We start from the raw sequence: 55912 nt of genomic DNA, 5'->3' as shown, positions 1-55912 counted from the left end.
GCCCAGCTCCATGCCGTTGTCGATGTCCTCGCGGCTGGCGATCCCCGACTCGAACATCCGGATCGCCGAGAGCAGGTACGGGATCAGCAGCGCGTTCACCACGAAGCCCGAGCGGTCCTGGGCGCGGATGGCGTGCTTGCCGAGCACCTGCTCGACCACGGCCTCGGAGCGCTTGATCGTCTCCTCCGAGGTGGTCAGCGCGGGGATCAGCTCGACGAGCTTCTGCACCGGTGCCGGGTTGAAGAAGTGGATGCCGACGACCTGGTCGGGGCGGGAGGTCGCGACGGCCAGCTTCACCAGCGGGATCGACGAGGTGTTGGAGGCGAGAATGGCGTCCCGGCTGGTCACCACCTGGTCCAGTACCTGGAAGATCTCGGTCTTGACCTGCTCGTTCTCCACGACCGCCTCGACGACGAGGTCGCGGTCGGCGAACTCCCCGAGGTCGGTGGTGAAGCTCAGCCGCTCCAGCGTCGCCTGGTGCTCCTCCTCGCTGATCTTGCCGCGCTCGGCGGCCTTCGCGAGCGAGTTGCAGAGCCGCGTCCGGCCGATCTCCAGGGCCTCGCCGGTGGTCTCGGCGACCTTGACCTCGAGTCCGCTGCGGGCGCACACCTCCGCGATGCCGGCGCCCATCTGGCCACAGCCCACCACTCCGACGCGGGATACGCCGGCCACGGTGTCGGTCACATCGGTCACATCGTGCCTTTCGCTGATCTCGGTGCGGCAGGCCCGCATGGTTCCGGCGCCCGCCTCGACGCCACGACGTTACTCCGCCGGTGCGTGTGCACCGGTGCCCGGGGCGGGCATGCTGTGCGCTGACGGCCGCGAAGGCGCGGCGCACGGCGGTCCGGAGGCTCGTTGCATGACCCGGCACATGAGGCAGATCACCCGGCGGGGGTTCGTCACGGCGGCCGGCGCGCTCGCGGCGCTGGGCATGGCGGGGGAGGCGGCCGCGGCCCCCGCACACGGCCGCCGGCGGAGCTGCCCCGAGGAGTTCCGCGGGATGTGGGTGGCCACGGTCGCCAACCGGGACTGGCCCTCCCGGCCCGGACTGACCGCGGCCCGGCAGCGTGCCGAGCTGCTGGCCTACCTCGACCGCGCGGTGGACCGCCGGCTGAACACGGTGATCCTCCAGGTGCGGCCGACCGCCGACGCGCTGTGGCCGTCCCCGTACGAGCCGTGGTCCGCGTACCTGACCGGCGTGCAGGGGCGGCATCCGGGCTGGGACCCGCTGGGCACCGCCGTGACCGAGGCCCACGCGCGCGGACTGGAGCTGCACGCCTGGTTCAACCCGTACCGGGTCGCCGGCCACACCGACCCGGGCCGGCTGGCGGCGAACCATCCGGCGCGCAAGCACCCCGAATGGGTGCTTCCGTACGGTGGAAAGCTGTACTACAACCCCGGTCTGCCCGAGGTCAGGGCCTTCGTGCAGGACGCGATGCTGGACGCGGTCGCCCGCTACCCGGTCGACGCCGTCCACTGGGACGACTACTTCTACCCCTATCCGGTGGCCGGGGAGGACTTCGGCGACGACGCGGCGTACCGGCGGTACGGCGGGGGGTTCCGGGACAAGGCCGCGTGGCGGCGCCACAACATCGATCTGCTGGTGCGGGAGACCGCCGCGCGCATCAAGCGCATCGACCCCGGGATCCGCTTCGGTATCAGCCCGTTCGGGGTCTGGCGGAACTCCTCCACCGACCCGCTCGGCTCCGCCACGCGAGCGGGTGTGGAGACCTACGACGACCTGCACGCCGACACCCGGAAATGGGTCCGCCAGGGCTGGATCGACTATGTGATCCCGCAGTTGTACTGGAACATCGGGTTCGGCGCCGCCGACTACGCGAAGCTGGTGCCGTGGTGGGCCGGTGTGGCCCGGGGCACCGGTGTGGATCTGTTCATCGGCGAGGCGCTCTACAAGGCCGGCGACCCCGCTCAGCCCGCCCCCTGGCAGGATCCGGCCGAGCTGTCCCGTCACCTCACCCTGGCCCGCCGCTACCCGGAGGTGCGCGGCCACTGCTTCTTCGCGGCGAAGGAAGTCGTCACGGACCGGATCGGCGCCATGGCCAGAGTGGTGACCGACCACTACCCGACCCGGGTCCGGCCGCCGCGCTGAACCTCCGGTTCAGGACTCCTGGCGGTGGCGTACGACGCAGTCGGGGCCGGGTGACATCAGGCACTCGTGACCGTCGTCCTCGAAGCGGACGCGGTAGGGCGGGCTGCCCTTGTCCCCCAGTACCTCGACGACCTCGGCCGTCCGGTCGTGCTGGCCGACCACGCGGCCGTGCACGAGCAGCTTGTCTCCCACACTCGCTTCCATCGTGCCTGACCTCCTTGTAGGGGGCTGTCGCTGATCGCTTCTCGCTTGAACGGGGGTTGACGGTAATCGACGGGGGTTGACGGTAATCGGGGTAATCAGAGTCTACGTCCCGATACGTGACCCGTGTCACCCTCAGACGCGCGCCCGCTGGGTGACGGCGATGCACACGAGTACGGCCACGGCGGCCACGGGAGCCGCGGGGGAGAGGGGCTCCGCGAGAAGCAGCACCGACCAGACGAGGGTGAGCAGCGGCTGGGCGAGCTGCAGCTGGCTGGCCCTGGCGATGCCGATGGCCGCCATGCCGCGGTACCAGACGTACAGCCCGAAGAAGGTCGATCCGGCGGCCACCCAGAGAAGCCCGCCCACACCCTGCACACTCAGCCGGACCGGTTCGGCCATCAGGGCGAACACCGCCGCGGCGGCGCCGAGCGGCAGGCACAGGACCAGGGCCCAGCCGATCACCTGCCAGCCCGGCATCAGCGCGGCCAGCCGGCCGCCCTCGGTGTAACCGGCGGCGCAGACCAGGAGCGCGGCGAAGAGGTACAGGTCCCCCTCCGACAGGGCGCCGCCGTTCCGGCCCAGGGTGAACGCCAGCACGACCGCCGCGCCGGTGAGCGCGGCCGCCCAGAACGTCCGGGACGGCCGCCGGCCGGTGCGTACCGCGGCGAAGGCGGCGGTGGTCAGCGGCAGCAGACCGACGACCACCGCGGCGTGCGACGCGGTGGTCGTCCGCAGCGCGAGGGTCGTCAGCAGCGGGAATCCGACCACCACCCCGCCCGCGACCACGAGCAGCGGAGCCAGGTGCCGCCGCTCGGGCAGCGGTACCCGCAGGGCGAGCAGGAAGCCTCCCGCGACCACGGCCGCCAGGACGCTCCGCAGGGCGACCAGCGACCAGGGCCCGAACGACTCCAGCCCCCAGACGGTGGACGGGAAGGTCAGGGAGAAGGCGACCACCCCGAGCGAGGCGAGCAGGGTGCCCTGCCGGGCCCCGGACCGGACCGGCGGGGCCGTGGCGTCCGCCGGAGGGACGGCCCGCTCCTCGGTGCCGCGGAGGGCGGTATCGGCGGCTGCTATCGGCCCGGCGGGGGTAGCGCTATTCTTGGCTCTCATGCAAGAGCGTAGCAGTGTCGCCGAACTGGCCGGTATCCTGCGGGAGGAGCTGAACCGCTACTCTCCGGGTGAGAAGTTGCCGTCGAGTCGGACGCTGGTCGAACGGCACCGGGTCTCGCCCGTCACGGTCTCCCGCGCCCTGGCCCGGCTCGCCGCGGAGGGGCTCGTCGTCACCCGCCCCGGCGCCGGGGTCTTCCGCGCGCAGCCGACGACGGACTCCGTCGCCTGCGCCGACACCTCCTGGCAGGAGGTCGCGCTCAGTGCCGACGCCGCCCCGGAGGCCGTGCCGCGGGCCGTGGACGCCTCCGGGGTCCTCGTCACGCTCGCCGCGCCCCCGCCGGGCGTGATCGAGTTCAACGGCGGCTATCTGCACCCGTCACTCCAGCCCGAGCAGGCGATGGCGGCCGCGCTCGCCCGTGCCGGCCGGCGTCCCGGCGCCTGGGGCCGCCCACCGGCCGACGGGCTGCCGGAACTCCGCGACTGGTTCGCCCGCGGCATCGGCCCGGGCTTCACCGCCGCCGAGGTGCTGGTGACCGCGGGCGGCCAGTCCGCGCTCACCACCGCCCTGCGCGCTCTCGCCCCGCCGGGCGCCCCGGTGCTCGTGGAGTCCCCCACCTACCCGGGCATGCTCGCCATCGCCCGGGCCTCGGGGCTGCGGCCCGTACCGGTGCCCGTGGACCCCGCCCACGGCGTCCGCCCCGACCTGCTCGCCGCGGCCTTCCGCGCGACCGGCGCCCGGGTCCTCGTCGCCCAGCCGCTCTTCCAGAACCCCACGGGGGCCGTGCTCGCCCCCGAGCGCCGCGTCCAGGTGCTGCGGATCGCCCGCGCCGCCGGGGCGTTCGTCATCGAGGACGACTTCGCCCGCCGCCTCGTCCACGCCGACGCGGGTCCGCTGCCGGCCACGCTCGCCGCCGACGACCCCGACGGCGTCGTCGTCCACGTGTGCTCCCTCACCAAGGCCACCTCGCCGAGTCTCCGGGTGGGCGCCCTGGCCGCCCGCGGACCCGTGCTGGAGCGCCTGCGCGCCATCCACGTGGTCGACAACTTCTTCGTCGCCAGGCCCCTGCAGGAGGCCGCGCTCGAACTCGTCGGCGCCCCCGCCTGGAGCCGCCACCTCAGGGCCGTCGCCGCCGAGTTGGCGTCCCGCCGCGGCGCCATGACCGCCGCCGTGCGCCTCCGGCTGCCCGAACTCGCCCTGCCGCACATCCCGGCCGGCGGTCACCACCTCTGGCTCCGCCTGCCCGACGGCACCGACGAGACGGCCCTGGTCTCCGCGGCCCTCCGCGCCGGCGTCGCCGTCGCCCCCGGCCGCCCGTACTTCAGCGCCGAACCGCCGGCCGGGCACCTCCGGCTGAGTTTCGCCGCGGTCGCCGGGCAGGCCGAGATCACCGAAGGGGTGCGCCGGCTGCGCACCTCCTGCGACGAGATCCTGGGCGCGGCGCGCGCTGACCGGGACCGGGCGCGCCCGGAACTCCGATGACAACCGGCGCCGGCGCTGCGAAGGTACCGGGATGAGCGACCCGACCGTCACCCCCGCCGGCTACGAGATCTCCTGCGACCCGGCCCGCCTGGACCCCGCCCGGATCCACCACTGGCTCTCCACCGACGCCTACTGGGCCCTCGGCCGCAGCCGGGAGCAGCAGGACCGGGCCATCGCCGGCTCACTCAACTTCGGGGCCTACGAGCGGGCTTCGGGCCGGCTCGTCGCCTACGCGCGCGTGGTGACGGACCACGCCACCTTCGCGTGGCTGTGCGACGTCTACGTCGACCGGGCCGTACGCGGAAGGGGACTCGGCACCACCCTGGCGGCGGCGGTACGCGACCGTCTCGCGCCGCTGGGACTGCGGCGGATCCTCCTCGCCACGGACGACGCGCACGGGGTGTACGAGAAGGCCGGCTTCGCCCCGATCACCGACCCGGAGAAGTGGATGGCCGCCGACCTGACCCGGCCCCGAAGCCCCGGGTGACCGGCGCCAACGGTCCGTGACCCCCCTTGACCGGGCAGGTGCCGGGCACCACGATCCCGCCATGAGTGTTCGGGTCACCTTCGTCACCGCCGCGCGCTGCGCGTCCCGGCTGGCCGAGCGCTTCGACGACGACCGGACCCTGGACGCGGCCGGCTGGCACGAGGTGCGGCTCGCCGCGCCCGCGCTGGTTCCGCTGGGCGCCGCGGAGCTGCGGTACTGCTCGCCGACCGCCCGCAGCCGGGCCACCGCCGGTGCCCTCGGCTACGCCACGCTGGCGCAGCCCGCGCTGAGCGACTGCGACATGGGCCGGTGGCGCGGCCGTACGCTCGCCGAGGTGGCGGCGGTGGAGCCGGACGCGGTGGACGAGTGGCTCGCCGAACCGCGCTCGGCGCCGCACGGCGGCGAGCCGTTGCTGGGCTTCATCACCCGGATAGGGGGCTGGCTCGACACCCGGCCCGCCGACGACGGGAGCTCCGTACTGGCCGTCGCCGAGCCGGACGTGGTGCGCGCGGCGATCGTGTACGCGCTGAAGGCGCCGCCCGCGACGTACTGGGGCGTGGACGTGCGGCCGCTGTCCACGGTGGTGCTGACCGGCAGGTCGGGCCGCTGGAACCTGCGACTGGACCGGGGCTGGTGAGGCCGGGCCGCTGAAGGCTTCGCGGGGAGGCGGGCCGGGGGACGGCCGAGGTGGTGACGGCCGAGGTGGCGGATGGCCGAGGTGGGGGCGCAGGTGCTTCCGACCGCACGGCGGCGGTGCGTCCGTGCCGGCCGGCCGCACGAGGGAGCCCGCGCGCCTGCTCGGCGGGCGTCGCGGGGCGCACTCGGAGGCACGCGGGAGCTGGCGGCAGCTGGCGGCAGCGGGCAGGGAGAGCACTCAATTGCATAAAACTTCGGAACTGCGTATAGTCATGCCATCGCGAGGGAGGAATCGATGGCACTACGCGCAGCAGTCGCGGGAGCGAGCGGCTACGCGGGCGGGGAACTGCTCCGCCTGCTCCTCTCGCACCCCGGGGTCGAGATCGGGACCCTGACGGCCAACTCGAACGCCGGACGCCGGCTCGGGGAGCTGCAGCCCCAGCTGCAGCCGCTCGCCGACCGGGTGCTCGCGGCCACCACCGCCGATGTGCTCGCCGGGCACGACGTGGTGTTCCTCGCCCTGCCGCACGGCCAGTCCGCCGCGGTCGCCGAGCAGCTCGGCGACGAGGTGCTGGTCGTCGACATGGGCGCCGACTTCCGGCTGCGCAGCGCCGCCGACTGGGAGAGGTTCTACGGCTCCGCGCACGCCGGGACCTGGCCCTACGGCCTCCCCGAACTGCCGGGTGCCCGCGACGCGCTGGAGGGGTCCAGGCGCATCGCGGTGCCCGGCTGCTACCCCACCGCCGTCTCACTCGCGCTGTTCCCCGCGTACGCGGGCGGACTCGCCGAGCCCGAGGCCGTGATCACCGCCGCCAGCGGCACCTCCGGCGCCGGCCGGACGCTCAAGTCCCATCTGCTCGGCTCCGAGGTCATGGGCTCCATGAGCCCGTACGGCGTCGGCGGCGGCCACCGGCACACCCCGGAGATGGTCCAGAACCTCAGCGCGGTGGCGGGCGAGCCCGTCACCGTGTCCTTCACCCCCACCCTCGCTCCCATGCCCCGCGGCATCCTCGCCACCTGCAGTGCCAAGGCCCGGCCGGGCACCACCGCGGAGGCCCTGCGGACCGCCTACGACAAGGCCTATGCGCACGAGCCGTTCGTCCGGCTGCTCCCCGAGGGGCAGTGGCCGGCGACGGCGTCCGTCCAGGGCTCCAACGCCGTCCAGGTCCAGGTCGCGCTCGACGCGGCCGCCGGCCGCGTCATCGCGATCAGCGCCATCGACAACCTCACCAAGGGCACGGCCGGCGGCGCGGTCCAGAGTATGAACATTGCCCTCGGTCTGGACCAGACCACGGGCCTTTCCACGATCGGAGTGGCACCTTGAGCGTCACCGCTGCACAGGGATTCACGGCGGCCGGTATCGCCGCCGGGATCAAGGAGAACGGCAACCCGGACCTGGCCCTCGTGGTCAACAACGGGCCGCGCCGTGCCGCCGCCGGCGTCTTCACCTCCAACCGCGTCAAGGCCGCCCCCGTCCTCTGGTCCGAGCAGGTACTCAAGGGCGGCGAGGTCTCCGCGGTCGTCCTCAACTCCGGCGGCGCCAACGCCTGCACCGGCCCCAGGGGCTTCCAGGACACCCACGCCACCGCCGAGAAGGCCGCCGCGGTCCTGGAGGGCCACAGCGCCGGCGAGATCGCCGTGGCCTCCACCGGTCTCATCGGCGTCCCGCTGCCGATGGACAAGCTGCTGCCCGGCATCGAGAAGGCCGCCGCCGAGCTCAGCGCGTACGGCGGCGAGAAGGCCGCCATCGCCATCAAGACCACCGACACCGTGCACAAGACCGCCGTCGCGACCCGGGAAGGCTGGACCGTCGGCGGCATGGCCAAGGGTGCGGGCATGCTCGCCCCCGGCCTCGCCACCATGCTCGTCGTCCTCACCACCGACGCCGACGTGGACGGCCCCGGCCTCGACAAGGCCCTGCGCGACGCCACCCGCGTCACTTTCGACCGGGTCGACTCCGACGGCTGCATGTCCACCAACGACACCGTGCTGCTCCTCGCCTCCGGCGCGTCGGGGATCACCCCGGCGCACGACGAGTTCGCCGACGCCGTACGCAGCGTCTGCGACGATCTCGCCCGCATGCTCATCGGCGACGCCGAGGGCGCCAGCAAGGACATCCGCATCGAGGTGGTCAACGCCGCGAGCGAGGACGACGCCGTCGAGGTGGGCCGGTCCATCGCCCGGAACAACCTCCTCAAGTGCGCCGTCCACGGCGAGGACCCGAACTGGGGCCGCGTCCTGTCCGCCATCGGCACCACCCGGGCCGCCTTCGAGCCGGACCGGCTCAACGTCGCCATCAACGGCGTCTGGGTGTGCCGCAACGGCTCCGTCGGCGAGGACCGGGAGCTGGTCGACATGCGCTACCGGGAGGTCCGGATCACCGCCGACCTCGCCGCCGGGTCCGAGTCGGCCGTCATCTGGGCCAACGACCTCACCGCCGACTACGTCCACGAGAACAGCGCCTACTCCTCCTGAACGAGCCGGGGCGGGCCCGCGCCCGGGCGTCCGGGCGGGTCCGACCCGCCGGCGGGTCCGGGCGTCCGGGCGAGCCCGGGTCCGGGCCCCGGCCGCAGCGCCGGGCGAGCCGGGCCCCCAGCGGCCGAGCGCGCCACCGAAGTGAGTCCGAGCCAGTCCCGAAAGAGCCGGAGCCGATGAGCACCCGCAAGCACACCGCACTGCCCAAGGCGCAGATCCTGATCGAGGCGCTGCCGTGGCTGACCCGCCACCACGGCCGGACCGTCGTCATCAAGTTCGGCGGCAACGCCATGGTCGACGAGGAGCTGAAGGCCGCGTTCGCCCAGGACGTGGTGTTCCTGCGGCACGCCGGCCTGAAGCCGGTCGTGGTGCACGGCGGCGGGCCGCAGATCAGCGCCCAGCTGGACAGGCACGGCCTGGTCAGCGAGTTCAAGGCCGGACTGCGCGTGACCACGCCCGAGGCCATGGACGTCGTCCGCATGGTCCTCGCCGGGCAGGTCCAGCGCGAACTGGTGGGGCTGCTGAACCAGCACGGCCCGCTCGCCGTCGGCCTCACCGGCGAGGACGCCCACACCATCACCGCCACCCGGCACCGGCCCACCATCGACGGCGAACTCGTCGACATCGGCCGGGTCGGTGAGATCACCGCGATCGACACCGGAGCGATCAGGGCCCTCCTGGACGACGGCCGCATCCCCGTCGTCTCCTCCATCGCCCGCTCCGCCGACGACGGCCACGTCTACAACGTCAACGCGGACACCGCCGCGGCCGCGCTGGCCGCGGCACTCGGCGCGGAGACCCTGATGGTCCTCACCGACGTCGAGGGCCTCTACGAGGACTGGCCCGACAGCGACGAGGTGATCAGCCGCCTCACCGCCACCGAACTGGAGAAGCTGCTGCCCGAGCTGTCCAGCGGCATGGTCCCCAAGATGCAGGGCTGCCTGCACGCCGTGCGCAACGGCGTGAACACCGCACGCGTCATCGACGGCCGGGTGCAGCACTCCATCCTGCTGGAGATCTTCACCGACGAGGGCATCGGCACGATGGTCGTGCCCGACGGGACCGCAGGGGGACCGGCATGAGCGACACCACGGCCAACGGGCGGCTCTCACAGCGCTGGCAGGGCTCGATGATGGACAACTACGGGACACCGGGCCTCGCGCTGGTGCGCGGGGAGGGCGCCTGGGTCTGGGACGCGGCCGGCACCGAGTACCTGGACTTCGTCGGCGGCATCGCCGTCAACGCACTCGGCCACGCCCACCCGGCCGTCGTCGAGGCCGTCACCCGGCAGATCGGCACGCTGGGCCATGTGTCGAACCTGTACGTCGCGGAACCGCCCGTCGCGCTCGCGGAGCGGCTGCTCCGGCTGTCGGGCCGCCCCGGCCGCGTCTTCTTCTGCAACTCCGGAGCCGAGGCCAACGAAGCCGCCTTCAAGATCGGCCGGCTGACGGGCCGTCCGCACATGGTCGCCACCCGGGGCGGCTTCCACGGCCGGACCATGGGCGCGCTCGCGCTCACCGGGCAGCCGGCCAAGCAGCAGCCCTTCCTGCCGCTGCCGGGAGAGGTCACGCATGTGCCGTACGGGGACGCCGAAGCGCTCCGGGCCGCCGTCACCGAGGACACCGCCCTGGTGATCGTGGAGCCGGTGCAGGGCGAGAACGGCGTGGTCGTCCCGCCGCCCGGCTACCTCCAGGCCGCACGGGAGATCACCCGCGCCACCGGGACGCTGCTGGTGCTCGACGAGGTGCAGACCGGCATCGGCCGGACCGGCCACTGGTTCGCATACCAGGCGCACGAGGGCGTGGACCCCGATGTCGTCACCCTCGCCAAGGGCCTCGGCGGCGGTCTGCCGCTCGGCGCGGCCGTCGCCTTCGGCCCGGCCGCCGAACTGCTGCGGCCCGGGCAGCACGGCACCACGTTCGGCGGCAACCCGGTCGCCTGCGCCGCCGGGCTGGCCGTCCTGGGAACCCTCGACGGCATGCTCGACGAGGTCAAGCGGACCGGGGAGAAGCTGAGGGACGGGATCGAGTCCCTGGGACATCCGCTGGTCTCCCACGTCCGCGGGGCGGGCCTGCTGCTGGGTATCGTGCTCACCGAGCCCCTCGCCGCCCAGGTGCAGCAGGCGGCTCAGGGTGCCGGGCTCCTGGTCAACGCGCCCGCCCCCGACGTCGTACGGATCATGCCGCCGCTGATCATCGGCGACGCGGAGGTGGACGTCTTCCTCCGGGCGCTGCCCGGCATCCTCGACGGGACACACGGGGACGGACGATCCGGAGAATGAGACGACGATGACCGACGCGCAGGGCACCGAGAACTGGGGAGCCGCCCAGACGGAGTCCGGTGGAGGGCCGTCCGTGCCGCAGACGCGCACGGCCCGCCACCGCCGGATCGTGGACATCCTCAACCGGCAGCCGGTGCGCTCCCAGAGCCAGCTGGCGAAGCTGCTCGCCGACGACGGACTGAGCGTCACCCAGGCCACCCTCAGCCGCGACCTCGACGAGCTCGGGGCGGTGAAGATCCGGAACACCGGCGGAGAACTCATCTACGCGGTGCCCAGCGAGGGCGGGTTCCGCACCCCGCAGGCCCCGCTGGGGGAGTCCGCCAAGGAGGAGCGGATGCGCCGCCTCTCCGGCGAGCTGCTGATCTCCGCCGAGGCCTCGGCCAACCTGGTGGTCCTGCGCACGCCCCCGGGCGCGGCCCAGTTCCTCGCGTCGGCGATCGACCAGGCCGAACTGCACGCGATCCTGGGCACGATCGCCGGCGACGACACCCTGCTGCTCATCTCCCGCGACCCGGCGGGCGGGCAGGCCCTCGCGGACCATCTGCTGCGTCTGGCGCAGAAGGCCCGCTGACGGCCCGCACAAGGCCCGGTGACCGGCCCGCACAAGGCCCGGTGACGGACCGGTGACGGCCCGTGGGAAGTCCGCGCCGCGCGCGGCGCAGTCCCGCACGCCTCGTCTTCGTACGGTGGCGCGGGGCGCGCGCGACCGTGGCCGTCCGTACCGCCGAAGGCCCGCGACGCGCCGTGCCGAGTGCGGTGCCGGGCCGTCCGACGGTCCCGAGCCGGAGCGGAGCCTGAGCCGAGCTGTGCTGCGCTGTGCTGTGGGGACCCCTTCAGGCCGCCCGGTCCGCCCCGTCGCCGCGCCGAGCCAGATGCCGGGCGAATCCGCTGGTCTGCCACGTGGTGCCGTCCGCGGCGACGGCGAAGCCCTCCGTGCCGTCCAGCCGCTCCAGCCAGGCGCGTGCTTCCGGGCCCATGGCGTACCCGGCCGTCGCCCTCGCGTCCGCCTGGGTCAGCCCCCGGCTGACCACGGTGAGGGACGCCAGGCTCCCGGCCGGGGCCTCGCCGGAGCGCGGGTCGACGATGTGGCAGCCTCGTTCGGCCGGGCCCGAGGTGGCGACGGCGAGCGCGTCGTGCGCCTCGACGACCGCCGCCAGCCCGCCGGGATGCAGCGGGTCGGAGACGCCGACCCGCCAGGGACCCCCGTGCAGCTGGACGTCGCCCCCGCCGTTGACGCAGACCGCCGCCGCCCCGGAAGAGGCGATCATCTCCACCGCCCGCTGCACCGCCCACCCCTTCACCAGGCCGGTGGGATCGAGTCCGCCGGCGTAGCGCGGGGTGAACCAGCCCTCGCTCAGGCGTTCCTCGGCCGCGCAGTGCCGGAAGACCTCGGCGACGTCGGGTTCGCAGTCGGCCAGGGCGAGTTCACCTGCGGCGAGCCTGCTGACCTGGCTGTCCGGGCGGTACGGCGAGAACACCTCGTCCACGTGGTGCAGCCCGGCCACGGCCGCGGCGAGCCCGGCGCGCACGCGCTCGCGGTCGGCATCGCCGTCCATCCGGACGTCGAACGAGAACACCGTGCCCATCACGTGCTCGACATGGCGTATCCGCGCCCGGTCCCCGCTCACAGCCCCGCCTTGTCGAGGGCGCTCTGCAGGGAGCGGATGTAGCCCTGGCTGGTGTAGGTGGCGCCGGAGACGGTGTCGATGTCGGCGCTCTGCGCGTCGACGGCCGCCTGGTTGAGCTTCGGCACCGCGCCGGCCGCGATCTTGCGGCTGTTGGCGTCGGAGCCGGGGGTCTTCACGGCCTCGGCGCCGGTGATCCGGCCGCCGCTGACGGTGAGCCGCACCTGCACGTCGCCGTACTGGGTGCCGGCGACGTCTCCGAGCACCGACTCGGTGGCCCCCGCCCCGGAGCCCTGGCCCGGATCCGGGCCGTCGCCGGAGCCCTCGCCGGAGCCGTCGCCCGCCTCGGGGCTCTCGCCGCCGGCCCCTGTGCCGCCGCCCGGCACATCCCCGTCCGGGGCGTCCGCACCGCTGCCGGCGCCCGGCGCGGAGTCCTGTCCCGTACCTTCCCCGGCGCCCGCCGCCCCCGCCTTGTCGAGGGCGCTCTGCAGGGAGCGGATGTAGCCCTGGCTGGTGTAGGTGGCGCCGGAGACGGTGTCGATGTCGGCGCTCTGCGCGTCGACGGCCGCCTGGTTGAGCTGCGGCACCGAACTCTCGGCGATCTTCCGGCTGTTGGCGTCGGTGCTGGGCACCTTGACGGCCCGTGCCCCCGTGATCCGGCCGCCGCTCAGGGTGAGTTCGACCTGTACCGGCCCGAACTGCGTGTCCGCCTCGTCCCCGAGGACGGTCGCCCCGCCCGCGGGTACGGCGCCGCTGCCCGCGGGCGCCGAGTTCGCCGGCGGGGCGCCGGCCTGGGACGCCGCTCCCGCCACCGTGGTGCCGGGCTGCTTCAGCGTCAGCAGCAGCGCGACGGCCGACGCGGTGCCGGCGACCGCGATCATCGTCCGGCGCAGTGGATGCTTCCTCTTCACGTACGGCCTCACATCTCGAACGACTCGTGATGGATACGGCGCGACGGCACGCCCGCCGCCCGAAGTGCGTGGTAGGACTCCTCGGCGAGACCGGGCGGCCCGCAGAGGTACACGTCGTGCTCGTCGATGTCGGGGAACACCTCCTTGAGCCGCTCGGTGCTGATCTCCGGCCGCGCCCCGTCCGGCCCGTTCACGGCGTAGAGCAGCTTCGCCCGCCGGGCCTCGGCGATCTCCTGGAGCTCGGTCCACAGCGCCAGGTCCTCCGTCGAACCGGCCCGGTAGAGCAGGGACAGGTCCCCGGGGGCGGCGGGCAGCGTCTCGAACAGCGCCCGCAGCGGGGTGATCCCGGCGCCTCCGGCGATCAGGAGCACCTTGTTGCGGCTGCGCCGGCCCGCGGTCATCGCCCCGTAGGGCCCCTCGGCCCAGACCCGGGTTCCCGGCTCCAGCCGGCCGAGCGCGCCGCTGTGCCCGCCCGCCGCCTTGACGGTGATGCGCAGCAGGTCGGGACGGGGCGGCGCGGAGAGGGAGTACGGGTTGGAGCTCCAGCGCAGGCCGTCGGCGAGGAACCGCCAGCGGAAGAACTGGCCCGCCTCGGCGCCGATCCGGTGCAGCCGGCGCCCCGTGATCAGCACGGACACCACCCCCGGAGCCTCGTCCACGACCGACTCCACACGCATCCGGTGCCGGAGGTTGAGCCGCACCGGCGCCAGGATCCGGTACCAGAGGAGCAGGGCGCCGACCGTGCCGTAGAGCACGTACCAGATCGTGCGCGCGGTGGCGCTCGCCACGAACTCCGAGCCGGTGGCCAGCTGGTGCCAGAACGTCAGGTACACGGCGAGGTAGGTCAGCAGATGCAGGTAGTACCAGGTCTCGTAGCGCATCCGGCGGCGCACCGCGCCGGCCGAGACGAAGCCGACCAGCAGCAGCAGCGCCGTACCGATCGTCGCCTCGATCATCTCCGGGAAGTCGACGACGACGGTGACGGTCTGCTCGACCAGGCCGGTGCGGGCCTGGACGGAGTACCCCCAGACGATGAGGACGACATGGGCGACGACGAGGCTGATCGCGTACCGGCCGCTCATCGCGTGCCAGCGCGTCGCCCGGTCGGAGCCCACCCGCCGTTCCAGCGCCGGGACCCGTGCCATCTGCAGCACCACGAGGGCGATCAGGTACCCGCCGAGCAGTCCCGTGATCCGGCCCGCGCCGATCAGCCACTCCGCGGTGTCCATGCGGACGACCGCGGTGCTGTCCCACCACAGCCACAGGACGGCGGCGGCCCCGGCCCAGGCGGCGACCAGCAGCACCGTCGCCGGATTGCGGCGCGGCCGGATCGCCCGCATGGTCAGGCGTCTGGCGGCCCGACCGCTCTGAATCATCGTCACCGCTGCTCCTCGGTCATCCCTGTGGCGCAGGTGGATACGGAGAGGAGGTCCGAGGAGTTCAATCGCCGGGCGGCGCGTTCGGGCGGCGCGTTCGGGCGGGCCTCGGGTGAGGTGTCCGGGCAGGACGCCGGGGCGGCGCCGGGCGGGACTCCGCGAGGGCCCGGCCCGCCGCCCGCACACCGCCCGCCCGCCGCCCGCCCGCTGCTCGGCCGGTGCTCGGCATGGGGCCGGATGTGCGTACGCCCCGTGGTGCCGGGCCGGCGTCCGGTGTGAGGCAGGGCGCGCGTCGGGCCCCACGCCCGCCCGCCGTTCGCCTGCGGTGTGTGCCGCCGTTCGCCCGCCGGGGCGGGCCCTCGCGGTCAGTCGGTGCGCGCGGGCAGCGGCAGCGGTAGCGCCGGCAGCCCGTCCAGGCTCACTCCGACGTGCGGCTTCTTCTCGCAGTAGGCCGCGAACTCCTCGTCCGTCTTGCGCTCGAGGTGCTCCGCGTGCTGCGTACGCTCCTCGCGGTAGTCCATGAAGGGGACGGCGAAGCCGCACGCGTCGCCGATCCGCCGGGCGTGCACGACGATCACCGCGCGGGCGCCGGCGCCGTCGGCGTCCCGGAAGTGGGCGAGGTATCCGGCCCAGCGCGGGTCGTCCCGGAAGACCGCCTCGCCGTGTCCGTGCACCCGCAGTACCTTCGGCGGCCCGCTGAACGCGCACCACATCAGGGTGATGCGGCCGTTCTCGCGCAGGTGGGCGATGGTCTCGGCACCGCTGCCGCCGAAGTCCAGGTAGGCCAGGGTCAGTTCGTCGAGGACGACGAGCGTGCCCCTGCGGCCCTTGGGGGAGAGGTTGACATGGCCGTCGGCGGCGAGCGGCGCCGTGGCGGTGAAGAAGACCGGCTGCTGCTCGATGAAGGTGCGGATGCGGCCCTCTATGCGTTCGTACGTTTGACCCATGCCCGGATTATGGCTCCCACGCGCGAACTCCGGGACGGTACCGGGCTGCCGGCCCCGGGTCCCACGGCCGCCCCCGGATCCGCAACCGCCCCCGGCCCCCGCACCACGGCCGCCTCCCGCGCCGTCCCCGGCTCTCCCGCCGTCCCCGGCTCCCCGTCGGCTCGGGGGCGCCCGCTCAGTCCCGCCCGCGACCGCAGGCGCAGCAGCGCGTACCCGCTGAACAGGTGCGCGCAGCGGTCCAGCAGCGCGTCCAGTTCGGCGGGGTCGTGGTGCCCTCCCACCGGCGGCTCCCACTGCTGGATCAACGATCGGGCCAGGGTCGCGAGCGCCCGGTCCGGGCCGTCGAGCAGCGCCACGGCGGCGCGGAGTTCCGCGACCCCGCCCCTGGCGCGCAGCAGCCGGAAGGCCGCGCGACGGGTGTGGGCGGGACTCCGGTCGTCGGTGGCCCGGTTCAGCAGCCGGTCCTCCGGCAGCCGGCCCGCCCACGGGAGGAGCGTGGTCGCGGTCTCCCGGGTGACGGCGGGGGCGGGATCGTCGAGCAGCGGCCGCAGCCGATCCAGGTCGACCCGGCCGAGCAGACGGAGCCCGGCGACGGCCCGGGCCCGTACCGACGGCACGGGATGGCCGGTCAGCGGCCACAGCAACGCGGCGTCCGCGGCCTCGCCGCATTCGGCGAGCCCGAGCGGCGCCCAGGCCGGTATGCCGTGGTCGGCCGGGTCGGCGCACAGCGCGCGGTAGAGGGGAAGCGGTTCGATCCCGCCCTGCCGCAGCACATAGCGGGCGCAGGCCCGTACCAGCCCCGAGCGGTCGGTCAGGTACGGCCGGGCCTCGTCATGGCGTCCCGCCCGGCGCAGGGCCGTGACCCCGGCGGACCGTGCCGCGGGGTGCCGTGACCGCACCAGCGCGAGGATCACGTCGTCGCGGGTGGGCCCGGAACGGAGAGCCGCCTCGGCGCACAGCCGCTGCACGACGGCGTCGTCGTCCTCCGCCGCGGCGCGGGCCAGCCGGTCGGCGGGGAGCAGCCCGCGCTCCACGGCCAGACCGTAGGCGAACCGGCGGGTGCGGCGATCCGGCGAGGCCAGCAGCGGTTCGAGCCGGGCGGGTCCGGCGGACCGCAGAAGGGCGGTCAGCGACTCAAGCGCGAACCCGCCGCGCTCGCGGCGGGACAGCCGCAGCACCAGCGCGGTGAGCTGCACCAGGCTCTCCGGCCCCGCCGCGGCCAGCAGTCCGGGGAGGAGGCCACGGGCCCGCGCACGGACCGGTTCGGCCCAGTCCGCGGTCCGGATCACCAGCAGCGGCAGCAGGTCGGGGTGATCGGCCACCCGTTCCAGCGCGGCCTCCCGGACGCGACCGTCCCGGTGGCACAGCGCGAGGGCGGGCACCCGGGCCGGGTCCGGGGAGCGGCGGCCGGGCTCGTTCGGCCGCACCACCCGGACCTCCTCGTCGAACTCCAGCCAGGCGTCCGGGTCCGCCGCCCCGAGCGCCTCCTTGATCCCCGCACCGTGCACCAGCCGCTCAGCGGCCGTGTTCCCCCTGTTCGGCATGGAGGCGAGGTTACGCAGGGGGCCGGCCGGCGGCGACCGGATATCACCCGCGTTGACAAAACATACGGAGCACTGCATACTTATGCCCATCGCCATATGCACCGTAAGGAGAAACCCGTGACCGAGCGCGTCGTACTCGCCTACTCGGGCGGTCTGGACACCTCCGTCGCCATCGGCTGGATCGCCGAGGAGACGGGCGCCGAGGTCATCGCCGTTGCCGTGGACGTCGGCCAGGGCGGCGAGGACCTGGACGTCATCCGCAAGCGCGCGCTCGCCTGCGGTGCCGTCGAGGCGGAGGTGTCGGACGCCAAGGACGAGTTCGCCGAGGAGTACTGCCTCCCGGCGATCAAGGCCAACGCCCTCTACATGGACCGCTACCCGCTGGTCTCCGCCCTTTCCCGGCCCACGATCGTCAAGCACCTGGTGGCCGCCGCGAAGAAGCACGGCGCCTCGATCGTGGCGCACGGCTGCACCGGCAAGGGCAACGACCAGGTGCGGTTCGAGGCCGGCATCGCCTCTCTCGCCCCCGACCTGAAGTGCATCGCCCCGGTCCGCGACTACGCGATGACCCGGGACAAGGCCATCGCGTTCTGCGAGGAGAAGCAGCTCCCGATCGCGACCACCAAGAAGTCGCCGTACTCCATCGACCAGAACGTCTTCGGGCGGGCCGTGGAGACCGGCTTCCTGGAGGACATCTGGAACGGCCCGATCGAGGACGTCTACGAGTACACCTCCAACCCGGCCGAGGCCCGCGAGGCCGACGAGGTGATCATCTCCTTCGAGGCTGGCGTCCCGGTCGCCATCGACGGCAAGCCCGTCACCGTCCTGCAGGCGATCCAGCAGCTCAACGAGCGCGCCGGAGCCCAGGGCGTCGGCCGGATCGACATGGTCGAGGACAGGCTCGTCGGCATCAAGTCCCGCGAGGTGTACGAGGCCCCGGGCGCGATCGCGCTGATCACCGCCCACCAGGAGCTGGAGAACGTCACCGTCGAGCGCGAGCTGGCCCGGTACAAGCGGCAGGTCGAGCAGCGCTGGGGCGAGCTCGTCTACGACGGCCTGTGGTTCTCCCCGCTCAAGCGGGCCCTGGACGGCTTCGTCGACGAGGCCAGCCGGCACGTCACCGGCGACATCCGGATGACCCTGCACGGCGGTCGCGCCGTCGTCACCGGCCGGCGGTCCGACCAGTCGCTGTACGACTTCAACCTCGCGACGTACGACACGGGCGACACGTTCGACCAGTCGAAGGCCCAGGGCTTCATCGACATCTTCGGCCTCTCGTCGAAGATCGCGGCGAAGCGCGACCTCGCCTGATCCACCGGGGCCGTTCGCCTTCCACCGGCCCCCCGCCACCGCCTCCCCTTCCCGCCCGCCGGGCCCCGGCCCGCCCGCGGCCCGGCGCGCAGGGGAGGCGGCGGCACATCCGAAGCCCGGCAATTCTTGAGGAGCAAGTGCTGTGAGCAGCAACAACGGTGACGTCCGGCTCTGGGGCGGCCGGTTCGCCGACGGTCCCGCGGAGGCGCTGGCGAAGCTGTCGGCGTCGGTCCACTTCGACTGGCGGCTCGCGCCGTACGACATCGCCGGCTCCCGCGCCCACGCCCGGGTGCTGCACCAGGCCGGCCTGCTCACCGCCGACGAGCTGGAGCGGATGCTCGCCGGGCTCGACCGGCTGGAGGCCGACGTCGCCGACGGCAGCTTCACCGGCACCATCGCCGACGAGGACGTCCACACCGCCCTGGAACGCGGCCTCCTGGAGCGCCTCGGCCCGGACCTCGGCGGCAAGCTGCGCGCCGGCCGGTCCCGCAACGACCAGGTCGCCACGCTCTTCCGGATGTACCTGCGCGACCACGCGCGGATCATCGGCGGACTGATCGCCGGGCTCCAGGACGCCCTGGTCGGTCTCGCCGAGGCCCATCCGGACGTCGCGATGCCGGGCCGCACGCACCTCCAGCACGCCCAGCCCGTCCTCTTCGCCCACCATGTGCTCGCCCATGTCCAGTCGCTGTCCCGGGACGCCGAACGGCTGCGCCAGTGGGACGAGCGGACCGCCGTCTCCCCGTACGGCTCCGGCGCGCTCGCCGGGTCCTCCCTCGGGCTCGACCCGGAGGCGGTGGCGCGGGACCTCGGCTTCGAGCGCGGCAGCGCGGGGAACTCCATCGACGGCACCGCCTCCCGGGACTTCGCCGCCGAGTTCGCCTTCATCACCGCGATGATCGGGGTGAACCTCTCCCGCATCGCGGAGGAGGTCATCATCTGGAACACGAAGGAGTTCTCCTTCGTGACGCTCCACGACGCCTTCTCCACCGGCTCGTCGATCATGCCGCAGAAGAAGAACCCCGACATCGCCGAGCTGGCGCGCGGCAAGTCGGGCCGGCTCATCGGCAATCTGACCGGTCTGCTCGCCACCCTGAAGGCGCTGCCGCTCGCGTACAACCGCGACCTGCAGGAGGACAAGGAGCCGGTCTTCGACTCCTGCGACCAGCTGGAGGTGCTGCTGCCCGCCTTCACCGGGATGATGGCCACCCTGACCGTCAACCGGGAGCGGATGGAGGAGCTCGCGCCCGCCGGCTTCTCGCTGGCCACGGACATCGCGGAGTGGCTGGTCAAGCAGGGCGTGCCGTTCCGCGTCGCGCACGAGGTCGCGGGCGAGTGCGTCAAGGAGTGCGAGGCGCACGGGATCGAGCTGGACCAGCTCACGGACGAGCAGTTCGCGAAGATCTCTCCGCACCTCACGCCCGAGGTCAGGACCGTGCTGGACGTCCCCGGCGCGCTCGCCTCCCGCAGCGGCCGCGGCGGTACGGCTCCGTCGGCCGTCGCCGCCCAGCTCGCCGAGGTCAAGGCGGACCTGGCCGCCCAGCACGCCTGGGCCGCCGGCGAGCGGTGACCGCCGCGGCGCGGCCCGGCGGGCCCGGGCCGGTGTCCTCACGGTCCAGGCCCCGGTCTCGTCGCCGACCCCGGCGACCGGTGCCCGGCCACGCCCTCCGGGACGCATGACAGGTGCGTACGGCCGGTGTGTACGGCCGGTGCTTACGGCAGGTACGTACGGCGTCCTCCGCGACGCCCCGAGCGGCGGGGAGCACTGCGGGCACGGCGCGCACCGCCGCCGCGGAGCGCGCCGTGCCGCGACCGTCAGTCGATCTGCGCGCAGATGTCCGTACGCGAACCGTGCACCATGGTCACCGACTTGTAGCCGTCGGGGCTGATCGTCATGGTGTACACCCCGTCGACGACGTACAGCCCGCGCGGCAGATTGCCCTTGCCCTCGCCGACCCCGACCAGGACCGGGCCCAGCACCTTCCAGGACTGCGATCCGTCCGTTCCGTAGCGGACCAGGGCCGAACCGCTCGCGTCGGCGTCCCAGTGCGCGCCGCTCTCGGTGTTGGTGACCCGGATGACCAGATCGCCCTTGTAGGCGACGTCTTTGGGCGAGCCGTCCGCGTGCCGGGACAGCACCCGCCGGACGACCTCGTCCACGACCGGCTCACCGTGCACCGCGAAGTCGCAGCGCAGGCCAGCCGCCACGTCCCACGGGGCCGAGGGCGCCGGCTCCCAGCCCGGGGCGGTGCCGTGCGCGGGCGCGGCGGCGGCGGGTGCGCCGGCGGCGGTGGTGGCGACCGCCGTCAGGGCGATGAGGATGCGTCGCATGAGGACTCCCGAAGATGGTGGAGCGGATCCGTCGGACCGAGGCTCCCCGGGCCCGCTCACCAACGGATCACCACGGCGTCCGGGCGTCGCCTAGGCTCTGCGTCCCATGGAGTTCCGGTTGCTCGGCCCCTTCGAAGCCCGTCGCGACGGACGGCTCCTGCCACTCGGCGGACGCCGGCAGGAGCGGTGCCTGCTCGCCGTGCTGCTGCTCGAGGCCGACCGGGTGGCGACCGTGTCCCGGCTGATCGGCGTGCTGTGGGGGGACACCCCGCCGGCCTCGGCGCGCGGAACCGTCCACACGTACATCGGCCGGCTGCGCGCCGCGCTCGCCCCGCACGGGATCGCGCTGGAGACCGTGCGGGACGGCTACCGCGTGAAACCGGGCCCGTACACCGTCGACGCCCGGGACTTCACCGCTCTCGTCCGCCGCGCGGCCCGGGCGGCGGAATCCGCCCGCCGGATACGGCTCTACGACGAGGCGCTCGCACTCTGGCGCGGCCCCCTGCTCCTCGACGCGGCCGACGACGCGCTGCGCGACCGCCTCGGCGCACATCTCGCCGACCTGCGCCTGACCGCGCTCGAGGAGCGGGCCGCGGAGCATCTCTTCCTCGGGCTGCACGAACGGGTCGTCTCGGACCTGACCGGGCCGGCGTCGGAGCACCCCGGCCGGGAGCGGCTGGTCGCGGCGGTGATGACGGCGCTGCACCGCGGCGGACGGCAGACGGACGCGCTGGAGCTGTACCGCTCCACCCGGCGGGCGCTGGTGCGGGGCCTCGGCGTCGAACCCGGCGGTGTCCTCACGACCCTGCACGACCGGATCCTGCGCGGCGATCCCCGGCTCGACGGTCCGTCGGCGCCGCTGCACGCGGTGCGCGTCGGCGGCGAGTGGCTGCCCTGGACCACCAGCGGCCATCCCGCGCTGGAGTTCTGCAACACCTTCGCGGGCTGGGGCGGGCCGCGGCTCCCGGGATCGGAGTGGCTCACGCGGTACGGAACCCTCGCCGTCTGGTGCGGGCACCACGGTGTCGTGGACGAACGGACCGTCGGCGGTCTGCTGCGGCAGGCCGCCGAACGGCCCGCGGAGGCCGGCCGGGCGCTCGACCGGGCGCGCGGCTTCCGGGCCCGCCTGTACACCTGCCTCACCCGTCCCGACGACGTGCCGGCCTTCAGGGACGTCGCCGCGGTGGTGGACGAGGCCGCCGCACACAGTCGCTTCGTGCGCGGTGCGGACGGCCTCGGCCACTGGCAGGTCGGCCCCGCGGCGGGGCTGAGCCTGCCGCTGTTCGCCGTGGCCCGCAGCGCCGCCGGGCTTCTCGCGGACCCCCGGCGCCTGTTGGTGCGGGCCTGCCCCGGAGAGGGCTGCGGCTGGCTGTTCTCCGACGAGAGCGGCCGCAGGCGGTGGTGCAGCCTGCGGACATGCGGGGGCTCTGGTACACCGGCGCATTGAATGAGACATTGACGTCTCATTCGGAGTATGGTTGTCTCATGGCCATGGATCGTGAACAGGTGCTGCGCGCCGCCGCCGCCCTCCTCGCCCGCAAGTCGACCGCGACGATGGACGAGGTCGCCCGCGCGGCGGGCATCGGCAGGGCCACCCTGCACCGGCACTTCGCCGGGCGGGACGCGCTCGTGAAGGCGCTCGAGGCGTTCGGTATCGAGGAGTTCGAGGCTGCCGTCGGCCGTGCCGCGCTCGAGGACGGCCCGGCCGGTGACGCGCTGCGCCGGCTGATCGCCGAGATGGAGCCCGCGGCGGAGCTTCTCGCGTTCCTGGTCACCGAGAACCAGCTGTTCGAGGGCGACCAGGTCGACGAGGGCTGGGCCCGGCTCGACGCCCGGGTCAGCGCCCTGTTCCGGCGCGGCCAGGAGCAGGGCGAGTTCCGGATCGACCTCTCGCCCATCTGGCTCACCGAGGCCCTCTACGGCCTGATCGGCACCTGCGCCTGGGCCGTCATGGACGGCCGGGTCGCCAAGAACGAATTCCAGTACATGATCACCGAGCTGCTGCTCGGCGGAGCACGACGGAGTGTGGAGAAATGACCAGCGGTACCGTCCAGCGCACGAGCGGGGCGGACGAGACCCTGTACCGCCCCGGGCGCTGGCTGGCCCTGGCGGTACTCGTCCTGGCCGTGCTGCTGGTGGCCGTGGACGCCACCGTGCTCGGCCTCGCGACGCCCTTCCTCAGCGAGGACCTCCGGCCCACCGGCACCCAGCTGCTGTGGATCGGTGACGTCTACTCGTTCGTCATCGCGGGTCTGCTGGTCTCCATGGGCAGCCTCGGCGACCGGATCGGCCGCAAGAAGCTGCTGCTGACCGGCTCCGTCGCCTTCGGCGCGGTGTCCGTGCTCAACGCCTACGCCACCACACCCGAGATGATGATTCTCGCCCGGGCCCTGCTCGGCGTCGCCGGGGCCACGCTGATGCCCTCCACGCTGGCGCTGATCCGCAACATCTTCCACGACCCGCGCGAACGCAGCATCGCCATCGGGATCTGGGGAGCCATGGCCTCGGCCGGCGCCGCCGTCGGACCCGTCGTCGGAGGCTTCCTGCTGGAGCACTTCTGGTGGGGCTCCGTCTTCCTCATCAACCTGCCCGTGATGGCCGTCCTCGTCGTGGTCGGCGTCAAGCTGCTGCCCGAGTCGAAGAACCCGGTCGCCGGCCCCTGGGACCTGGTCAGCGTCGCCCTGTCGCTGATCGGCATGATCGGTGTGGTGTACGCGATCAAGGAGGCGGCCAGCCACGGTGTGAGCTGGGAGGCCGGCGCCGCCGCCCTGGTCGGAGCCGCCGCGCTGTACGGATTCGCCCGGAGGCAGCTCACCCTGCCCTCCCCGTTGCTCGACATGCGGCTGTTCCGGAACCGCGGCTTCTCCGGCGCGGTCCTCGCCGACCTGCTGACCATCCTGGGCCTGTCCGGACTGGTCTTCTTCCTCTCCCAGTTCCTCCAGCTGGTCCAGGGGCGGCCGCCGTTCGAGGCCGGGCTCGCGGAACTGCCCGCCGCGATCGGCGCGGTGGCGACCGGACTCGTCGCCGGCCGCTTCGCCCGCCGGTTCTCCGTGCGGTCCGTCGTGGCGGGTGGGCTCGCCGCCATGGGTGCCGCACTCGCCGTGCTGACCTTCATCGGCAGCTCCACGGGCTACCCACTGCTCGGTGCGGCCCTGCTCGTGGTCGGTGTCGGCGCGGGCTTCTCGTTCACCGTCACGGCCGACGTCATCCTGTCCAGCGTGCCGAAGGAGGAGGCCGGCTCGGCCTCGGCCGTGTCCGAGACCGCCTACGAACTCGGTGCGGCGCTCGGTATCGCCCTGCTCGGATCGATCGTGACCGGGGTGTACCGGGACTTCGCGACACCGGCCGGGGTGCCCGCCGAGGTGGCGTCCGCCGCCCATGAGTCGCTCGGCGGGGCGGTGGAGGCCGCGGCCGTGCTGCCGGCGCAGCAGCAGGCCGAACTGGTCGGGGCGGCGCAGGAGGCGTTCGTCGAGGGGCTGCGGCTCGCGTCGGGCGTGGGCGCGGCGGTACTGCTCGCCACCGCCGCGGCCGCGTGGTTCCTCCTGCGCGGTCAGAGGCTGGCGGACGGCATCGAGCACTGACGCGCCCGGGTGCGCCGGCTCTCCGGACGGCACCCTCCGCCACACCCGGGGGCCGTTGTACGGCCCCCGGGCGTCAGGGGAAGGCTCAGGCGGCCTTCGCCTTCGTTGCGTACATGTCCACGTACTCCTGGCCGGACAGCCGCATCACCTCGGTCATCACCGAGTCCGTCACGGCGCGCAGCACATAGCGGTCGCGGTCCATGCCCTCGTACCGCGAGAACTCCATCGGCGTGCCGAAGCGGACCGTCACCCGGCCGGGGCGCGGCAGGCCGGCGCCGCCCGGCTGGAGCTTGTCGGTGCCGATCATGGCGAACGGGACGACGGGCGCACCCGTCATCAGGGTGAGCCGGGCGATGCCCGTACGCCCGCGGTACAGGCGGCCGTCGGGGGAGCGGGTGCCCTCCGGGTAGATGCCGAAGACCTTCTGCTCCTCCAGCACCCGGCGCCCCGTCATCAGGGCCGCCACCCCGCCGTTGGCGCCGTCCCGGTCGACGGGGATCATGCCGACGCCGGTGAAGAACCACGCCATCAGCCGGCCCTTGAGCCCCTTGCCGGTGACGTACTCGTCCTTGCCGATGAAGTAGACCGGACGGTTGCACACGATCGGCAGCACCATCGAGTCGATGAAGGTGAGGTGGTTGCCGGCGAGGATGACCGGGCCGTCCCCGGGGATGTTCTCCGCGCCTTCCACACGCGGGCGGAACATCAGGCGCAGGATCGGCCCGAGCACTGCCTTGATGATCGACAAGCGGGACAACGGGTCCTCCGGTGTCAGAAGCGGGACGGCGGTACGGCCGGCGAAGTCTCTGCAGGTGAGGACGATACTCGCGGGAGCCGCCCGACCGCACGTCGGGTTCACCGAGTGGATACGCAGTGTTGACCTGAGTTTGGTCCGCGTTTGCCCCGGGTCTCCCGCGCGTAACGTCCTCATGCCTAGCCTGTGCGCCGCGAGGCCCCGCGCAACCGGCTGCGGGGCACCACCAATCGACGGAGGAGCGTCTATGACACACGGTGCGGAAGGTACCCCCGGGCGGCGGACCGTCCTGGGAGCGGCGGTGCTGGGGTCGGCGGCGCTCGGGATGGCGGCCGCGCCGGGGGCGCACGCCGCGGAACGGGCTGCCGGCGGCCTCGGGGGCGGCGGGGAGCGGCACGGCGCCGGCTACCGCTCACTGCCGGTGCCCACCGTCATCGCCCACCGCGGAGCGAGCGGCTACCGGCCCGAGCACACCCTCGGCGCCTACCAGCTGGCCCTGGACATGGGCGCACACGTCATCGAGCAGGACCTGGTGCCCACCAGGGACGGGCATCTGGTGTGCCGCCACGAGAACGACATCACCGGCACCACCGACGTCGCCTCCCGCCCCGAGTTCGCCTCCCGCCGGACGACCAAGTCGGTGGACGGCACCGACTTCACGGGCTGGTTCACCGAGGACTTCACCCTCGCCGAGCTGAAGACGCTGCGGGCCAAGGAGCGGATACCGGCGAGCCGCCCGCAGAACACCCTCTACGACGGCCGCTGGACGATCCCCACCTTCGAGGAGGTGCTGCGCTGGGCCGACGAGGAGGGCCGCCGCCGGGGCCGGCCGGTCTGGCTGCACGTCGAGACCAAGCACCCCACCTACTTCCGCGGCATCGGACTCGGCCTGGAGGAGCGCCTGGCGAAGCTGCTGCGCCGCCACGGCCGGCACCGCAGGCACTCGCCGGTCTTCCTCCAGTCGTTCGAGCCGAGCAGCATCCAGCGGCTGGCGAAGCTGGTGGACTCGCCGCGCGTCGTGCTGCTCTCCGGCGCGAACACCCGCCCCTGGGACTTCGTCCAGGCCGGTGACCCGCGCACGGTCGCGGACCTGGTCACGCCGCAGGGCCTGAAGTGGATCGCCTCGTTCGCCCAGGGCATCGGCCCCACCCTGGACCTCGTCGTGCCGAGGGACGCGAGCGGCAAGCTGGGCACGCCCACCACGCTCGTCCGGGACGCCCACGCCCAGGGGCTGATCCTGCACCCGTACACGATGCGGAACGAGAACTCCTTCCTGCCCGCCGACTTCCGCCGCGGTACGGACCCGCATGCGTACGGCGACGCCTTCGGCGCGTTCAGGGTGTACTTCGAGCAGGGCATCGACGGGATCTTCACCGACAACCCGGACACGGGCCTGCTGGCCCGCGCGGACTTCGTCGACGGCTGACGGCCCGTCGTACGCGCACCGGCCGGGCGGCGCGCCGTCGTCGCCCGGCCGGCCCGTGTCAGCGGCCGTACGGCCGTCATACGGCCGGGTGAGAGCGGGGCCAGGCGGCAACCGCAGCTCCCGGTGGGGCGTCACGCACGGCATGACACCGTGCGAAGAGGACTCGGCCCCACCCGCCACCACCCGGCGGACTGCCGTGGCGTTCCGGACCTCGACCGTCGCCCGGAACCGCTCCGAGCCGGGCCCGGCGGCAGGCCGGAGCGCGGGAGGCGCCCGTACCGCCGCGGCGGCCTCCGGCGACGCGGCACCCGGGACCGCGCCTTCCGGCGACGCGGCACCACGGACCGCCGGTGCGCTGGTGCGCGATCTGGGGCCGCTCGTCGCGGCGGAGGCGAGCGCCGAGGCGCACGGCGACGCCGTGGACTCGGGCGACCTCGAACAGTCCGTCTGGGTGCGGCTGCTGGAACGACTCGACGCCGAGGGCCCGCCGCCCGACGCCGCAGGCTGGGTGGCGGGGGCGGTACGGGACGAGGCCCGCCGCGCCCGGTCCCGCTCGCTGCGCGAACACCCCTACCCGGCCGAGCCCGCCGCGGGACCCGCCGCCTGCCCGGAGCGGGCGGCGCTCGTCGCGGAACGACGCCGCGCCCTGAGGGCCGCGGTCGCCCGCGCACCGGGTCGATGCCGCCGGCTGCTGACCGCGATGCTGGCGCCGGACGACCCCACCTACCGCGAAATCGCAGGGCAGTTGGGAATCTCACAAGGAAGTCTGGGGCCGATGCGTTCCCGCTGCCTGGGATGTTTGCGCAGAATGCTCGCGACAGAGGTTGCTGCTCCTGCCCCGTGGGGAAAGGAGCGGTAGGCAACCGGGCGGCAGGTGAGCGGGAGGCATGCACACATGGGCATGAGCGTGACCATCTCAGCGGCAACGGCGGAGGACGCCGAACAGATCCTCAAGCTGCAGTACCTGTGCTACCAGAGCGAGGCCGAACTCTACGGCGACTACCGCCTGGAACCGCTCACCCAGACGCTCGCCGACCTCCGCGCCGAGCTCGACCGGGGCCACGCCCTGGTGGCCCGCCTCGGCGACGAGGTGATCGCGTCCGTACGGGGAGAGGCCGACGGCGAGGGCACCGCCACGATCGGCAAGCTCATCGTCCACCCCCGGATGCAGCGCCACGGACTGGGCGGCCGCCTGCTCGACGCCATCGAGGCGTACTTCGCGGGCGAGTCCGCGGCCCACCGCTTCCAGCTCCTCAGCGGCCACCGCAGTGAGCGGAATCTGCGCCTCTACCGCAGCCACGGCTACGCGCCCGTGGCCACCCGTGTGATGAACCCTAGGCTGACGCTCGTGACGCTGGAGAAGGACGCGGCGGCGGTGCCCTCGGCCCGGGCCGAGGGGACGTTCGTCACCAGCGCGTAGTCTCCCGCGCACGTGCGGCGCGAGGCCCGGTCCGCCGGCGAGTGGCCCGCCCCGTGGGCGGGCCCGTTCGCCGTGTCGTGCCGGGCTCGTCCGGCATGTCGCCCCCGGGCCGGCGGCCGGCAGACCGGTTCCGCGAGCGGCCCGGGTTCGCGAGCGGCCCGGGTTCGCGAGCGGCCCGGGTCCGCGAGCGGCCCGGCCCGTCCCGCGCGCGGTCGCGGGGGTTCGGTTCAGCGCCGGGCCCTGCGCAGCCAGAGCATTCCGGTCACCGGCAGCAGCACCGGAATGAAGAGGTACCCCATGCCGTAGTCCGACCAGACCGTGGCATCCGGGAAGGCGGACGGATCCACCAGCGTCCACGTGCCCACGGTCAGGACGCCCACCAGCTCGGCGGCGCAGCACACCAGGGCCGCCTTGCGGGCCGTCTCGCCGCCGCGGAACAGGGTGTACGTGATGAAGGCGTACACGACCGCGGCGATGGCGGAAAGCGTGTACGCGAGCGGGGCGCGGTCGTACTCGGTGGCGATCTGGTACACCGAACGCGAGACCGCGCCCACCGACATCACGCCGTACAGCCACACCAGCAGCAGCCCCGGGCCCCCGACCAGCCGGGCCGCCGGCGCCTCCCGGACGGCGCCCCCGGTCTCTCCGGTCGCCCCGTTCACCGCGGCCCCTCCGGTCTTGCCGGTCTTGCCGGTCCCTCCGGTCTCTCCGGCCACCTCAGCCTCCCCAGATGTCATGCAGCCGGACCTCCAGCACCGCGAGCACCACCGCTCCGGCCGCGACCGTCGCGGAACCCCAGCGGGTCCGCTCGGCCAGCGACAGGAACCCGGCGGCGGGAACCGCGGCGAAAGCGCCGGCCAGATAGGCGACGAAGATCGTCGCTCCCTCGCCGGCCTGCTCGCCCCTCGCCAGCTGCACCACACCGACCACCAGCTGGACCAGCGCCAGCAGCGTGACCACGGCCATGCCGGCGAAGTGCCAGTCCTTGGTGGGCTGGCCCCGGAACGCTGCGAAACCGCACCAGGCGGCGAGGGCGAGAGCGGCCGCGGACACCGCGACCGTCAGGGCGTCAAGCATGGGTGAGAGCGTATTACGGGCCAAAAGGCACCTTGCGCGCGGCCCTGGCGGGCCTGACCGGGAGCGGTCCGCCGCCCGGACCCGCCGCCCGGACCCGGCGCCCGGCGTCGTCCCGGTCCGCCGCGCGGCCTTCGAGGGCGCGCCCCGCGGGTCCGGTCGCCGGCGTGCGGCCAAGGACCCCGACCGTGGCGCCGGCCACAACCCGCCTCGCCTCCGCACCCACCTCCGGCATCGCCGCGGCCCCCTCTCCGCCGTGTTCGCGCAGCGCACGGCACCATCGGGCACCGATGGCGGCCGTCACCGACGATCCGGATGGCGGATGCCCGTGTTCCGCTATTCGGACACCCGTGATCCGCTCGTCCGACCGTCTGTTTTACTTGCCCGCATGACCACGACGAGCAGCCGCACCCTTGCGACCGAGGCGATCACGACGCCCGGTGCTCGTTGTATGTGTCGAATGTGCGCCTTCTGAGGGCCCCTGCCTGAGCCTCGCGCCCCGAAGCGAGACCCCACAGTCGTGCCGTGCCACGCCGTGACGGCGACGGAACCGGCCTGCCCCGCGCACACGCCCCCGACCGGTTCGACCGTGCCGCGCCGACTGTCCCGAAGACGACATGCCCCGTGCCCGGCGGCGAAACCCCGCGCCGCGCACTCGACAGTGACGGAAACCCCCCTGTGATCACCACCACGGGCCTCACCAAGGTCTACCGGTCGCGAGGCCGCGACATCACCGCGCTCGACGGCGTCGACCTGCACGTCCGCGAGGGCGAGGTGTTCGGCGTCATCGGCCGCAGCGGAGCGGGTAAGTCCTCCCTGATCCGCTGCGTGAACCTGCTGGAGCGTCCCACCTCCGGCAGTGTCGTCGTCGACGGCACCGACCTCACCGCTCTCGCCGGACGCGGCAACCGCGCCGGGAAGGAACTCCGCCGGGCGCGCAGCCGCATCGGCATGGTCTTCCAGCACTTCAACCTGCTGTCCTCGCGCACCGTGCGGGACAATGTCGAACTGCCGCTGGAGATCCTCGGCGTCTCCGGTGCCGCACGCACGCGCCGCGCCCTCGAACTCCTCGACCTCGTGGGCCTCGCCGACAAGGCCGGGGCCTACCCCGCGCAGCTCTCCGGCGGCCAGAAGCAGCGCGTCGGCATCGCCCGCGCGCTCGCCGGCGACCCCAAGGTGCTCCTCTCCGACGAGGCCACCAGCGCTCTCGACCCCGAGACCACCCGATCCGTCCTCCAGCTGCTGCGCGACCTCAACCGGGAGCTCGGCCTGACCGTACTGCTCATCACGCACGAGATGGACGTGGTCAAGACCGTCTGCGACTCCGCCGCCCTGATGCGGCAGGGCCGGATCGTCGAGTCCGGCACGGTCGGCGAGCTGCTCGCCACCCCCGGCTCCGAACTCGCCCGCGAGCTGTTCCCCGTCACCGGGGACGCCTCGGGGCCGGACCGCACCGTCCTGGACGTCACCTTCCACGGCGACGCCGCCACCCGGCCGGTGATCTCCCGGCTGTCCCGTACCTACAACATCGACATATCGATCCTCGGAGCCGCGATGGACACCGTCGGCGGCAGGCAGATCGGCCGGATGCGCATCGAGCTGCCCGGCGGCTACGAGACCAACGTCGTCCCGGTCGGCTTCCTGCGTGAACAGGGCCTGCAGGTCGACGTCGTGGACGACGACGCGCCGGCCGCGGTGCCCGTGCAGGGCAACGGGGCCCGGGGCGCCGCACTGGTGAAGGAGACCGTCAAGTGACGTGGTCGGAGATGCAGCCCCTGCTGACCCAGGGCACGCTGGACACCCTCTACATGGTCCTGTGGTCCACCGTGGTCACCGCGATCGGCGGACTGCCGCTCGGCATCCTCCTCGTCCTCACCGACAAGGGCGGACTGCTGCAGAACGCCCCCGTGAACAAGGCCGTCGGCGTGGTCGTGAACATCGGCCGCTCGCTGCCGTTCATCATCCTGCTGATCGCGCTGATCCCCTTCACCACGGCCGTGGTCGGCACCTTCATCGGCCCCACCGCCATGATCGTGCCGCTCGCCGTCGGTGCCATCCCGTTCTTCGCGCGACTCGTCGAGACGGCGGTCCGCGAGGTCGACCACGGACTGGTCGAAGCCGTCCAGTCCATGGGCGGATCCATCCCGACGATCATCCGCAAGGTACTGCTGCCGCAGGCCCTCCCGTCGATCGTCGCCGCCGTCACCACCACCGTGATCGTGCTCGTCGGCTACTCGGCCATGGCGGGCGCGGTCGGCGGGGAGGGCCTCGGCTCCAAGGCCGTGACCTACGGATTCCAGCGGTTCGAGACCGAGTTCATGCTCGTCACCGTCGTCATCCTGATCGCCCTCGTCACGGCCGTACAGCTGATCGGCGACGGAGTCGTGCGGCTGCTGTCACGCCGCGGCCGCACCGACTGACCCCACCGACCGACCCCGCCCGCGGATCCCATCCGCACCACCCGCACCACCCGCACCACCCGGGAGCCGGCGCTTCGCCCCGGCCCCTCCAGCGAGCCCGCACTCCTTGTCCGGGCGCCATCACCGCAACACCAGAAAGAGGCACTCTTCGTGCGCAACCTCCGCAAGAACACCAAGCTCACCGCGGCAGCCGCCGCCACCGCCGCGTTCGCCCTCGGCCTCACCGCCTGCGGCACCTCCTCCGACCCCGCCGCGGCCGGGTCCGGCGACCAGGCCGCCGAGACCCAGCCGCTCGTCGTCGCGGCGTCCCCGACCCCGCACGCCGACATCCTCGGCTTCGTCAAGGACAACCTCGCCGCCAAGGCGGGCCTCAAGCTGGAGGTCAGGGAGTTCACGGACTACGTCCTGCCGAACACCGCCACCCAGTCGGGCCAGGTCGGCGCCAACTTCTTCCAGCACAAGCCGTACCTGGACGACTTCAACGCGAAGAACGGCACCACCATCGTCCCGGTGGTCGACGTCCACCTCGAGCCGCTCGGCCTCTACTCGAAGAAGGCCACATCGGTCGAGGACATCAAGCCCGGGCAGACCGTCGCCGTCCCCAACGACACCACCAACGAGGGCCGCGCGCTCCAGCTCCTCGCCGAGAACGGACTCATCACCCTCAAGCCGGGCGTCGGCACCGGCGCCAGGCTGTCCGACATCACCGACCGGAAGGGCCTGGAGTTCAAGGAGCTGGAGGCCGCCACCGTCCCGCGCGCCCTCGACGACGTCGACGCCGCCGTCATCAACGGCAACTACGCGATCGAGGCCGACCTCAAGCCCGCCCGGGACGCCCTCGTTCTGGAGAAGGCGGAGGGCAACCCCTACGCCAACTTCCTCGCCGTCAAGAAGGGCGACGAGAAGGACCCGCGCGTCGAGAAGCTCGCGCGGCTCCTCAACTCACCCGAGGTGAAGAAGTACATCGAGGAGACCTACACCGGCTCCGTCGTCCCGGCGTTCGGCGCTCCCGCCAAGTGACCTCGACGGTACGGCCCTTGAGGGCGTACCGGCCGGGCGGAGGCCCCGTGCACCCGGTGGTGCGCGGGGCCTCCGGCGTAGGCTGAGCCGTACCGACCCGGCCCTGCACAGCGCCGACCCGATGCTGCATGCTGGGCCTTTACGGCCCTTACGACGGTCTTCGGCATGGAGCTGCGCATGACTACCACCTTTCCGGACATCTCCATCAGCACGGAGCGGTTGGTGCTGCGCGCGCTCGAGCCCGCGGACGCCCCGGCCCTCGCCGAGATGATGAACGACGAGCAGGTAGCCGCCTGGACGGCCGTGCCCCAGCCCTACAGCGAGGCCGCCGCGCACCGCTGGATCAGCGACCGCGCCCCCGCCGAGCGCGCCGCCGGACGGGGCATGGACCTCGCCGTCACCGAGTTCCTCACCCAGCGCCTGGTCGGCGTGGTCGGTCTGGGCAAGACCGACTGGCGGGTGCGCTCCACCGAGATGTCGTACATCGTCGCCCCCTGGGCCCGAGGGGAGGGCTACGCCTCCGAGGCGGCCCTCGCCACCGCGCAATGGCTCTTCCGCGACCAGCGGTTCGAGCGTCTGGAACTGCGCACCGCCGCCGACAACACGGCCGCCCAGCAGGTCGCCCAGCGGATCGGCTGCATCAGCGAGGGCGTCCTGCGCGGAGCCTGTATAGCCCGTACCCGCACCGGGGGCGGGAGCTGGGCCGAACTGCGCACCGACTTCATCGTGTGGAGCCTCCTCCCCGAGGACCTCGACGGTGTCGCCGACCAGATGGCCGATGCGGGCGGGTTCGGCGCCTACACCGACTGGAGCTGAACCGCCGGTACGAAGGGCTCCGCCCGGTACCCGTGCCCACCGCCCGCGCCCGAAGGCCGACGGCGCGACCCGGGCGGACCGGCAAGGGCCCCGGCGGCATCGGACGGGCGGCATCGGACGAGTGGCGAAGAGCAGGCGGCATCGCCAGGCGGCATCGGCCCGCGGCGCTGTCCGGCAGCGGTGCCCTCCGGCCCGCGGCGCTCTCGGGGCAGCGGCGCTCTCCGGGCGGCGGCGCTTCGGCCTCCGGCAGGCCGCGCCGGACCGCGGCCGGCCTTCGAGACGTGTCCGCCCCGCGGCACCGGGCAGATGGCGCGGCACCGGGCGGGTGGCACCGGGCCCGCGGCATCCGGGCAGGCGGCTCCACCGCACGTCACCGACACCGGGTACCCTCGGCCCTGCCTGCCCCGGGCCTCGTGGGCACGGTTCTCACCTGCGACGACACCAGGAGAACGACGACGATGGCCGACCGGGTCACGGTGATCGGCTGGGACGGCTCGCCGCTGACCGCGGCCGCCAGGTCCGCCCTGTCCGCCGCCACGCTCGTCGCCGGGGCCGCCCACCATCTGGCGCTCCCCGAAGTGCCGCCGGGCGCCGAACGCATCCGCCTGGGCAGCCTCGACCTCGCCGCGCGAAGGATCGCCGGGCACCGCGGCAGCCCCGTCGTCCTCGCCGACGGCGACCCGGGCTTCTTCGGTGTCGTACGCACCCTGCGTGCCCCGCAGCACGGGCTGGAGGTGGAGGTCGTCCCCGCCGTCTCGGCCGTCGCCGCCGCCTTCGCCCGCGCCGGGATGCCATGGGACGACGCCCAGATCGTCGTCGCCCACAGCCGCACGCTGCGTCGCGCGGTCAACGTCTGCCGGTCCCATCCCAAGGTCGCGGTCCTCACTTCCCCGGGAGCCGGCCCGGCCGAACTCGCCCTGCTCCTCGACGGCGTCCACCGCACCTTCGTGATCTGCGAGGAGCTCGGCACCGCGCGCGAGCAGGTCACCGTGCTGACCTCCGACAAGGTCGCCGACCACAGCTGGCGCGACCCCAACGTCGTCATCGTCGTCGGCGGCGCCAGCACCCAGGGCGGCGCGGGCTGGGCGGCCGGCCGGGAGCCCGGTTACCCCGCACAGGTACGCGGCTGGGCCCTGCCGGACGCCGAGGGCCGGCCCGCCGCCGAGAGCGAGTCGCCACAGCTGCGCGCCACCCAACTCGCCCGGCTCGGGCCCCGCCTCGGCGACCTCGTGTGGGACATCGGCTGCGGCAGCGGAGAGTTCGCCGCCGACGCGGCCCGCTTCGGCGCCGCGGTGCTCGCCGTCGACGCCGACCCGGCCGCCTGCATCCGGACCGACGCCGCCGCGCGCCGCCACGGCGTCCTGCTGCAGACCGTGCACGGCCGGGCGCCGCACGTCCTGGAACGGCTTCCGGAACCCGACGTCGTGCGCATCGGCGGCGGCGGCGTACCCGTCGTCACCGCCTGTGCCGACCGCAGGCCCGAGCGCATCGTCACCCACGCCTCGACCCGGGACGAGGCGGAGTCGATCGGGGCGGCGCTCGCGGAGGGCGGCTACGCCGTCGAATGCGCCCTGCTCCAGTCCGTGGAACTCGATCCCGGCGACTGGTCGGAACGCGAGCGGTCGGTCGTCTTCCTGCTGGCCGGCCACCGCCGGGAACCGGCCTCCTGACCAGCCGCCGAACCGCCCCCCTGAGCCGGGCGCCGAACCCCGGCGGGGTAGGCTGGCCGATCGTCGTACTGCAGCCGGTCATTGGTCGATTCCCCCTCCCGGCCTCCCCGGGAGACCCCCGGTCAGGGTCCGGAAGAGGGGGGTGCTTCGGGCCCCGCTGTGGTACGGCGTGACCGGGGGGACGCGCAAAGTGGCGCAGTCCACAGCGAACCGTGGCCGATCCTGCTGCCGCGGACGCGAACGCCCACGACAATGCTTGTGTCCGCGGGCTTTCGTGCCGCGTGGGGCACACGCTCGTTCTTGTAGTGAGGGGCACGGGTGTGTGCCGCGATCGGGCGCCCCGGGCGAAGGTCTGAAGGAGCACAACCGATGGGCGAGGGGTACGCATGACTGACACCGGCCAGGTCCCGGGCGAGGGACTGCCGGAGAACGCAGGCATGGTGGAGCAGCCGGGCGTCCCCGCCCCCGGTGCGTACACCTTCCTCGACCACTCCGGCAGTGCCCCGGAAGCCGTCCCCGAGGACGACGACCTCCTGCTGATGCCGGGGGCGCAGGGGGCGTGGAGCGATCCGCAGACCGCCACCGCCACCGCCACACAGGCCTCCACCCAGAACGCGACGCAGACCGCGACGCAGACCGCGACGCAGGCCGCGACTCAGGCGACGGCGCCGGAGCCGGCCCCGGGAGCGGGCCACTTCCAGCCGCTGCAGGTCGCCCAGGACGCCATGGCGGCCCGGCACGCGCCGGTTCCCGGGACACCGGCCGGGCCCGGGTACGCCGACGCCGGAACGGACACCGCCCCCGCGCCGGGGCAGCCGCATGCGTATGTCGCGCAGGAGCAGCAGTACGCGGGGGACGAGCCGCGGCTCGCACAGTCCGCCGAGCAGCACGCCGCGCACCTTCAGGCCGTCCCCGGGCAGGCCGTCCCCGCCCAGGCGGTCCCCGCCCAGGCCGGCCCCGCCCAGGCGGTGACCGGCGGGGCCGCGGTGCCCGGGCAGCCCGCCGCCCCCGGCGGGCACACGGCTCAGCAGCCGTCCGCGGATCACGGCGGCAGTGCCGCCCACGGTCAGCCGGGTGGGCACGGCCGGTCCGCGACCTCGGAACGGCCCTCTCCGGAACAGCAGGCCGGCGCCGAACAGCCGGTCCACGAGACCGGTGCCCACGAGGCCGGCGGCCGGGACTCCGGATCCCTCGACCTCGGCGGTGTACGGATGCCGCCGGGGGGTGTGCCCGTTCAGGCCCCGGCTCCGGCCCGCCGCCCCCTGCACATGGGCCCACCGGTCCCCGAGGCGAACAGCGGTGTCGTCCGCTCGCTCGCGGACCGCGGCCCCGCCGCGCACCGCTCCGGCGGCAGCGCCGCGCCCGGGCCGAGCGCCGCGGCGGCACCCGTCGAGGGTCCGCCGACCAGTGGCCTGGAGTACCTCGACGTGCCGCGCGATGACGCCGGGCCGCCTCCCGGCCCGCAGCAGGGCGGGATCCCGCCGCAGGGCGGCCACCCCGACAGCGCCCGGCAGGCGCAGCCCCGGGCCGCCGTGACGGTGCCCGGGGAAGCGGCGTCCGAGGCGGTCGCCCCGGCCCCCGCCGAAACGGTCCCTCCGCAGACCGCACGCCACTCCGCAGACCCGGCGGCCGACGCCGACGAGGCGGTGCCCGCCCCGCCGTATCCGGCGGCGGCATCCGCCGATGCGGCCCAGGAGCCCATGGCCACCGGGCAGTTCGCGGCGGTGGCGGACGCCCCGCCGACGGGTCCCCAAGCCGGGCCCCCGCCGCTGCCCGCGGTGGCGCCGGGGCCCGAAGGGACGGCTCCGGCGTCCGAGGAGGAGCAGGCGGACAACGGGGCCGCCGCGCCCTCGGCCGGGACCGCCGCCCAGGCCGCCGTGGTCTCCGAGCCGGAGCCCGAGCCGGCGGAGGCGCCCCTGCCCGCCGTCGCGGCCGAACCCGTACCGGCACCCGCGGCAGAGGCGGCGGCCGGGGCCGCGCTCGTCCCGGAGCACGTCGCCGCGGCCGTGCCCGGCGAGCCCGCGGAGCCGCAGACGGAGGCGGAAGCCTCCACCGTGCCCGCGACCGGGGAGGACGTGGTGGCGCATGCGGGCGCCGCGCCCGAGCACACCGGCCGGCCCGAGCACACCGGCCAGGCGTCGCAGCCCGGGACGGCCGAGACCGTCGACGGCACGCAGCCCGCCGGGCTCCCCGCACCACCGGCCGGGGACGGGCCTTCGGGCGAGGCCGCGCCTGCCGCCCCCGCCTCGGCCCCGGCGGGAGCGGCCGCTTCTCAGGCCGAGGCTGCCGTCGAGCAGCCGCCCGCCGAGCCCCTGCCCGCCGCCGGGACTCAGCCGATCGCCGAGGCCGCGGCTCAACCGGCTGCCGAGGCTCCGCCGGTCGCCGTGACCGAGGCCGAGGCTGGCGTCGAGCAGCCGCCCGCCGAGGCGCTGTCGCCTGTCGAGCCCCTGCCCGCCGCTGTGACCCAGTCGGCCATCGAAGCCGCGACCCCACCGGCCGCCGAGGCCACGCCGGTCGCCGGGATCGAGGCCGAGGCTGCCGCCGAGCAGCCGCCCGCCGAGACCCTGTCGCCCGCCGAGGCGCTGTCGCCTGTCGAGTCCCTGCCCGCCGCCGAGGCCGAGCCGGGTGGGGAGTCCGGGGCGGAACCGGCCGCCGAGGGAGCGCGACCCGCCGCCGAGGGAGCGCGACCCGCCGCCGAGGACGGTGTGGCGGATGCCGCCGAGACCCGCGGGGCGCCCGCTCCCGGTTACGGCGACGCCGAGCGCGAAGCCGTACTCCGCGTGATGCGCGAGCGCCGCGACATCCGCAACGGCTTCCGCAGCGACCCCATCCCGCACGACGTCCTGCTCCGTGTGCTCGAGGCCGCGCACACCGCGCCGTCCGTGGGCCATTCCCAGCCCTGGGACTTCGTCGTCATCCGCTCCGCCGAGACCCGGCGCTCGATGCACGAGCTCGCCCAGCGCCAGCGCGAGGCGTACGCCAAGTCCCTGCCCAAGGGCCGGGCCAAGCAGTTCAGGCAGCTGAAGATCGAGGCCATCCTCGACACACCCGTCAACATCGTCGTCACCGCCGACCCGACGCGCGGTGGCCGGCACACCCTCGGCCGGCACACCCAGCCGCAGATGGCGCCGTACTCCTCGGCGCTGGCCGTCGAGAACCTGTGGCTCGCCGCCCGCGCCGAAGGGCTCGGCGTCGGCTGGGTCAGCTTCTTCGACGAGCGCGAGATGGTCCGCGCACTCGGCCTGCCCGAGCATCTGGAGGTCGTGGCCTACCTGTGCGTGGGCTACGTCGACGAGTTCCCGGAGGAGCCCGAGCTGATGCAGGCGGGCTGGTCCAAGCGCCGGCCGCTGTCCTGGGTCGTCCACGAGGAGACGTACGGCCGCCGCGCGCTGCCGGGCGAGGAACCGCACGACCTGCTCCAGGAGACTCTCTCCGGCATCCGGCCGCTGGACGCCAAGGCACTCGGTGAGGCGTGGGAGCGGCAGAAGCGGATGACCAAGCCCGCGGGCGCGCTGGGCATGCTGGAGATCATCTCCGCGCAGCTGTCCGGGTTGTCCCGGATGTGCCCGCCGCCGATCCCGGAACCCGCGGCCGTAGCGATCTTCGCGGGCGACCACGGAGTGCACGCCCAGGGCGTCACGGCCTGGCCCCAGGAGGTGACCGGCCAGATGGTCGCGAACTTCCTCGGCGGGGGAGCGGTCTGCAACGCCTTCGCCAACCAGGTCGGCGCGGAGGTCTGCGTCGTCGACGTCGGTGTCGCTTCCGACCTCCCGGCCACCCCGGGGCTGCTGCCGCGCAAGGTGCGCCCCGGTACGGCCGACTTCACGACCGGTCCCGCCCTCAGCCGCGAGGAGGTGCACGCCGCGATCGACGTGGGCATCGAGACCGCCCGCGACCTGGTCGCCGCGGGCAACAAGGCGCTGCTCACCGGGGAGATGGGCATCGCCAACACCACGGCGTCCGCCGCACTGATCACCGTCTACACCGGGGCGGACCCGGCGGAGGTCACCGGGCGGGGCACCGGGATCAACGACGAGATGCACGCGCGGAAGGTGGACGTCGTCCGGCGGGCCCTGGAACTCCACCAGCCGGACGCGGCCGACCCCGTCGGCGTCCTCGCGGCCGTCGGCGGCCTGGAGCACGCGGCGCTGGTCGGCTTCATCCTGGGCGGCGCGTCCCTGCGGACACCGGTCGTCCTGGACGGTGTGTCCGCCGGCGCGGCGGCCCTGGTCGCCCGGGCGGTCGCGCCCGAGGCCCTGGCGGCGTGCATCGCGGGACACCGCAGCGCCGAACCCGGCCATGTCGCCGCCCTGAACAAGCTGGGCCTGCGCCCCCTGGTCGACCTCGATCTCCGCCTCGGTGAAGGTACGGGCGCACTGCTCGCCCTCCCGCTCGTCCAGAGCGCGGCCCGCGCGATGCACGAGGTGGCGACCTTCGACTCGGCGGGCGTCACGGAGAAGTAGCGCGGCGCGGCGGTCCTGCCCCGCCGCGCCTCGCGCCCGCCCGCCTGCCCGTGCGTCCGTCGCCCGCCCGTGCGTCCGTCTCGCGCCCGCCCGTCCGTGCGTACGTGTCGGGCCCGCGCGTCCGTACGGGCTCGCCCCCGCCCCGTGTGCCGCGATCGGCGCACGGGCGCCGTGCACCACGCGTACCGGCACGCGGGCGCGATCCGCGCGGATCGCACGCGGGGGCGCACACCTGCGCGTGCGTCCGGCGTCCGGCCCGCGGTCGCCGTCCGCGCGCTGTCCGCGGCCGCGGACGCGGCCTTCCCGCTCCCGGGGCCGGCAGCGCCGGGCGCTCCACCCCGTATCGTGTTCGCCGGGACGACTCACCTGTCCCCACCAGCCGCTTCACCGTCGCAGCGGCCCCGCACCGCCGCACCGAGGAGCCGCCCCGCCATGGCCGAGCCCATTGAGCACGCAGAGAGCCCCGCACAGCCGCAGCACGCTGCCCGCGACGAGTACCCCGCCTACCCCGTGGGGCTCCGGCTCGCCGGAAGGCGCGTCGTCGTGCTGGGTGGGGGCCAGGTCGCCCAGCGGCGTCTGCCGGCCCTCGTCGCCGCCGGTGCCGACGTCACCCTGATCTCGCCGTCCGCGACACCGTCCGTCGAGGCCATGGCGGAGGCGGGCCAGATCAGCTGGACCCGGCGCCGCTACCAGGAGGGGGACATCGCCGGCGCCTGGTACGCGCTGGTCTCCACCAGCGACCCGGTCGCCAACGAGACCGCCTCCGCCGAGGCGGAGAGGACCAAGACCTGGTGCGTGCGGTCCGACGACGCCGAAGCGGCGACCGCGTGGACACCGGCCACCGGGCGCAGTGAGGGCGTGACGGTCGCGGTGCTCACGGGCCGGGACCCGCGCCGGTCGGCAGCCGTGCGGGACGCCATCGTCGAAGGACTCCGCGACGGTTCCCTCGCCGCGCCGCACAGCCGTGACCGCACGCCCTTCGTCGCGCTCGTCGGCGGCGGCCCGGGCGACCCCGACCTGATCACCGTGCGCGGCCGCCGGCTGCTCGCCGAGGCGGACGTGGTCATCGCCGACCGTCTCGGCCCCCGCGACCTGCTCGACGAACTCCCGCCGCACGTCGAGGTGATCGACGCGGCGAAGATCCCGTACGGCCGCTTCATGGCCCAGGAGGCCATCAACAACGCTCTGGTCGAGCACGCGAAGGCGGGCAGGTCGGTCGTGCGGCTCAAGGGCGGCGACCCGTTCGTCTTCGGCCGCGGGATGGAGGAGGCCCAGGCCCTGGCCCAGGCCGGTATCGCGTGCACGGTGGTGCCGGGCATCTCGAGCTCGATCTCGGTGCCCGCCGCCGCCGGCATCCCGGTCACCCACCGAGGTGTGGCGCACGAGTTCACCGTGGTCAGCGGCCATGTCGCACCGGACGACCCCCGTTCCCTCGTCGACTGGAAGTCGCTCGCCAAACTCACCGGCACGCTGGTGATCCTGATGGGTGTCGACAAGATCGGTGCCATCGCCGAGACCCTCATCGCCCACGGCAAGGCGCCGGAGACCCCGCTCGCGCTGGTGCAGGAGGGCACCACGGCCGCCCAGCGCAGAGTGGACGCGACGCTCGCGACGGTGGCGGAGACCGTCAGGGCACAGGACGTCCGGCCTCCCGCGGTCATCGTCATCGGCGACGTCGTCACCGAGGGCCCCCACACCCGACCAGCGGTAACGGAACTCCGTTGACCAGCGGTAACGGAACTCCGTCCCGCCCGTTGGCACCTCCTCCCGGACAAGGCAGTATCACCCTGTGGCAGATCTCATCACCGTCGACGACCCCGAGGACCCGCGCCTGCGCGACTACACGGGACTGACCGACGTCGAACTGCGGCGGAGGCGCGAGCCCGCGGAGGGCCTGTTCATCGCCGAGGGCGAGAAGGTCATCCGCCGCGCCCGGCACGCCGGTTACGAGATGCGGTCGATGCTGCTGTCCGCCAAGTGGGTCGACGTCATGCGCGATGTCATCGACGAGGTCCCGGCCCCGGTGTACGCGGTCAGCCCGGACCTCGCCGAACGCGTCACCGGCTACCACGTCCACCGCGGCGCCCTCGCGTCCATGCAGCGCAAGCCGCTGCCGGCGGCCGGGGAGCTGCTGCAAAGTGCCCGCCGCGTCGTGGACACGGAGGCCGGCGACCCCACCGGCTTGGGCACGGCGTCGCCCCCGGGTCCGCCAGAGGGCGCAGGTATGCGCGTCGCCGTCTTCGAGGACATCGTCGATCACGCGAATCTGGGGGCTGCATTCCGCAACGCGGCCGCTCTGGGTGTGGACGCCGTCCTCCTCACCCCGCGCTGCGCCGACCCCCTCTACCGGCGGGCCGTGAAGGTGTCGATGGGCGCCGTCTTCCACGTCCCCTGGACCCGGCTGACCTCGTGGCCGAAGGACGTCGAGATCTTCCGCGAGCACGGCTTCGTGACGGCTGCCCTGTGCCTCGACGAGAAGTCGGTCACGATCGACGAACTGGCCGCCCGCCGGTACGAGAAGCTGGTACTCATGCTCGGCACCGAAGGCGACGGACTGTCGGTCGACGCCCTGCGCGCGGCCGATGAATGGGTCCGGATCCCCATGGCCGCGGGCGTGGACTCGCTCAACGTCGCCGCGGCCTCGGCGGTCGCCTTCTACGCGACCCGCCCGCGAGGCGCCTGACCCACCGTCGGTGACCCCCTCGACGACCGCCCGCCCGGCGCTGCGCCGACGGGTACCCGCTCGTCTCCGCAAGAGGCCGCGACGGGGTGCCGGGCGACCGGCGGAACCGGCCGGCCGAGGCAGCGGCGCCGTGACCGGAGAGGCTGTCCCGGCACTAGCTCCAAGGCCGTTCAGTTTGCGGATGGGTGGGGTTGTCCAGGGTCCGTAAGCTGCGGTTTCGCCGGACATGAGGAGCGGAGCCCCGGTAGAACTGGCAGTCGACCAAGACAAGCCGTTCACAAGGACCGGAGGCTCCGCTGTCCGGACAGTGTGCCATCACTCGTGTCGTCACGGTGGCCGGAGGCCGGTTCGCACCCGGTCATCTCGGTGAACTCACCCAGTGCATCCCCTTCGAGATGGTCGACGAGGCATTGAAGGCCACGGGCAGGGTCCAGGAGCGGCTGCGGGACCTGCCATCCCGGGTGGTCGTCTACCTGCTGCTGGCCGGGTGCCTGTTCCCGGAGGTCGGATACCTCGGGGTCTGGCGCAAGCTCACCGGCGCTCTGGCTGGTCTGCCACTGGCCGCGCCGTCGGCAAGCGCGCTGGCCCAGGCCCGCCGCCGTATCGGCGCCACACCGCTGAAATGGCTGTTCGACCTGCTGAAAGGCCCGGTGGCCGGGCCACGGACACCGGGAGCATGGTGGCGCGGACTGCTGGTGATCGCGCTCGACGGCACCACCCTGACGGTCCCCGACACCCCCGCCGTCCTGACCCGGTTCACCAAGCAGGCGGGCAACCACGGCGGGACCGGCTACCCGCAGGTCCGCCTGCTGACCCTGGTCGCCTGCGGCACCCGCACCCTCATCGACGCGGTCTTCGGACCCACCACATCGGGTGAGACCACCCACGCCCCGCGCCTGCTGCCCAGCCTGCGGCCGGGGATGATCCTGCTGGCCGACCGCAACTTCGCCGCCCAGGGGCTGATCAACGACATCGCGGCCACCGGGGCCGAGGTCCTGGTCCGGCTCAAGAACGGGCGCCGGATGCCGATCCTGGCCCGCTACCGGGACGGCTCTTACCTCTCCGCCCTCGGCCCGGTACCCGTGCGCGTCGTCGACTGCGAGATCACCATCACCACCACCGCCGGGAAACACACCGGCCTCTACCGGCTCGCCACCACTCTGCTCGACCACCACCGCCACCCCGCCGGTGAACTGGCCATGCTCTACCACCAGCGCTGGGAGATCGAAACCGCCTACCTGGAACTGAAATCGACCATCCTCGGTGGCCGGGTCCTGCGCGCCCGCACCCCCGAGGGCATCGACCAGGAGATCTACGCCCTGCTGGTGGTCCACCAGCTGCTGCGGACCGCCATGGCGGACGCCACCAGCACCCAGCCCGGCACCGACCCGGACCGGGCCGGCTTCTCCATCGCCTGGCAGGCCGCCCGCGACCAGCTCGTCCTGGCCGCGGGCGTCATCGCCGACACCGCCATCGACCTGGCCGGCACCATCGGTCGGCACGTCCTGGCCGGCCTGCTGCCCCAGCGGCGGCTACGGGTCAGCCCCCGCATCGTCAAACGCGCCATCTCCAAGTACCAGGCCCGAGGCCCCCGCATCGACCGGACCAGCTACAAGGCCACCACTGGCATCGAGATCCTCGCAGCCGCAGGCCCTTGACGACACGACCCAGCCGCAAACTTCACGGCCTTGGCACTAGCTCCGCAGTCCCTGCGCCACCGTGATGCCCAGCGCCACGACGAGCGTCACCACGACGAACACGAAGATCCGCTGGCGAAGCAGCCGGGGGTTGGCCGGTCTGCGTCCGGTGGACGTCGTCCTGGTCCCGGGCCGGGACGCGGGCCTGCCGCCGGTGTTCGAGCCGCCCCGCGACCGGGGCGGCCGCGAGCCGCCCGTACGGGCCGCCTGCTGCCGAGGCATCCGGTCCCGGGACGCGGAGGGCCCCGCCCCGCTGCCCGGCGGCCTGCCCTGGGTGGTCCGCTCCGTGTACCGGGCGGTGCGGCGGCCCGACGGCAGTTCCTCCTCCGTCCGCTCCCGCTGCACCGGGGGACGCATCTCCGGGAGTCCCTGCGCCTCGCGGGCCGCGATCTCCTTCAGCCGCATGGACAGCTGGAGGGTGCTGGGCCGCTCGTCGGGGTCCTTCGCCAGGCAGGCGCGCAGCAGCGGGGCCAGCGCGTCCGGCACCCCGTGCAGCTGGGGCTCCTCATGGACCACCCGGTAGAGCATCACCTCGGAACTGCCGTGCCCGAAGGGGGAGTCACCCGTGGCGGCGTACGCCAGCGTCGCCCCCAGCGAGAAGACGTCCGTCGCGGGGGTGACGGCTGCGCCGCGTACCTGCTCGGGGGCGAGGAAGCCGGGAGAACCGACCGCCGTGCCGACATGGGTGAGCGTGCTCGCTCCGGTGGCCCAGGCGATCCCGAAGTCGATGATCCGGGGGCCCTTGGGGGAGAGGAGGATGTTCGACGGCTTGAGGTCCCGGTGGACCACCCCGGCCTCGTGGACGGCCACGAGGCCTTCGGAGAGCGCCGCCCCGACGGCGGCCGTCTCCGCGGCGGACAGCAGGCCGTCCCCCGCCACCTTGTCGTGCAGCGACGGTCCGGGGACGTACTGGGTGGCGAACCAGGGCCGGTCCGCCTCCAGGTCCGCGGCCACCAGCCGGGCCGTGCAGCCGCCCCGGATCCGCCGGGCCGCCGACACCTCGCGGGCGAAGCGGGACCGGAACTCCTGGTCCTCGGCGAGGTCCGGGCGGATCACCTTCAGTGCGACGCGCTGGCCGCGCCGGTCCGAACCGAGGTACACGACCCCCATCCCGCCTGCGCCGAGCCGCCGGTGCAGCCTGAACGAGCCGACGACACGCGGATCCTCGCGCCGGAGCCGCATCATCGCCATGTTCATCCCCGCCGGCCGGTGGTCCTTCTGACGGGGCACAGCTTACGTACCCGCGGGCCGGTGTGCTGATAGGCCGCGCCCTCGCGGGCCGATCGATTGTCGCTGCACGGTGCGAGAATTGAGCACTGGTCAGAAGCCGGTGCAATCCGGGGCCTCGGGCAGCCCGCGCCTCCAACAGGGCATGAGCGAAAGGCGGTTGGATCGAGGAGGGCGACCGGGGGAGACGGCGGCGGGCGCGGGGCCCCGGCGGGGGCGTATGACGCCGTGGCGGGCGGGGCGGGCCGCCGGGTCGCGACCGTCGCAGGCCGGGGGACGGCCGAGGTGAGCGAAGTCACGCATTCCGGTTACCTCGTGCGGCGGCCCCGATGAACGGCCGGACGCAGCCGCACCGGCCGGGCCGCCCGGCCGCCGGGGCCCCGAAGCCGCCGGCCCCGGGCCCTCCGCGGCCGCCGGCGCCCCGAAGACCGCCGTCCCTTCCGGGAAGACCCCCAGACCCGGGTCCACTTCTCCACCCAGGGGAGTACACACGGCCGGGTGGACTCATCCTCCTGGAGGCCCGGCAATCGGTACGCGGGCATGACGTGGGCCGTCCCCGGGCTCCCTAGTCTTGAGGTCAAGCGGCGGGGGCGGCACTCGTCCCCCGAGGTCACGCACCCGCCGCTGCCGACTCGACGGGGAGAGGGACCATGGCGGACACGGCATCGCGGAGCATGATCCGCACGGAGGAGCGCACGACGTTCGCCGCGTTCGACGGCCGTCCGGGCGGCCGTCGGCATCCGCTGGTCGCCACGGCCATGGTCCTCCCCCTCGCGACCCTGCTGGTCGTCGCCTTCGGCGGCTGGGAGGCAGTGGTCACACAGGCGTCGTCCGTGGGCGTGATGCTGGGGCGCTGAGCGGCGCCCCGGGCCCGGGAGAGCGGCCCGGGCCGGGGACATCCCACCCGAAACCCCGTGGGGACGGGGGTGCGGCGGACGACAGCGATCGGCCGGCCGGCTGGGGAGCCGGCCGGCCGGCGCCATGTCCCCGTCCGGTGCTTCGCCGCCCCGGACGAACAGGCCCCGCCGGTTCCGCCGCGGGCCTGCCGGAGCGCCGGCTCCGTCCGGGCGCCCGCACGGTGCCCGGCTCCCGGCGCAGGGGCCCGCAGGGGTCCGCCGGGGCCCGGACTCCGCAGGCCCGCCCCTCCCGGTGCGCGTGGGCGCCGACGGGTCCGCTGTGCCCCGGCCCCGAACGCCCGGCTCCCCCTGCCCGTACCCTCGGCGCGTGGAACAAGGCGATCGCGATCGCGCACTGGTGCGTGCCCTCGCGGAGGCGGCGAGGGAGGCGGCGCACATAACGGGGGAGGCGCCGCACATACCGGGGGCCGGCGGTGCCTGCCGCGCCTGCGGACAGGACGCGGAGGTGCTGGCCGAGCGGGCCGACGCGGTCGTCGTACGGCACGGGCGGGCGGTGGCGAAGGCCCACGCGCCCGGCACCGCCCCGGAGGCGCATCGTCTGCGCGTCGCCGTCGCCGCCCATCCGCTGCTCGCCGGGATACTCCTGCCGCCGGTCCGCACCACCGGGTCCCTCGCCGGGCGCCCCGTCACCACCTGGCCGTACGGCAGTCCCGTGGACCCGTCCGATCCGGACGCCGCTCCCTGGGAGGAGGCGGCAGCACTGCTCGCCCGGCTGCACACGGTGCCGCTCGGCCCGCTGCCCCGCCCGCTGCCGGTCATGCGCGGTCCGGCCAAGGCCGCCGCGGCGGTCGCCCGGATGCGGGCGGCCGCCCCGGAGCATCCCGCCGCGGGTGCCGTGCTCGGTGCCTGGCACCGGCTGCCCGCCTGGGCCAGGGACGAGGCGCCCGCACCCGTTCCCGCCCGGCTCTGCCACGGCGACCTCCATCTGGGCCAGCTGGTCCGCCATCCCGCCGACGGGGGATCCTGGCACCTCATCGACGTCGACGACCTCGGTCTCGGCGACCCGGCCTGGGACCTGGCCCGTCCCGCCGCGTGGTTCGCGGCGGGTCTGCTCGCCCCGGACGTCTGGGCACGCTTCCTCGGCGCCTACCGCGCCGCCGGCGGTCCCGCCGCGGGGCCCGACGGAGCCGACCCATGGCCGCTGCTCGATGTGCCGGCCCGCGCCCTGACCGTCCAGACAGCGGCCCTCGCCCTGGCGAAGAGCAGCGCCCAGCGGCGCGATCTCGACGACGTCGAAGGGGCGATGACCGGAGCATGCGCCCGAATCGCCGCCCTTCCGGCCGAGTTGGACGACATGATGCGGCCGCCGGATGGGAACGGGACCACCTGATGAGACCGAGCGGCGAGGAGCTGACCGAACCATGCAGTGTCCCAAGTGCCATGCACCCATGCACACGTACAACCGCAACGGCGTCCACATCGAGCAGTGCAGCGGCTGCCGGGGGATATTCCTGGACTACGGGGAACTGGAGGCGCTGACCCGGCTTGAGAGCCAGTGGGTCCAGCAGGCCCCGCCGCCCGCCCCGCAGGGCCGTCCGGCGCCCGCGCAGCCGGCCTGGGGCGCCCCGCACCACGGCCACCACGGCGGCCATCACCGCCAGCGCGGCTTCGGCCGGATGCTCTTCTCGTCGTGACGCTCCGGTCGCGCCGGCCTCCCGCAGGCGGCCCGCGTGACCGGGACACGACGGCCCGGGGAACACCACCGATCACGGGGAACACGACCGACCACAGGGGACGCGACGCCCCGGGAACACGCAGGAGCCCCCGGCCGCCTGACGCGGCCGGGGGCTCCGGGCTGTGGACGATACTGGGATTGAACCAGTGACCTCTTCCGTGTCAGGGAAGCGCTCTCCCGCTGAGCTAATCGTCCTCGGGGCCACGGCGCGGAGGCCGTGGGTACTGCGTGTGCCGTGGGTACTGCGTGGACGATACTGGGATTGAACCAGTGACCTCTTCCGTGTCAGGGAAGCGCTCTCCCGCTGAGCTAATCGTCCTCGGGATCACGGCGCGGAGGCCGTGGGTACTGCGTGTGCCGTGGGTACTGCGTGGACGATACTGGGATTGAACCAGTGACCTCTTCCGTGTCAGGGAAGCGCTCTCCCGCTGAGCTAATCGTCCTTGGAGGTGGAGACGGGATTTGAACCCGTGTAGACGGCTTTGCAGGCCGTTGCCTCGCCTCTCGGCCACTCCACCCCGGAGTGCGGGGGTCGGAACGACCCCCTCCTCTTCGAGCGGACGACGAGATTCGAACTCGCGACCCTCACCTTGGCAAGGTGATGCTCTACCAACTGAGCCACGTCCGCCTGTCGTTTCCGGTCCGCTTCCGCGTCCCGGCGACGTGTTGAACTTTAGCGGATTCCTGGGCCAGCACAAAAACGCGTTTCCGCAGCGTGCTGAGCCGCGCTCACGCCGGGTTCCTCCCCGGGTGCGCGCCGGAGCGGCCGCCGGGGGCCCGCCATAGACTCGCAGCCGTGCACGACCTCGCTCCCATGGCCCGCTTCGGCGGCCTCGTCGCCACCGACCTCCGGGATGTCACCAGCGACCCCGAGGCACTGGACTCGTCCGGCTTCTGGGCCGTCGCCGCCGACTTCGAAGGGCGTCTGACCTGCGCTCGCTTCGGGGACGTCCGCCACGCGCCGGTGCCCGCCCCGGACCCCGGGCGCTGGCGCGGACCCGCCGCCGGCGACTGGACCACCTCCATGGACCGGGCCGCGTACACCGCGGGCGTGCGCCGCATCCGCGCGCACATCGCGGCCGGCGAGGTCTACCAGGCGAACCTGTGCCGGGTGCTGTCGGCGCCACTGCCCGATCCCGCGGCCGCCGACGTCGACGCCCTGACCGCGCTGCTCGCCCGCGGCAACCCGGCCCCGTACGCGGGCACGATCCGGCTGTCCGCGCACGGCGTGGAGATCGCCACCGCCTCGCCCGAGCTCTATCTGCGCCGCGAGGGGAGCAGGGTCGAGTCGGGACCGATCAAGGGCACCGGCCGCACGGCCGCCGACCTGCTCGAGAAGGACCACGCGGAGAACGTGATGATCGTGGACCTGGTCCGCAACGACCTCGGCCGCGTCTGCGCCTCGGGTTCCGTGACCGTCCCGGCCCTGTGCGCCGTGGAGGCCCATCCCGGCCTGGTCCACCTCGTCTCCACCGTCCGCGGCGAGCTCGCGCCGGGCGCGGGATGGCGCGAGCTGCTGGACGCCACCTTCCCGCCGGGCTCGGTCACCGGAGCGCCGAAGTCCAGCGCCCTGCGGATCCTGGCGGAGCTGGAGACGGCGCCCCGCGGCCCCTACTGCGGCGGTATCGGCTGGGTCGACGCCGACCGCGGCACCGGCGAGCTGGCCGTCGGCATACGCACCTTCTGGATCGACCGTGAACGGGGAGTCCTCCGCTTCGGCACCGGAGCCGGGATCACCTGGGGCTCCGACCCGGAGCGGGAGTGGGACGAGACCGAACTGAAGGCGTCCCGGCTGCTCGCGGTAGCGTCGGGGACGTACGCGCAGAGTGGAAGGACCGGGCGATGAGGATCTGGGTCAACGGCGGACTGCGGGACGCCGGCGATGCCGTGGTTTCGGTGTTCGATCACGGGCTGACCGTGGGCGACGGCGTCTTCGAGACCGTGAAGGCGACCGAGGGCCGCCCCTTCGCCCTCACCCGGCACCTCGACCGGCTCACCCGCTCGGCCCGCGGCCTCGGCCTGCCCGACCCGGACCACGACGAGGTGCGCCGCGCCTGCGCCGCCGTGCTCCAGGCCCATCCCATGCCGCTTGGCCGGCTCCGGATCACCTACACGGGCGGGCTCTCGCCGCTCGGCTCCGACCGCGGCGACAAGGGCCCCTCGCTCGTCGTGGCCCTCGCCGCCACCACGCGCCGCCCCGACACCACCGCGGTGATCACGGTGCCGTGGACCCGCAACGAGCGCGGTGCGCTGGCGGGGCTGAAGACCACCTCGTACGCGGAGAACGTCGTCGCCCTCGCCCGCGCCCACGAGCGGGGCGCGTCCGAGGCGATCTTCGCCAACACCGTCGGGCAGCTCTGCGAGGGCACCGGCTCGAACGTCTTCGTCGTCGTCGACGGCCAGCTGTTCACCCCGCCCGTCTCCTCGGGCTGCCTCGCCGGCATCACCCGCGCCCTCACCGCGGACTGGACCGGGGCGCAGGAGGCCGATCTGCCGATGGACGTGCTGGAGCGCGCCGAGGAGATCTTCCTGACCTCCTCCACCCGTGACGTGCAGGCCGTCCACCGCGTCGACGGCCGCGAGCTGCCCGGTGCCCCCGGGCCCCTGACGGCCAAGGCCATGCGGATCTTCGAGGAGCACGCCGCCGCCGACCCCGATCCCCTGCCTCTCTGAGGGACGCCCCCGCCGCTCCGGGGGCCGGCCCGTACGGGCATGGTGACGCGTGGCCCCGGGACAGGTAGAACACCCTGATGACCACCACCCTGCGGCCGACCGGGCCGCTCCAGCGGGGCGCGGACGGCGCCATGTCACGCGGCTACGACGTCTGCGTCAACGGCAGGCCGGTGGGCTCCGTCGAGCTCGCCCGCGACCCGGACGCCGGCCCCTCGACGGGCGTCCTGCGGTCCCTCGCCATCGACGAGGACGACCGGGGCCGCGGCCGGGGCACGGTCGCGGCGCTCGCGGCCGAGGAGGTGCTGCGGGGCTGGGGCTGCACCCGCGTCGTGACCGCCGTGCCCGCGGAGGCGACCGCCGCGCTGCGGCTGGCCACCGCGCTCTGGTACGCCGAGACCGGCCGCACGCTGCGCAAGGGGGTGCCGCACGAACCGCCCGCGCTGCCCGGGGGAGTGTCGAGCCGCCCCCTGACGGACGCGGAGTTCGCGTCGTGGCGGGTGGACGCCGTCGAGCGCTACGCGCGGACCTGGACGGAACGGGGCCTCCCCGAGGACCTGGCCCGTGCCCGCTCGGACGCCGACCACCGGGAAAAGCTCCCCGACGGCCCCGCGACCCGTGGCGCGTGGCTGCGCGCCCTGGCCGTGGACGGCGCCGCCGTGGGCCACGTCTGGGTCGCGGAACGTACTCCGCTCCCGGGGGAGCGGGACGCGTACGTGTACGACGTGTGTGTCGCCGAGGCGCACCGCGGACAGGGGTACGGACGGGCGCTGATGCTGGTCGCCGAGCAGATCGCCCACGCGGCCGGAGTCCCGGTGCTCGGACTGCACGTCGCCGCCGGGAACGCCCCCGCGGCCGGTCTCTACGCGTCGCTCGGCTACCGGCCCGCGCTCCACCACTACGCCAAGGTGCTGCTGTAGCGCCTCGGCCGGCGAGGTGCCCGGTCCGGTCCCGGAGTCCCGTCCGGTCCGGGTGTTCCGTCCGGTCCGGGAGGGTCCGTCATCCGGCGAGGAGCCGGCCGGCGATCTCCTCGACGCGCTCGCGCAGCCCCTCCTGGCTCTTGCCGCCGTCGAGCCGCTCGCCGCCGATGACGTACGTCGGGGTGCCGGAGACCCCGATCGCCTTGCCCTCGGCCTGGTCGGCGTCGACGATCAGAATGTGCCGGCCGTCGACGAGGGCGGTGTCGAACTCCTCGGCGTCCATGCCGAGTTCACGGGCGACCCGGACGAGGAACGGCTCGCCCTCGCGGTCGAGCTCCTCGGCGCGGGTGAGGACGGCCTCCACGTATTCCCAGCCCCGGCCCTGCGCGAAGGCCTCCTCGGCGGCCTGCGCGGCGGCGAAGGCGTGCCGGTGCTTCTCCAGCGGGAAGTGGCGCAGGCGGATCTCCAGCCGGTCGCCGAAGTGGGCGCGCAGGGCCCGCAGATCGGGAAGGGCGGTACGGCAGTCGGTGCACTGCAGCTCGCACCAGACGTCCAGGACGACGGGGGCCGGGGAGGAGTCGCTCATGGGGCCAGTCTTCCAGCCGCGCACACGGCCCCCCAACCCGGACCTCCCTGGTCCCCGGGGAGGAGGGCGCCCCGGAGATCTCCCCGAGGCGGGGCGGGACCGTGGCCCCGGCCGCGCCGCCGGGTGCAGGATGGAAGGGACAGCCTTTCCCCCGGGGGTCTCCTCCGGGGTGCCGCTCCGCCCGCCAGGAGGACCGCATGCTTGCCGAGACGATCTGTGCCGCGGTGTCCGCGGCCGGGCTGGGTGTCGCCGCGGTCGCGGCGTACCGCAGGCGCTTCCTCACGGCGGCCCGTATCGCCGCGTACGCGCTGGTTCCGCTGGGCCTCGTCCTGACGGGCGTCGTGGAGTGGGCGGCCGGCACGGTCTTCAGCCCCACGGCCTGGGTGGGGGTGGGGCTGCTGGGTGCGGCGTGGGCACTGTTCATGACCACGCGCGCCGTGGAGCGGCGCAGGCTGGCCCGGGCCTCCGCACCGGACGGAACCGGCCCGCACGCCGTCGCGCCCTCGGCCTCGGCACCGGCACTCGGCAGGGCCGCGCGCCCGGCCGCCCGGTCCGGGGGAGCCGCCGAGGCCAGGGGAAAGGGATCCGGGGGAACCGCCAAGCCCAAGGGGAAGCAGTCCGCCGCCGCCTCGGACGACGACTTCAGCGACATCGAGGCCATCCTGAAGAAGCACGGCATCTGAGCACGGCATCCGAGCCCGGCGTCCGACCCCGGCGTCTGAGCACCGCACGTGAGCCCGGCATCCGAGCGCCGCAGCACCGCGCGGGCTGCGGCGCGGCCGTCCCGGCGTGGAGCGGCGATGCGCGGTCCGGGGTCGGGGGGCGGCGATGCGCGGCCCCGGCGGCGGACGGCACCACGGGATCCGGTGAACTGCCGCGGCTCCCAGGCGTGTTGGTCGATCATCGGGGCCGGTCCTGCGTCATCATCACCCCGAGATGCTGGATACCTCCCGGGGCCAGGCCCCCGCCCCCTCCGACGAGCCGCGAGGCTGTCTCTTCGCGCTCTCCCAGCCGCCCCTGATGATCTTCCTCGGGGTGATCGGCTGCCTGCTGCTCATGGCCGCGGTCCACGACCTGTTCCTGCTGTGAGCCGACGGTGACCCGACGAGAGCTCAGCCGGCCGCTTCCCTGCGGCGTGCCCGGTAGGCGGCGACGTGCAGGCGATTGCCGCAGGTACGGCTGTCGCAGTAGCGGCGCGAGCGATTGCGGGACAGATCGACGAAGGCCCGGCCGCAGCCGGGGGCCTCGCAGCGCCGCAGGCGCTCCTGCTCACCGGCCACGATCATGAACGCCAGCGCCATGCCGCAGTCGGCCGCGAGGTGTTCGGCGACCGAGGCGCCCGGCGCGAAGTAGTGGACGTGCCAGTCGTAGCCGTCGTGGTCCGTCAGCCGCGGTGTGGTGCCCGCGGAGGCCACCAGCCGGTTGATGAGGTCGGCGGCGGTCCGGGCGTCCGGCGCCGCGAACACGTTCTCGAACCGGTCCCGTACCTCGCGCACGGCGTTCAGATCGTGTTCACCGAGGTCGCCCACGTCACTGATGTTGTACTTCTGCACGAACGCGTAGAGCGCCGCCACGTCCCCGAGCCCGTCGTCCCCGCGGTCGTCCACCCCTGGGCCGTCCCTCTCGGGCGCGGTGTTCACCAGATCGACGACGACGTCGAGGGCGATGCGGGTGTCGTGAGGGATCAGCACGATTCGCTCCCTGGCCTGCCGCGGGCCGGCCGCCCGCCGAATTGCGCTGACTCTAGCCGGTTCCTCCGGGAGGCGACTGCGCCGTCGCCTCCCGGAGGAACCGGGACGCGACGGCGCCGTCGTCGCGGTGGTTTCCGCGGCGACGGCGCCGGAGCCTGCCCTATGCGGTTGTCCGTGTTCGTGCGGTGCCGTCTCCCCGAGTCGGACGGCGCCCGCTGCCCTCGTCCTGGTTCAGCTTTCCGCCAGGATGTGCGAGAGCTCGGTGTCGAGGTCGAAATGGCGATGCTCGGTGCCGGGCGGGACCGCGGCGTCCGTCCGCTTGAGGAACGACTCCAGGGCCCGTGCCGGAGCCTCCAGCAGGGCCTCGCCCTCCGGAGAGCTCAGTGCGATGCAGACGACGCCCTGGCCGTGGCTGCGCGAGGGCCAGACTCTGACGTCGCCGGTTCCGGTGGGCCGGTGGAGGCCCTCCGCGAGAAGGTCGCGGGCGAACACCCATTCGACCGTCTCCTCGGCTCCGGTGTGGAAGGTGGCGTGCACGGCATACGGATCGGCCGTGTCATACCGCAGGCCCGCGGGTACAGGCAGTGATGACTCGCTCGACACAACGAGGCGCAGGTGCAGCTCGCAGCTGACCGTGGTGTTCATAAGCGCCAGGGCCTTTCGCTCAGTGTGCGCTCGGGGATTCGCACGTCGGCGAAATCGACATGCCACCTACGGTGCCGTTGTAAACCCCTCTGCCCGTTTTGTGATCCTTGGGGTACCCCGTACGGAGGAGTTCGCTGTACGACCGTGCGGTCATTCCGGGAGGCTGATTCGTCGGGTACTTTTGCTTCATGAGTGCGGAGAGTGACGAGCGGAGCGGGGCCGCCGCGACTGCGGCCCGGAGTTCCGTCACGGGGGATGTGGCCGCGCCCGCCGGGCTGGTTCTGGGTTCGCGGGCGCCCGAGTTCGTGAAGAGACGCCGGACGCTTCATCTGAGCTGGCAGGTCGGCGTCTTCATCGTCGGCTTCGCGGTCGTCGTGGCCGGCGTGATCATGCTTCCGCTGCCCGGGCCGGGCTGGCTGGTGATCTTCGCGGGCATGGCGATCTGGGCCACCGAGTTCGTCTGGGCGCAGCTCGTACTGCACTGGACGAAACGGAAAGTCACCGAGGCGGCGCAGCGGGCGCTCGACCCCAGGGTCCGCAGGCGCAACATCATCCTGACCACCGTCGGACTGGTGATCGTGGGTGTGCTGGGCGCGGTGTACCTCTGGAACTTCGGGATCGAGATGCCCTGGAAGATCGAGCAGTGACCGGCGGCCCGACGGCCCGCCCGCGACGGCCCGGACGCGCTCTCCCGGGCCGGTGCCGAGGCGGCCGGTGAGATGGTCCTGAGGCGCCGCTGACATGGGGTAATGTGTGCGGTGCGCCCGGGCGATTAGCTCAGTGGGAGAGCGCTTCGTTCACACCGAAGAGGTCACTGGTTCGAACCCAGTATCGCCCACCACCCGGACCGGCGGCCCCGGAGACCGAGAGTCTCCGGGGCCGCCGGCATTTCACCCGTTCAGCGCATCCGGCCGAGGGTCTCCCGGATCCGGCGCGCGTCACGCAGCCGCTGCTCGTACGTCGCTCCCACGGCCAGCAGCAGCAGTCCCGCCAGCGCGGGCGGCAGCCAGCGCGGCAGGGCGTCGGCGACCTGGACGACGTACGGCGCGAGTTCGTGCAGCGCGACCAGGGCGAGCGTCAGACCGCCGAGGACCAGCGGTGCCCGGAGCCGCCGCCGGGCGCCGGCCAGCGTCACCCCGAGGGCGGCCAGGCCCAGGAGCAGCGGACGCGGCCAGTCGGTGTCGCCCCAGGCCGCGAGCAGACTCGGGACCAGGGTCGCTCCGAGCCCGGGGCCGTACGCGGTCCAGGACGAGGCGGACGGATCCGCGCGGCGCCGCAGTGCGCCCACGACCAGTGCCGGGACGGTCACGGGGAGGGTGTACGCCTCGGGGGCGCCGACGCCGGAGGCTGCGAGCCGCACCCATGCGGCAGCGACGAACAGCGCCACCGCCGCGTATCCGGCCAGGGGCCTGCGCTCGGCCCGTACCGCCGTGCCCGCGGCCACCACGCCCGCGAGGGCCAGCACCAGCGCCAGGGTCGGCGGGTGCGGCACCGCGAGGGCGACGGCGACCGGTACGGCCGCTGCGGCCGTCGCCTCCACCGCCGGGGCGACCGGGTGCCGGCCGAGCCGGGCGCCGAGCAGCGCGGCCGCCGCCGGTACGGCGAGGAGCGCGAGGCCGACACGGTGCCCCGGCAGCTCCGCGGCCGCGGCCGACGCCGCCACCAGCCCCGCCGTGCCCACCACGGTGGCGCAGGCGGCGACGGTCCGGACGAGCCCTCGCGCGGTCGC

51 protein-coding genes, 6 tRNA genes and 1 pseudogene (2 of these 58 running past the window's edge) are annotated in these 55912 nt (G+C 73.9%); 36 read left to right on the top strand and 22 right to left on the bottom strand.

Features of this window, described 5'->3' with window-relative positions; all coding sequences use genetic code 11:
- On the bottom strand, positions 1–672 hold the 5' portion of the coding sequence (locus tag DDW44_RS02020) for a 3-hydroxybutyryl-CoA dehydrogenase (RefSeq protein WP_027732966.1). It extends 189 nt beyond the left edge of the window; only the first 672 of its 861 coding nucleotides appear in the window; it begins with the start codon at positions 670–672; the stop codon falls past the left edge of the window.
- A gap of 259 nt (positions 673–931) precedes the next feature.
- Between DDW44_RS02020 and DDW44_RS02015 the strand changes: the two genes are divergently transcribed.
- Positions 932–2110, top strand: a complete 1179-nt coding sequence (locus tag DDW44_RS02015) for a glycoside hydrolase family 10-like protein (protein WP_483027311.1) — start codon at positions 932–934, stop codon at positions 2108–2110.
- Positions 2111–2119: 9 nt separating this feature from the next.
- Here DDW44_RS02015 and DDW44_RS02010 read toward each other — a convergent pair whose 3' ends face one another.
- Both DDW44_RS02010 and DDW44_RS02005 read right to left on the bottom strand, forming a co-directional pair.
- Positions 2120–2314 (bottom strand): DUF1918 domain-containing protein, encoded by a 195-nt coding sequence (locus DDW44_RS02010; protein WP_017945482.1) that lies wholly within the window; start codon positions 2312–2314, stop codon positions 2120–2122.
- A gap of 132 nt (positions 2315–2446) precedes the next feature.
- Positions 2447–3424 carry a DMT family transporter gene (locus DDW44_RS02005; protein WP_108905346.1) on the bottom strand — a complete coding sequence of 326 codons (978 nt, stop codon included), beginning with the start codon at positions 3422–3424 and terminating at the stop codon, positions 2447–2449.
- Here DDW44_RS02005 and DDW44_RS02000 point away from each other — a divergent pair.
- The 8 genes from DDW44_RS02000 (at position 3324) to DDW44_RS01965 (ending at position 11354) form a co-directional block, all read left to right on the top strand.
- Positions 3324–4904 carry an aminotransferase-like domain-containing protein gene (locus DDW44_RS02000; RefSeq protein ID WP_425275616.1) on the top strand — a complete coding sequence of 527 codons (1581 nt, stop codon included), beginning with the start codon at positions 3324–3326 and terminating at the stop codon, positions 4902–4904. The genes DDW44_RS02005 and DDW44_RS02000 overlap by 101 nt on opposite strands.
- 31 nt (positions 4905–4935) lie before the next feature.
- Positions 4936–5391 (top strand): GNAT family N-acetyltransferase, encoded by a 456-nt coding sequence (locus DDW44_RS01995; RefSeq protein ID WP_108905344.1) that lies wholly within the window; start codon positions 4936–4938, stop codon positions 5389–5391.
- A 61-nt stretch (positions 5392–5452) separates the two neighbouring features.
- Positions 5453–6028 (top strand): histidine phosphatase family protein, encoded by a 576-nt coding sequence (locus DDW44_RS01990; RefSeq protein WP_027732962.1) that lies wholly within the window; start codon positions 5453–5455, stop codon positions 6026–6028.
- A 294-nt stretch (positions 6029–6322) separates the two neighbouring features.
- On the top strand, positions 6323–7351 hold the full coding sequence (gene argC, locus DDW44_RS01985) for an N-acetyl-gamma-glutamyl-phosphate reductase (protein WP_018891419.1): 1029 nt from the start codon (positions 6323–6325) through the stop codon (positions 7349–7351).
- Positions 7348–8502, top strand: coding sequence for a bifunctional glutamate N-acetyltransferase/amino-acid acetyltransferase ArgJ (gene argJ, locus DDW44_RS01980; protein ID WP_108905343.1), 1155 nt, complete (start codon positions 7348–7350; stop codon positions 8500–8502). The genes argC and argJ overlap by 4 nt, the downstream gene beginning before the upstream one ends.
- Positions 8503–8678: 176 nt before the next feature.
- Positions 8679–9584: an acetylglutamate kinase gene (gene argB, locus DDW44_RS01975; protein ID WP_108905342.1), complete on the top strand. Its 906-nt coding sequence runs from the start codon at positions 8679–8681 to the stop codon at positions 9582–9584.
- A complete protein-coding gene (locus DDW44_RS01970; protein WP_108905341.1) occupies positions 9581–10783 on the top strand; it encodes an acetylornithine transaminase in 1203 nt (400 codons plus the stop codon). The genes argB and DDW44_RS01970 overlap by 4 nt, the downstream gene beginning before the upstream one ends.
- A 7-nt stretch (positions 10784–10790) precedes the next feature.
- On the top strand, positions 10791–11354 hold the full coding sequence (locus DDW44_RS01965) for an arginine repressor (RefSeq protein WP_017945492.1): 564 nt from the start codon (positions 10791–10793) through the stop codon (positions 11352–11354).
- Positions 11355–11616: 262 nt separating this feature from the next.
- Here DDW44_RS01965 and DDW44_RS01960 read toward each other — a convergent pair whose 3' ends face one another.
- The 5 genes from DDW44_RS01960 to DDW44_RS01940 form a co-directional block, all read right to left on the bottom strand.
- Positions 11617–12369 carry an FAD:protein FMN transferase gene (locus tag DDW44_RS01960; RefSeq protein WP_108905340.1) on the bottom strand — a complete coding sequence of 251 codons (753 nt, stop codon included), beginning with the start codon at positions 12367–12369 and terminating at the stop codon, positions 11617–11619.
- Between the two features lie 38 nt (positions 12370–12407).
- Complete coding sequence (locus tag DDW44_RS01955) at positions 12408–13289, bottom strand: FMN-binding protein (RefSeq protein WP_108908706.1); 882 nt, start codon at positions 13287–13289, stop codon at positions 12408–12410.
- Positions 13290–13327: 38 nt separating this feature from the next.
- Positions 13328–14695: a ferredoxin reductase family protein gene (locus DDW44_RS01950; RefSeq protein WP_108908705.1), complete on the bottom strand. Its 1368-nt coding sequence runs from the start codon at positions 14693–14695 to the stop codon at positions 13328–13330.
- Positions 14696–15060: 365 nt separating this feature from the next.
- Entirely contained in the window at positions 15061–15642 is a 582-nt protein-coding gene (locus tag DDW44_RS01945) for a pyridoxamine 5'-phosphate oxidase family protein (protein WP_108905339.1), read from the bottom strand.
- Complete coding sequence (locus tag DDW44_RS01940) at positions 15618–17186, bottom strand: hypothetical protein (RefSeq protein ID WP_244223946.1); 1569 nt, start codon at positions 17184–17186, stop codon at positions 15618–15620. Before DDW44_RS01940 ends, DDW44_RS01945 begins: the two co-directional genes overlap by 25 nt.
- Before the next feature lie 117 nt (positions 17187–17303).
- On the opposite strand from DDW44_RS01940, the gene DDW44_RS01935 reads away from it, so the two are divergent.
- Complete coding sequence (locus DDW44_RS01935; protein ID WP_017945498.1) at positions 17304–18497, top strand: argininosuccinate synthase; 1194 nt, start codon at positions 17304–17306, stop codon at positions 18495–18497.
- A gap of 142 nt (positions 18498–18639) precedes the next feature.
- On the top strand, positions 18640–20067 hold the full coding sequence (gene argH, locus DDW44_RS01930) for an argininosuccinate lyase (protein ID WP_108905337.1): 1428 nt from the start codon (positions 18640–18642) through the stop codon (positions 20065–20067).
- Positions 20068–20312: 245 nt separating this feature from the next.
- Here argH and DDW44_RS01925 read toward each other — a convergent pair whose 3' ends face one another.
- The gene (locus DDW44_RS01925) at positions 20313–20828 is read right to left on the bottom strand and encodes a hypothetical protein (protein WP_108905336.1); all 516 of its coding nucleotides are present in this window, start codon (positions 20826–20828) and stop codon (positions 20313–20315) included.
- Between the two features lie 106 nt (positions 20829–20934).
- On the opposite strand from DDW44_RS01925, the gene DDW44_RS01920 reads away from it, so the two are divergent.
- From DDW44_RS01920 to DDW44_RS01910, 3 genes are read left to right on the top strand one after another with little or no spacing between them, the layout of a single operon-like run.
- On the top strand, positions 20935–22275 hold the full coding sequence (locus DDW44_RS01920) for an AfsR/SARP family transcriptional regulator (RefSeq protein WP_208647925.1): 1341 nt from the start codon (positions 20935–20937) through the stop codon (positions 22273–22275).
- Between the two features lie 38 nt (positions 22276–22313).
- A complete protein-coding gene (locus DDW44_RS01915) occupies positions 22314–22865 on the top strand; it encodes a TetR/AcrR family transcriptional regulator (protein ID WP_017945502.1) in 552 nt (183 codons plus the stop codon).
- Positions 22862–24409, top strand: a complete 1548-nt coding sequence (locus DDW44_RS01910) for an MFS transporter (RefSeq protein WP_108905334.1) — start codon at positions 22862–22864, stop codon at positions 24407–24409. The genes DDW44_RS01915 and DDW44_RS01910 overlap by 4 nt, the downstream gene beginning before the upstream one ends.
- An 85-nt stretch (positions 24410–24494) precedes the next feature.
- On the opposite strand, the gene DDW44_RS01905 is transcribed toward DDW44_RS01910, so the two are convergent.
- On the bottom strand, positions 24495–25157 hold the full coding sequence (locus tag DDW44_RS01905; RefSeq protein WP_017945504.1) for a lysophospholipid acyltransferase family protein: 663 nt from the start codon (positions 25155–25157) through the stop codon (positions 24495–24497).
- 253 nt (positions 25158–25410) lie between these two features.
- On the opposite strand from DDW44_RS01905, the gene DDW44_RS01900 reads away from it, so the two are divergent.
- The 3 genes from DDW44_RS01900 to DDW44_RS01890 all read left to right on the top strand — a co-directional run bounded on the left by DDW44_RS01900 (position 25411) and on the right by DDW44_RS01890 (position 28009).
- The gene (locus DDW44_RS01900; protein WP_018891407.1) at positions 25411–26589 is read left to right on the top strand and encodes a glycerophosphodiester phosphodiesterase; all 1179 of its coding nucleotides are present in this window, start codon (positions 25411–25413) and stop codon (positions 26587–26589) included.
- Positions 26590–26785: 196 nt separating this feature from the next.
- Positions 26786–27448 carry a sigma-70 RNA polymerase sigma factor region 4 domain-containing protein gene (locus DDW44_RS01895; RefSeq protein WP_425275615.1) on the top strand — a complete coding sequence of 221 codons (663 nt, stop codon included), beginning with the start codon at positions 26786–26788 and terminating at the stop codon, positions 27446–27448.
- Positions 27449–27484: 36 nt separating this feature from the next.
- Entirely contained in the window at positions 27485–28009 is a 525-nt protein-coding gene (locus DDW44_RS01890) for a GNAT family N-acetyltransferase (RefSeq protein ID WP_017945507.1), read from the top strand.
- A 227-nt stretch (positions 28010–28236) separates the two neighbouring features.
- Here DDW44_RS01890 and DDW44_RS01885 read toward each other — a convergent pair whose 3' ends face one another.
- Complete coding sequence (locus tag DDW44_RS01885) at positions 28237–28725, bottom strand: hypothetical protein (protein ID WP_167455469.1); 489 nt, start codon at positions 28723–28725, stop codon at positions 28237–28239.
- Between the two features lies 1 nt (position 28726).
- A complete protein-coding gene (locus DDW44_RS01880) occupies positions 28727–29086 on the bottom strand; it encodes a hypothetical protein (protein WP_017945509.1) in 360 nt (119 codons plus the stop codon).
- Between the two features lie 675 nt (positions 29087–29761).
- Between DDW44_RS01880 and DDW44_RS01870 the strand changes: the two genes are divergently transcribed.
- From DDW44_RS01870 to DDW44_RS01830, 9 genes are all read left to right on the top strand, one after another.
- Positions 29762–30838, top strand: a complete 1077-nt coding sequence (locus DDW44_RS01870) for a methionine ABC transporter ATP-binding protein (protein ID WP_108905332.1) — start codon at positions 29762–29764, stop codon at positions 30836–30838.
- On the top strand, positions 30835–31503 hold the full coding sequence (locus tag DDW44_RS01865; protein ID WP_017945512.1) for a methionine ABC transporter permease: 669 nt from the start codon (positions 30835–30837) through the stop codon (positions 31501–31503). Before DDW44_RS01870 ends, DDW44_RS01865 begins: the two co-directional genes overlap by 4 nt.
- A 150-nt stretch (positions 31504–31653) precedes the next feature.
- On the top strand, positions 31654–32523 hold the full coding sequence (locus DDW44_RS01860) for a MetQ/NlpA family ABC transporter substrate-binding protein (protein WP_108905331.1): 870 nt from the start codon (positions 31654–31656) through the stop codon (positions 32521–32523).
- A 177-nt stretch (positions 32524–32700) separates the two neighbouring features.
- Positions 32701–33339, top strand: a complete 639-nt coding sequence (locus DDW44_RS01855) for a GNAT family N-acetyltransferase (protein WP_026164900.1) — start codon at positions 32701–32703, stop codon at positions 33337–33339.
- 458 nt (positions 33340–33797) lie between these two features.
- Positions 33798–35009, top strand: a complete 1212-nt coding sequence (gene cbiE / locus DDW44_RS01850; RefSeq protein ID WP_108905330.1) for a precorrin-6y C5,15-methyltransferase (decarboxylating) subunit CbiE — start codon at positions 33798–33800, stop codon at positions 35007–35009.
- 386 nt (positions 35010–35395) lie between these two features.
- Positions 35396–39472, top strand: coding sequence for a nicotinate-nucleotide--dimethylbenzimidazole phosphoribosyltransferase (gene cobT / locus DDW44_RS01845; protein ID WP_108905329.1), 4077 nt, complete (start codon positions 35396–35398; stop codon positions 39470–39472).
- A 432-nt stretch (positions 39473–39904) separates the two neighbouring features.
- Complete coding sequence (gene cobA, locus DDW44_RS01840) at positions 39905–41197, top strand: uroporphyrinogen-III C-methyltransferase (protein WP_108905328.1); 1293 nt, start codon at positions 39905–39907, stop codon at positions 41195–41197.
- Between the two features lie 64 nt (positions 41198–41261).
- On the top strand, positions 41262–42155 hold the full coding sequence (locus tag DDW44_RS01835) for a TrmH family RNA methyltransferase (RefSeq protein ID WP_108905327.1): 894 nt from the start codon (positions 41262–41264) through the stop codon (positions 42153–42155).
- 332 nt (positions 42156–42487) lie between these two features.
- The gene (locus DDW44_RS01830; protein WP_108905326.1) at positions 42488–43813 is read left to right on the top strand and encodes an IS4 family transposase; all 1326 of its coding nucleotides are present in this window, start codon (positions 42488–42490) and stop codon (positions 43811–43813) included.
- Between the two features lie 36 nt (positions 43814–43849).
- On the opposite strand, the gene DDW44_RS01825 is transcribed toward DDW44_RS01830, so the two are convergent.
- Complete coding sequence (locus tag DDW44_RS01825) at positions 43850–45049, bottom strand: serine/threonine-protein kinase (RefSeq protein ID WP_027732945.1); 1200 nt, start codon at positions 45047–45049, stop codon at positions 43850–43852.
- A gap of 680 nt (positions 45050–45729) precedes the next feature.
- Here DDW44_RS01825 and DDW44_RS01815 point away from each other — a divergent pair.
- The 3 genes from DDW44_RS01815 (at position 45730) to DDW44_RS01805 (ending at position 47630) form a co-directional block, all read left to right on the top strand.
- The gene (locus tag DDW44_RS01815) at positions 45730–45936 is read left to right on the top strand and encodes a hypothetical protein (protein ID WP_017945520.1); all 207 of its coding nucleotides are present in this window, start codon (positions 45730–45732) and stop codon (positions 45934–45936) included.
- A 397-nt stretch (positions 45937–46333) separates the two neighbouring features.
- Complete coding sequence (locus DDW44_RS01810) at positions 46334–47326, top strand: phosphotransferase family protein (protein ID WP_108905324.1); 993 nt, start codon at positions 46334–46336, stop codon at positions 47324–47326.
- A gap of 31 nt (positions 47327–47357) precedes the next feature.
- On the top strand, positions 47358–47630 hold the full coding sequence (locus DDW44_RS01805) for a TFIIB-type zinc ribbon-containing protein (RefSeq protein ID WP_026164901.1): 273 nt from the start codon (positions 47358–47360) through the stop codon (positions 47628–47630).
- Between the two features lie 164 nt (positions 47631–47794).
- Here DDW44_RS01805 and DDW44_RS01800 read toward each other — a convergent pair.
- The 5 genes from DDW44_RS01800 to DDW44_RS01780 form a co-directional block, all read right to left on the bottom strand.
- A tRNA-Val gene (locus DDW44_RS01800) sits at positions 47795–47866 on the bottom strand.
- A gap of 52 nt (positions 47867–47918) precedes the next feature.
- Positions 47919–47990 (bottom strand) — tRNA-Val (locus tag DDW44_RS01795).
- Between the two features lie 52 nt (positions 47991–48042).
- A tRNA-Val gene (locus DDW44_RS01790) sits at positions 48043–48114 on the bottom strand.
- A gap of 1 nt (position 48115) precedes the next feature.
- Positions 48116–48189 (bottom strand) — tRNA-Cys (locus DDW44_RS01785).
- Between the two features lie 37 nt (positions 48190–48226).
- Positions 48227–48299, bottom strand: a tRNA-Gly gene (locus DDW44_RS01780).
- A gap of 168 nt (positions 48300–48467) precedes the next feature.
- On the opposite strand from DDW44_RS01780, the gene DDW44_RS01775 reads away from it, so the two are divergent.
- The 3 genes from DDW44_RS01775 to DDW44_RS01765 all read left to right on the top strand — a co-directional run bounded on the left by DDW44_RS01775 (position 48468) and on the right by DDW44_RS01765 (position 51261).
- Positions 48468–49517: a chorismate-binding protein gene (locus DDW44_RS01775; RefSeq protein WP_017945523.1), complete on the top strand. Its 1050-nt coding sequence runs from the start codon at positions 48468–48470 to the stop codon at positions 49515–49517.
- Positions 49514–50344, top strand: coding sequence for an aminotransferase class IV (locus DDW44_RS01770; RefSeq protein WP_108905323.1), 831 nt, complete (start codon positions 49514–49516; stop codon positions 50342–50344). Before DDW44_RS01775 ends, DDW44_RS01770 begins: the two co-directional genes overlap by 4 nt.
- 77 nt (positions 50345–50421) lie before the next feature.
- A complete protein-coding gene (locus DDW44_RS01765) occupies positions 50422–51261 on the top strand; it encodes a GNAT family N-acetyltransferase (protein WP_108905322.1) in 840 nt (279 codons plus the stop codon).
- A gap of 79 nt (positions 51262–51340) precedes the next feature.
- Here the strand turns inward: DDW44_RS01765 and DDW44_RS01760 are convergent, their stop codons facing one another.
- Entirely contained in the window at positions 51341–51847 is a 507-nt protein-coding gene (locus DDW44_RS01760; protein WP_108905321.1) for a DsbA family protein, read from the bottom strand.
- 197 nt (positions 51848–52044) lie between these two features.
- Between DDW44_RS01760 and DDW44_RS01755 the strand changes: the two genes are divergently transcribed.
- Positions 52045–52530 carry a hypothetical protein gene (locus DDW44_RS01755; protein WP_108905320.1) on the top strand — a complete coding sequence of 162 codons (486 nt, stop codon included), beginning with the start codon at positions 52045–52047 and terminating at the stop codon, positions 52528–52530.
- A gap of 253 nt (positions 52531–52783) precedes the next feature.
- Positions 52784–52936 (top strand): hypothetical protein, encoded by a 153-nt coding sequence (locus DDW44_RS31895; RefSeq protein ID WP_017945528.1) that lies wholly within the window; start codon positions 52784–52786, stop codon positions 52934–52936.
- Between the two features lie 23 nt (positions 52937–52959).
- Here the strand turns inward: DDW44_RS31895 and DDW44_RS01750 are convergent, their stop codons facing one another.
- Both DDW44_RS01750 and DDW44_RS01745 read right to left on the bottom strand, forming a co-directional pair.
- Positions 52960–53538, bottom strand: a complete 579-nt coding sequence (locus DDW44_RS01750) for a CGNR zinc finger domain-containing protein (protein ID WP_017945529.1) — start codon at positions 53536–53538, stop codon at positions 52960–52962.
- 231 nt (positions 53539–53769) lie between these two features.
- Entirely contained in the window at positions 53770–54183 is a 414-nt protein-coding gene (locus DDW44_RS01745) for an SsgA family sporulation/cell division regulator (protein ID WP_003959770.1), read from the bottom strand.
- Positions 54184–54371: 188 nt separating this feature from the next.
- On the opposite strand from DDW44_RS01745, the gene DDW44_RS01740 reads away from it, so the two are divergent.
- Together DDW44_RS01740 and DDW44_RS01735 are read left to right on the top strand one after the other, a co-directional pair.
- Entirely contained in the window at positions 54372–54830 is a 459-nt protein-coding gene (locus DDW44_RS01740; RefSeq protein ID WP_026282076.1) for a TIGR02611 family protein, read from the top strand.
- Between the two features lie 119 nt (positions 54831–54949).
- Positions 54950–55024 (top strand) — tRNA-Val (locus DDW44_RS01735).
- Between the two features lie 57 nt (positions 55025–55081).
- Here the strand turns inward: DDW44_RS01735 and DDW44_RS01730 are convergent.
- A pseudogene (locus DDW44_RS01730) lies at positions 55082–55912 on the bottom strand (SCO7613 C-terminal domain-containing membrane protein); its annotated part runs 201 nt beyond the window's last position; the annotation flags it as partial.

This window comes from Streptomyces tirandamycinicus, from assembly GCF_003097515.1.
Taxonomy (GTDB): domain Bacteria; phylum Actinomycetota; class Actinomycetes; order Streptomycetales; family Streptomycetaceae; genus Streptomyces; species Streptomyces tirandamycinicus.
This window is presented reverse-complemented; position numbering and strand designations above follow the sequence as displayed.

Excerpts from the sequence above, each read along its gene's own strand:
- DDW44_RS01915 (WP_017945502.1), top strand. The coding sequence starts at position 22,314 with ATGGCCATGGATCGTGAACAGGTGCTGCGCGCCGCCGCCGCCCTCCTC.
- DDW44_RS01950 (WP_108908705.1), bottom strand. The coding sequence starts at position 14,695 with ATGATTCAGAGCGGTCGGGCCGCCAGACGCCTGACCATGCGGGCGATC.
- DDW44_RS01765 (WP_108905322.1), top strand. The coding sequence starts at position 50,422 with ATGACCACCACCCTGCGGCCGACCGGGCCGCTCCAGCGGGGCGCGGAC.
- argB (WP_108905342.1), top strand. The coding sequence starts at position 8,679 with ATGAGCACCCGCAAGCACACCGCACTGCCCAAGGCGCAGATCCTGATC.
- argC (WP_018891419.1), top strand. The coding sequence starts at position 6,323 with ATGGCACTACGCGCAGCAGTCGCGGGAGCGAGCGGCTACGCGGGCGGG.
- DDW44_RS02005 (WP_108905346.1), bottom strand. The coding sequence starts at position 3,424 with ATGAGAGCCAAGAATAGCGCTACCCCCGCCGGGCCGATAGCAGCCGCC.
- DDW44_RS01910 (WP_108905334.1), top strand. The coding sequence starts at position 22,862 with ATGACCAGCGGTACCGTCCAGCGCACGAGCGGGGCGGACGAGACCCTG.
- DDW44_RS01815 (WP_017945520.1), top strand. The coding sequence starts at position 45,730 with ATGGCGGACACGGCATCGCGGAGCATGATCCGCACGGAGGAGCGCACG.
- DDW44_RS01855 (WP_026164900.1), top strand. The coding sequence starts at position 32,701 with ATGACTACCACCTTTCCGGACATCTCCATCAGCACGGAGCGGTTGGTG.
- cobA (WP_108905328.1), top strand. The coding sequence starts at position 39,905 with ATGGCCGAGCCCATTGAGCACGCAGAGAGCCCCGCACAGCCGCAGCAC.
- cbiE (WP_108905330.1), top strand. The coding sequence starts at position 33,798 with ATGGCCGACCGGGTCACGGTGATCGGCTGGGACGGCTCGCCGCTGACC.
- DDW44_RS01940 (WP_244223946.1), bottom strand. The coding sequence starts at position 17,186 with ATGCCGAACAGGGGGAACACGGCCGCTGAGCGGCTGGTGCACGGTGCG.
- DDW44_RS01920 (WP_208647925.1), top strand. The coding sequence starts at position 20,935 with ATGGAGTTCCGGTTGCTCGGCCCCTTCGAAGCCCGTCGCGACGGACGG.
- DDW44_RS01990 (WP_027732962.1), top strand. The coding sequence starts at position 5,453 with ATGAGTGTTCGGGTCACCTTCGTCACCGCCGCGCGCTGCGCGTCCCGG.
- DDW44_RS01965 (WP_017945492.1), top strand. The coding sequence starts at position 10,791 with ATGACCGACGCGCAGGGCACCGAGAACTGGGGAGCCGCCCAGACGGAG.
- DDW44_RS01945 (WP_108905339.1), bottom strand. The coding sequence starts at position 15,642 with ATGGGTCAAACGTACGAACGCATAGAGGGCCGCATCCGCACCTTCATC.
- DDW44_RS01755 (WP_108905320.1), top strand. The coding sequence starts at position 52,045 with ATGCTTGCCGAGACGATCTGTGCCGCGGTGTCCGCGGCCGGGCTGGGT.
- cobT (WP_108905329.1), top strand. The coding sequence starts at position 35,396 with ATGACTGACACCGGCCAGGTCCCGGGCGAGGGACTGCCGGAGAACGCA.
- DDW44_RS01995 (WP_108905344.1), top strand. The coding sequence starts at position 4,936 with ATGAGCGACCCGACCGTCACCCCCGCCGGCTACGAGATCTCCTGCGAC.
- DDW44_RS02010 (WP_017945482.1), bottom strand. The coding sequence starts at position 2,314 with ATGGAAGCGAGTGTGGGAGACAAGCTGCTCGTGCACGGCCGCGTGGTC.
- DDW44_RS01760 (WP_108905321.1), bottom strand. The coding sequence starts at position 51,847 with ATGAGCGACTCCTCCCCGGCCCCCGTCGTCCTGGACGTCTGGTGCGAG.
- DDW44_RS01960 (WP_108905340.1), bottom strand. The coding sequence starts at position 12,369 with ATGGGCACGGTGTTCTCGTTCGACGTCCGGATGGACGGCGATGCCGAC.
- DDW44_RS01805 (WP_026164901.1), top strand. The coding sequence starts at position 47,358 with ATGCAGTGTCCCAAGTGCCATGCACCCATGCACACGTACAACCGCAAC.
- DDW44_RS01890 (WP_017945507.1), top strand. The coding sequence starts at position 27,485 with ATGGGCATGAGCGTGACCATCTCAGCGGCAACGGCGGAGGACGCCGAA.
- DDW44_RS01745 (WP_003959770.1), bottom strand. The coding sequence starts at position 54,183 with ATGAACACCACGGTCAGCTGCGAGCTGCACCTGCGCCTCGTTGTGTCG.
- DDW44_RS01770 (WP_108905323.1), top strand. The coding sequence starts at position 49,514 with ATGAGGATCTGGGTCAACGGCGGACTGCGGGACGCCGGCGATGCCGTG.
- DDW44_RS01880 (WP_017945509.1), bottom strand. The coding sequence starts at position 29,086 with ATGCTTGACGCCCTGACGGTCGCGGTGTCCGCGGCCGCTCTCGCCCTC.
- DDW44_RS01740 (WP_026282076.1), top strand. The coding sequence starts at position 54,372 with ATGAGTGCGGAGAGTGACGAGCGGAGCGGGGCCGCCGCGACTGCGGCC.
- DDW44_RS01825 (WP_027732945.1), bottom strand. The coding sequence starts at position 45,049 with ATGAACATGGCGATGATGCGGCTCCGGCGCGAGGATCCGCGTGTCGTC.
- DDW44_RS31895 (WP_017945528.1), top strand. The coding sequence starts at position 52,784 with ATGCTGGATACCTCCCGGGGCCAGGCCCCCGCCCCCTCCGACGAGCCG.
- DDW44_RS02015 (WP_483027311.1), top strand. The coding sequence starts at position 932 with ATGGCGGGGGAGGCGGCCGCGGCCCCCGCACACGGCCGCCGGCGGAGC.
- DDW44_RS01925 (WP_108905336.1), bottom strand. The coding sequence starts at position 20,828 with ATGCGACGCATCCTCATCGCCCTGACGGCGGTCGCCACCACCGCCGCC.
- DDW44_RS01955 (WP_108908706.1), bottom strand. The coding sequence starts at position 13,289 with ATGATCGCGGTCGCCGGCACCGCGTCGGCCGTCGCGCTGCTGCTGACG.
- DDW44_RS01900 (WP_018891407.1), top strand. The coding sequence starts at position 25,411 with ATGACACACGGTGCGGAAGGTACCCCCGGGCGGCGGACCGTCCTGGGA.
- DDW44_RS01970 (WP_108905341.1), top strand. The coding sequence starts at position 9,581 with ATGAGCGACACCACGGCCAACGGGCGGCTCTCACAGCGCTGGCAGGGC.